This is a genomic window from Neobacillus sp. YIM B06451 (assembly GCF_032667185.1).
Classification (GTDB): domain Bacteria; phylum Bacillota; class Bacilli; order Bacillales; family Cytobacillaceae; genus Bacillus_D.
The window spans coordinates 1-57,671 of record NZ_JAVFKJ010000016.1 but is presented as its reverse complement, the minus strand read 5'-3'; the positions used below and the strand labels follow the sequence as shown (position 1 = coordinate 57,671).

The following is a 57,671-nucleotide window of genomic DNA, read 5'->3' as shown; positions in this document are numbered from 1 at the left end:
TATTACTGGCCAGTGATATTTTCCATAGATCATTTAGGATATTTACTGGAAAATTGTTCGAAAACTGAACAACGGCCGATTTTATCAGACCAAACACTATCCCAATTGCTTTATGTGTGTGAAACAATGGCCAATGCCGCCGATCGAAAACTGTCACCTTCGATTAAAAATGTCCCTGAAATAGAAGGGTTTCCAAGTATACGGAATGAGCTTATTCACTTGCAAAAATCCTTTCAAAAAGATGACAGAGTTTTTAATTAAATTTAAGGGCACTTTTCTGATAGCTAGAAAGCCGTCACCCAGATGCCCCTCATTAAGGTGCGTTACTGCGAACCGTACCATAAAGAAATGCAGTTTTTTACGGACGCAGGGACCTTAATCCATGCTGCACTGCTTTGGATTTAAATTGTGCTAAAATGAAGGGATATACTATCTAGAGGAGACATCGGAATGAGTGCGGAAAAAAACGAAAAATTTATCATACTAGCTGTGGCATTGGGTACTATACTTAACCCTTTAAATACAACGATGATTACAGTAGCTTTACCAGCAATTCAAAAGGATTTTCAACTGACTTCTACAAATATTTCATGGTTAATTGCCTCTTATTTTATAATTAGTGCAATCTTTACGCCGTTGATTGGAAAGTTAAGTGATATTTATGGGAGGAAATTGATCTTTTTATGTGGTCTGGTGGTTGTGGTGTTTTCATCTATTTTGGCACCGTTATCTCCGAATATGCCTGTGTTACTTGCGATGCGTGGAATTCAAGCAATCGGTACCTCCGCACTCTTTCCAGCCGGAGTTGGGATAATACGTAATACCATTCAGCACAATCAAAACCGTGTAATCGGGACACTAGCTGTTTTTGCAACAACGTCAGCGGCATTCGGGCCAACTATTGGTGGAATGCTCATTCAGTTCGGGGGATGGCCGGTTATTTTTTATGTGAACTTGCCGATCCTCGCAATCGGAATTGGATTAACATTGATGTTTATCCCGAAAGATAAGAAGAATACAGCAATATCCTATAAGTTGGATGGAATTGGGATAGTCCTATTTAGTTTATTTATTACTTCTTGGATGGTTTTTTTACTTGGACTCGAGCAACGTGTTCAAATCAAAACATTGATTCTTGCGGTAATCCTAACGGTTATTTTCTACCTATACGAGAAAAGAAGGGATGAACCATTTATCAATGTGAATTTCTTCCGGAGAAACTTGAATGTAGCACTTATTTTTGGCCAGTACATTTTATCAACCATCATATTTTTTGCCGTGCTGTTAAGCTTCCCAACATTTATACAAAGTGCGTTAGGTGCAAGCTCTCAAATGGCAGGAATCGTGATGCTGTCGCTTTCGATTTTCGCAATGATCATGACACCTATCGCGACTAGATGGATAGAGAGGAAAGGATTTCGCATTCCGTTATTGGCCAGTGTGTTACTAGGATTAGTAGGGGTTATCCTGCTATTCACTGTTAAGGATAATTCTCCTTTAGTATGGATTGGCATCGTGCTCGCGGTTACGGGGATTAGTAATGGGATACAGAATATAGGACTGCAAAATTTGTTGTATACCTTTATTAGTGTTTCGGAAAGTGGGATTGCATCTGGGTTGCTCATGACATCGAGATTTATAGGGAATATCCTTGCTTCGAGCATATATGGTGTGGCGTTTGCTACAGGAATGAATGAAGGAAATATGGATACAATGGCCATTGTATTAGTGGTTGTTGCTGTTGTGCTGCTTCCGGGGATGCTCTATGTTACGGGGTTTGAAAAGAAGAATAGTAAAAAGATGGTATAAAACCCCTGGTTGATGCTTCATTCTTATAAGTATAAAATTAAAAACAAAAGTGGAATAAGCACCTGTCTATTATAAGTCAGGTGCTTATTCCATTTTTTATGAAGAACGGTAGTATTCCTTTTAGTGAAGACCTAGAAAAAGAAATTTCCATCGTTTTTTTCTTTTTTTGGGGAAAAATAGGGGGAGAATTCAGCTGCATAGATGAAATTAGGGGTTGAAGGTATTGGTGTCAGTACGAAAAAGGAACTTGATATTAGCATTACTTTTTTTAGGTTGGGCTTTAGGGAATTTGGATCGGTATATTATGAACTATGCTGTTTTGGCTATAACAGAAGACTTGAATCTAAGCGCATCATCGACAGGAATCTTGCTCAGCAGCTTTTTCGCCGGGTATGCACTTATGCAGCTTCCCGGGGGATGGCTTGCGGATCGGTTTGGGGCTAGGAAAGTACTTATAGCCTCCGTTATTTTGTGGTCTATTTTTACCGGGCTAACGGGTGCTGCTTGGTCATTGGTGTCGATGGTGATTATTCGTTTCCTCTTTGGGATTGGCGAAGGTGGATTTCAGCCTTCCAGTTCAAAAATTATTTCGCAAATATTTCCCGAAGAAATGCGGGCCAGGGCTATGTCGATCATGCTATCCTCTGGGGGAATTATTGCACTTATTATCCCTGTTCTATCGGTTGGATTGCTTACAACGATTGGCTGGCGGACCACTTTCATTGCGATCGGGCTCGTCGGTATCGTTATTGCAGCATACTATTGGTATTACATAAAGCTTCCAAACGACGTAGAGAAAACAAATAAACAGAATAAGATTGTTCAAAGAGGTTCATTTAAGCAGTTGTTTAAAACACCTCTCATGTTAAATTTATTTATTGCTTATTTTTCCTTATACGCCGTGAACTGGGGCCTTGCTACATGGATTCCTACCTATCTGGTGAATGTTCGGGGATTAAACCTTGTTTCATTAGGATGGCTGCAGACCATTCCAGGGGTCGCCCAACTTTTGGGCATTTTTATTAGTGGATATTTGATTGATAAGTTATCAAAAGGAGCGGAAAAAGTAGCTGGCGCATTAGCCTGTATTTGTATCTCGATTCTTCTGTACCTTATGTTCACGGCTGCAAATGTAACGAATTTTATTGTTTTCCAAACCATCATTATGCTCATTATTTCGTTTGTCGTCATTTTATTGCCAGCAATAGTACTAAAAACGATGCCATCATCAGTAGCTGGTTCCAGTATGGGTCTGGTTAACACCGGTGGACAGCTTGCTGGGTTCCTTACGCCCCTTGCAATAGGGTTTATCGTTGATGCATTTAACGGCTCGTTCAACGCGGCATTTTGGATGCTGATTGCTTTTGCATTTATCTGTGCTGTTTCTCTTTTGACAATAAATTATCAAAAAGGCGAATTGCTTACCAATAAAATTTGATCGAAAAAAAGATGATGTAAGCCTACAATTAAAGGGCAGGAAGGGGTTTGGGTTTGGAAAAACAAACGTTTATTTCAGGCTGCATTGATAAACGAAAAGAAACATTTATTCAGCTAAGTGATAAAATTTGGGAAACGCCTGAAATCTATTTTGAAGAGCAACAGTCTGCCAACTATTTGTGCAAAGCACTGGAAGAAGAAGGGTTTCAGGTCAAAATAGATGTTGGCGGGCTTCAAACTGGTTTCATTGGGAGTTTTGGCAGCGGCAAGCCTGTGGCCGCCATTTTGGGTGAATTTGATGCTTTGCCGGGCTTAAGCCAGAAAAAGGGTCTTACAAATCATGAACCAATTATAGCTGGCGGTCCTGGACATGGATGTGGACATAACCTATTAGGAACAGGAGCTTTTGCCGCAGCTGTAGCAATAAAGGAATACATGGAAAAAACTGGCTTGAAGGGAACGGTTCGATATTATGGCTGTCCAGCCGAAGAAAATGGATCTGGTAAAGCGTATATGGCCCGTGCCGGTCTGTTTGATGATGTTGATTTTGCCCTCTCTTGGCACCCGGAAACAAAGCCGATTATTATGAACTTCAGCTCGCTTGCGAACTACGCCGTTCGGTTTATTTTTCATGGAAAGAGCGCTCATGCCGCCGCTGCCCCTCACTTAGGGCGAAGCGCTCTTGATGCGGTCGAGTTGATGAATGTTGGAGTCAACTATTTAAGAGAGCATATGATACCAGAGGCAAGAATTCATTATGCAATTACCGATACAGGCGGGAACTCGCCAAATGTTGTACAAGCTTACGCAGAAGTAGCCTATTTAATCCGCGCGCCGAAAAAAAAGCAGGTAACCGACCTATATGCCAGAGTAAATGACATTGCAAAAGGCGCGGCCTTGATGACAGGAACAAAGATGGAGGTTATCTTTGAAGGTGCTGCCTCTGACCTTATTCCAAATGATACACTGGCCAAAGTTATGTACGATAACTTAACAGCGATTGGGGTTCCTAACTATGATGAGTTCGATCAAGCGTATGCGAAAGAAATAAGAGATTCACTATCACCTGAAGAACGTGAAGCTGCTTTTATAGGATTGGATAAATCTACAGCAGAAAACCTAAAAGGGAAGCACATAGCCGAGTTCATTCCTCCACTTACCGAGAAAGCAATCATGCTGTCAGGCTCAACAGACGTTGGAGATGTAAGCTGGATCGTTCCAACCATGCAGTGCATGACAGCTTGCTGGGCGCTTGGGACTCCATTCCATACTTGGCAGGTTGTTTCGCAAGGCGCCATGCCTATTGCCCACAAAGGAATGCTGCAAGCTGGAAAAGTAATCGCATGTACTGCAATCGAGGTAATGGAAAATCCGGACATCTTACGAAAAGCAAAGGCTGAACATCAGGAGCGGCTTGGTGGGGAACCGTACGTTTCACTTATTCCCGAGCAACAAGAGCCGCCTCGAAAAAATTGATCTGGATTGAAACAACTCTGGTTGGAGTTGGGATGTCACGCATGGGAAAGTGAAGGGCACCACTTTTTTTAAACTTACTACAAAAAATTTCTTTCCGAAGCAAGACAGGTTGCCCCAGTATTTCATTTTCGTTAGTATTGGGATATCAAGCGCTGGAGAAGATGAGATGTTGACTGAGAACCCTACAGTAATTAAGCATTCTTCAAAATTTTCGAATGGTGTTATAAGGAAATGTGCCAATTTTAAAATTTGGTTAAGTAAATATTTTTTATGTGAGGGATTTTAATTGAAAAAAATGAATGTAGGTATTATAGGAATTGGAAGAATAGCTGGAAAATATTTAAATCCAGTATATAAAAATCCAAAATATAACCTTTTTGCTTTATGTGATTTAAAGGATTCTGCAGAAGAAACCTCTAGGATATATAATGCTCTCTTTTATACCAATTATAAAGAAATGTTACAGCATGAAGAGATGGATTTTGTTATTATTACGACACCTCCCAATACTCACTTTGAGATAGCGAAGAACTGTTTGCTCCGTAAAAAGAATGTTATTTTAGAAAAACCGGCAGTTCTAAATATGGAAGAATTGAATGTTCTTTTTGAATTGTCTCAGAAGAACAATGTTTCCTTTGATGTAATCTTCCATTGGATGCATGGAAATGAAGTTTTATATCTCAAGGACAAAATCGGAACCTTTGGAGATATAAAAAGGATAGAGTCTACCGTATTAGACCCTTATACGGATGAACATTTACATATTAAAGATGAGTATATTGGTTTAGAAGGCAGTTGGTTTGACAGCGGGATCAATTGCTTAAGTTTGTTATCCTGCTTTATGGATATTAGAAAACTCCATTTAGTGGAGAAAACGTATATTTATGATGAAAAAGTTCACCAAGATATCTATTCAAAGCACCAATATGTAATGGATGATATCGATATTTCTATTACGGTTGATTGGAGATATCGTGCCAATCATAAGTATACGAACATTTATTTTGCGAAAGATGTCCTATATATAGATCATTCCAGGCAAATAATCCTACTTAATAATGAGCTGCTGGTGGATTTAAATAATGGCGACCGACTGGAAAATCATTATAAAAATTACTTCGAAAGGTATACCTACAATTTAAATAATAATGATACTATTCTCACATTACATGATATATTATTAGGTGATAAGTAGGTCAGACAATAGGAGAATAGTATGGATAAAATGGTTAAGGTCTCATTGCAAATAGGGAAATTAGTAACGGTTATAATTATTGAGAAATTAACCCTGCTTCTAAAGGTGATTGGATTAAGAGCGTCATTTTACATTTTGACTATAGTAGCACTTTATTACTATTACCATCAAAAATCCCTTGATGTCTTGTTGCCCATCATAATTGGTATTTTCATCTCGGATCTAATCAAGTCGCTTTATGAGAATTTTCTAATGATAAAAGAAGACAAATTAAAGACTACTCATAGCATGAACTACTTGTTAGATATATACCAAAATAATTATAAAAAAGAATTGAACCTGAATGAATCGAGAATAGAGTTTTTATATAACGACTGCTTTGTGGATCAAAAGGATTATAAGATTATGATTAAAGATGCCCCCAGCAAAATGTTTGATCCCGATCCATTAATAAAAAGCAGCTACTCGGAAATAATGAAAGCACATAAGGGCAGTTATATTAAAAATTTTGAAACAATCAGGCTCGATGGGTATACATTGAATGAAACCACCCGTACCCTTACACTTTTGACGTCTAGAAGTAATTTTTACAATCATCTTTTAACGAATCGAGCAATAGACTATGAGTTTGAACCGGGATTATCCGTTAGAAAAATCTTTGAATATGGACCTCGCCTAAATAAGTTCGAAACGACAAAAATGTCAAACCATATTGGGATTAATGGAATTGTTCAGCTTAGTGATGGCTATACCATACTTCCTAAAAGAGGAACGAATGCTACCTATTCCAAAAATAAAATGACGGCATCGATTGCTTCACCATTAATCAGCAGCCATGATAAAAATGGGACGGTAGAACTTACGTATGAAGGGCTAATAAATGAAGTCAAAGGCTTATTAAATAGCAGATTATATATTGATACAGAAACGATTAGTGATTCTTCTGTTGAAGTTATTTTCCTCGGTTTCGGCAGAGAGATTTATGAGGGAGGAAAACCTCAGTTTTATTTTTTAGTTAAATTAAATTCGATAAGTTCCCAAGATTATTTGCAGATTTTAAAAGATAAAAAGAAAGAAATGAAAAATAATAAATTGATTGATAAGGATAGTAATTTATTTGTTTGTAATTTGTTGTCCCTAAAGCTAAAAAAGAATTATAGCGGATCGGTTGAATGTATGAACTATTATACAGATAAAATAAAATTCAAATCCGTCGAGTTTTCCTTTTTAGCAAACGTTTGGCATCTAAAAGAGGCCGGATTTCTTGAACAATTTAAGGTAGATCAAGTGGCCAAGGAAAATATCATCAATTTAGAGATGCAGAAAGAACCAGGGGAACAGTTGAAAGAATCGGTCTAACCCAAAATACTAGTCTTGCTGACTGAAAAAGTACATAAGCTAAACACTAAATATAAAAATGAAAGGCACTTATTAGAGTGCCTTTTGCTATTTTTGGGCTAAATAGTTCATTCCATGGAAAACAAATTGTGATGATCATGTTCGAAACAATTGAATTTTCCATACTAAGCTAGCTCAATCAAGTATTATAATAGTACATATAAAAGCATCTATTTTAATAGATTTGAAGGTGACGGAAGTGAAAAGAAAATTACAGGCTGTCATATTTGATATGGACGGGGTTATTGTAGATACATACGAGCTTTATTATATAGCTAATAAGAAATTAGCATCTATGCTTGAACTTCCCTTTACTAGAAAGGATAATGATAAATTCCGGGGAATTAGCAGAATGGATATTGTAGAAGCTTTGGTTAATCAATCGGGGAAAACAATCGCCACTAGTGAAAAGTTGGCTCTAGCAGAGGAAAAGAATCGCCATTATAAAGAGCTATTAAACGGACTAAATGAAGAGGCTGTTATGCCTGGGATAAAAAGATTAATAGATGAATTAAGGGAGCATAATATCAAAATTGCCATTGCATCATCAAGTACAAATAGTGAGACGGTATTAAAAAAAATAGGTCTCTTTAAAAAGTTCGACTATATCGTGGATGCGGCAAAGCTAAAGAAAGGAAAACCAGATCCGGAAATTTTTCTCAAGGCAGCTGATTATTTAAAAGTACCAGCTGAAAATTGCGCGGCAATTGAGGACGGGGCAGCCGGTGTGCAAGCGATTAAAAAAACTACGATGTTTTCGGTGGGAATAGGCCATACAGTAATTGACGAAAAGCCAGATTGGTATGTCGATAGCACATCTGAAATAACTTTTCAGGAATTAGTAAAGCGGTTCGAAGGAGAACAATATGGCGAATCGAAGTGAAATGGAAAAAGAGTTCAAATTAAAATGGTTTGACATCGTTTTAACAGAATATGATTCCCTTAGGAATGAATCGGCCAATGCATTGCAACACCAGCAGTCTATCATTAACTATGGATTAACCGCCATCGGTGTGTTAATCGCATTCGGTGCAAACCTATGGGCAAAGGATCATATCGTTGAAAGTCTATTTATTTTTTTTATTCCTTTTTTATGCAATTTAATCATCCTCATCTGGAACGGTGAGGTGCGCCGGATGTCGCGGGCGGGACAATATATAAAGCTGATTGAGGACAAAATAAACCTGCAAATTTCTAAAGAAGCTAATATTCCTGAATTGGCTTTGGAATGGGAAACGTATTTAAGGAGGCCAAAAAAAACAACAAGCATTCTCAAAAGTGAAAATTGGCTTCAAAGAATCATAAATAGTATTACTAGCTTTTTTTCTTTTTTGTTTAAAGATAACGAAGAAAGAAATAATAAAATAAAGAGCAACTATATTGCCATTATTATTATGTTTGGTGTGTTGAGTATTCTTTCAATTTTTTTAGGCTTCGGCAATAATTATTCGATATTCTTCAAAAATTCTTCATTAACAGGAGTTGAACTATTTCATTCCTGGGTGTTAGAAGAGTTTAAATTGATAACAGTCTATGTAATTTGTTTTGTTATAGATATATTTTGCTTTATTTATCACTATCGTTACTTTAATAGAGTGAAAAAATAGAGAAGTAAAAGGAGAGAATTCTTTTTGAATAAAGGAATTGTTATCGGTATTGATGGTGGAGGCACATTCACTCGGGTGGCCATTGCTGATATGAACGGGCACCTCTTGGCATTTTCAAAAAAAGCGGGATCTCATCCGGAAAAAAATCAAGACCCTGAAGGCAATGTGAAATCAGCAATGGCAGAGGCGTTACAAAAAGCAAATCGCCAAGCAGTAGACGTCCATTATATAGCATGCGGATTCGCTGGATTAGACCATCCCGATGATAAGAAATGGGCAAATAAATATACATCTCTCAGCGGTTTAAACGCGCCAAAATCTTTATTAAATGATGCTGAGATTGCCCAATATGGTGCTTTCTTAGGGGAAGAAGGCATTATTGCCATTGCAGGAACAGGCTCGATTGTCCTAGGTAAAAATGAAGAAGGGAAAGTAATTAGAAATTATGATTTTCACCATGATTCATTAGCAGGTGCAAGGTACCTGTCTTACGAGGCTATCTACGATATTATTACACAAAAAAACACACAAGAAGATCAGAAATTTATTAAGGCCGTTTTAGAGTATTGGGGGACGAAAAATCTTGACTCATTGCGGTTAATGGCTTCACAAGGCTTTCTCAGCAATCACATTGAAGCTGTTCAAAAACTTAGTAAGATGTCTTCAATTGTTGTCCATTTTGCTCAACAGGGATCTCCTGTTGCCTATAGTTCCTGTCTCAAAGTAATAAACTCTTTGGCCAGGGGAATCCATCTTGTTTCCTCTATGTTTTCTTCTCAAAAAGTGCCTTTATCTTTTTCGGGAGGAGTCATAACTTCCCCATTTATGACGAATCTGATGAAACAACACTTGGCATCATCAGGCCAAAATAAAAAGGAATTCTTGTATAAAGAACCCACATTACCACCCGTATTAGGGGCTGTATTATATGCTTATAATAAATTGGGTATATCTTTTGATGAGCCATTCGTGAAAAGAATGAAATTATCCTTTAAATGTGAGTAAAGGAAGGCATCTCAATCCTTTTAATATGATTGAGGTGCCTTTTTTGAAATTCTAATTTTTGAGTCAATTATAAATAATCAACACAAAATTTATACTCCGTTTATATTTCTCTTACAAGGGTAGGGTATAATCCAAATAAATTGATAGGAGGGATAATAAATGATAGCCAAGTTGGTTCATCACTTGTATCAATTCGAATGTAATATCTATTCAATGATTAACAATCGTTATGATCAAAAAGGTCTAAATTTATTCTTCCATCAAATTACTCATCTGGGCGGAGCGACGGCAACCATTAGTTTTACGGTCTTCTTCATTTTGTGCTTTGATTTTCCGACTAAATTATGGGGCTTGGAAAGTGCTTTATCTCTACTGACAAGTCATCTCTTTGTGTTCTCTACGAAAAAAATATATCCTCGAGCACGTCCATATCTATCTCTGCCCAATGCTCGGGTGGGAAAAAATCCACTAAAGGATCATTCCTTTCCATCGGGTCATACGACAGCTATTTTCTCGATCATTACTCCTTTTATCTTTCATTTGCCAATCCTTGGATTAATCCTTTTCCCACTTGCATGTTGCGTGGGAGTTTCACGGGTTTTCTTAGGTTTACATTATCCCTCAGATGTACTTGCTGGTGCCCTTGTAGGAATGGGTTTTGGGCTACTTGCAATTAATATTATTTAATGAAAGAGGAAACATGAGATTTATATTTTAATGGAGAGGCTCTAACATTCAACAATATACTGAATATCTAAATAAGAATCTAATTGATCATCGGCTTTTTTACCATAGAGGGACAAATTTTTCACTTTGTAACTAATGCTGCATGACCCCAATTGTGGCACTTTATCGACATAATCGGCAAGAAATGTCACCGTTCTTAGGTAAGTGCTATAATAAAATAGATTGCTCATTATTTCACAATAATTTAATGGGCATATTATCTTTAGCACATAATTAATCAATTGGAGTGATTTATATGAAGCGAAAAACAGCCGTTATTACTGGTGGAGGAAGTGGGTTTGGTAGAGAGACGGCGTTAAAACTGGCCGAAAAGGGGACAAATATTTCGATTGTAGATCTGTCCAAAGAAAAAGGGGAAGAAACGGTTAAACTTTGTAAAGAGAGTGGCAGTGACGCGGTCTTTATTCAAGCAGATGTGAGTAAAGTTGAGGATGTTAAAAATTATGTCGCACAAACGGTTGACCGCTTTGGGAAAGTCGACTTATTTTTTAACAATGCAGGCATTTCCGGTTCCGGCGTTCGCACGCTGGAATGCTCTGTGGAAGAATTCAATACGATCGTTGATGTAAATCTAAGGGGCGTCTTTTACGGGTTAAAATTTGTAGTAAATGAAATGCTAAAAACCGGTGGCGGAGTGATTGTTAATACGGCCTCATTGGGTGGTCTGGTCGGAATGCCTACTTTAGGTGCTTATTCAGCTACAAAGCATGCTGTGATTGGGCTGACCAAAACCATTGCCGGCGAGTATGGAAGAGAAAATATCAGAATCAATGCGATTGCTCCAGGTACGAATGAAACACCGATGGTAAAAGCATTTCCTGCAGAGGCGATTAAAGCAATGGCAGAAGCAGTCCCGATGGGTAGGTTAGGCCAGCCTCATGAAGTTGCTGATGTGGTCGCCTTCCTGCTGAGCGATGAGTCTTCCTATATACATGGCGCTGTTATTTCGATTGATGGCGGAGCTGCTGCTTTGTAAACCCACCCTTTCAGTGGTAGCAATTGGGTAAGTAGAGTTATTTTTGAAAAAAAGGTCCAATTCCCAAAGAGCAAATAAAGGGAATTGGACTTTTCTTAATGGCTTCACTTTTTTCTTATGCTGAAGGCAGACCATAAGAGCAAGAATGAGGACGAAATGGATGTCGGTTACTTGTTAGAATGGCTCCAATAGCATTAGGAAATAAAATGAATAACATTCATCCATCTGCATGTCCAGCATTTTTCAAAAGAACGATTATTTCTGGGAAACCCCTTGAATTTGTAATAAGCTTAAAAAGGAAAGAGTAAGACGTTTTAGCTTAGGAAATACGTTGAACTAGCACTAATTGGGGAAAGGCAGTGAAGAAACATGGCGGTAAATATNTTGTAATAAGCTTAAAAAGGAAAGAGTAAGACGTTTTAGCTTAGGAAATACGTTGAACTAGCACTAATTGGGGAAAGGCAGTGAAGAAACATGGCGGGAAAGAGCAACCTTTCATTCGAAGAGATGTGGGAGAAAATCATCGCTTGTGATCGTAAATACGATGGGCTATTTTTTACAGCGGTAAAAACAACTAAAATATATTGCCGTCCTTCCTGCAGATCAAGAAAGCCTAAAAAAATTAATGTAGAATTTTACACAGACATAAAAGAAGTTGAAAGGGCCGGTTATCGCCCTTGCAAAAGATGCCAGCCTGAAGTTGGACAGTCCCCTACTATCGAGCATGTTCGAACAGTCACTACGTTCCTAATCAATCATTACAAACAAACGTTGAAATTAAAAGATATAGCCGATCAAGTTGGATTAAGCCCCTTTTATTTGGAACGTTTATTTAAACAAGAGACCTCCGAGACTCCACGTACTTATTTAGAAAAAATACGCATCGACAAAGCCGCCCACCTTCTGAAAAACACAACTTTGACGAACCTTGAAATCTGCTATGAGGTTGGATTCCAGAGCCCCTCCAATTTTTATAAAGTGTTCCGAAGCTTAAAAAAATGTTCACCAAGTGAATATCGAAAGGAATTCGAAAATGAATTGGATTGATTATGAATCTTCAATAGAGATTTATCCTCCAAAGGAATTTAACTTCCAAGAGTGTTTGATTTTTTTAGGCAGGTCCAACCTGGAAGTGCTCCATCAAATTAAAGAAGGCTCTGTATATAAACTAATAAAAGTTGATGAAACTTTGATTTTATGCAAAATCAGCTTTCTTCATAATTGCTTAAAGGTTGAATTCCCGATGAGCCCATTATCTAAAAGCAACCGTAAAGTAGCAGCAGAGTATATTTGGGAATGGTTTGATTTGGGTCGGGATTTAGGGGAATTTTATCGAATGGCTGGCCAAGAAAAAATTTTAAGGACACTTATTCATAAATATCATGGCTTACGCATTATGTGCATACCGGATTTATTTGAGGCTTTAGTATGGGCGGTCATCGGACAGCAAATTAATTTAACATTTGCTTATACATTAAAGAAACGCTTCGTCGAACAATATGGCGAAAGTCTAACTTTCGAAGGAGAAACGTTTTGGTTATTTCCCTCATATGAAAAAATCGCATCAATAGGTGTGGATGAGTTAAGAGTTCTTCAATTTACTGAAAGAAAGGCTGAATACATCATCGCTATTGCAAATGCTATGGAAAATGGGGAATTATCTAAGGAAGTATTGCTTCAAAAAAAAGATTATCAGCAAATAAAAGAGTCGTTACTAATGATTAGAGGAGTCGGAGCATGGACGGCAGATTATGTGATGATGAAATGCCTGCACGAGCCTTCCGCTTTCCCTGTTGCGGATGTCGGCCTTCAAAATGCACTAAAGAATCTATTAGGCCTTGAGAGGAAACCAACTATAGAAGAAATAAAAGAATACGCAGTAAATTGGGATGGCTGGCAGGCATATGCCACTTTTTATCTTTGGAGGTCTTTATATGACTAAACTATATAAATTGGATTATGAATCACCGATTGGCATAGTAGAAATTAGCGGGACTCATGAAGCTATCACCTCTATTTTATTTTCTGAAGACAATAAAAAGGTGAATGGTTTACAGGATGAAACGCCACTAGTTTTAAAAGAATGTTATAACCAACTTGACGAATATTTTAAAGGCAACAGTTTTGAATTTACATTCCCTTATCAATTTGAAGGGACAGACTTCCAAAAAACTGTATGGGAAGCGTTAAAAGAAATACCCTTTGCGGAAACAGGGTCTTATAAGGATATTGCCGTTTCCATAGGAAATGCAAAAGCGATCAGGGCAGTAGGGAGTGCGAATGGCAAAAATAAGTTAAGTATTATTATTCCCTGTCACAGAGTAATCGGTTCAAATGGAACTTTAACCGGATATGCGGGGGGACTGTGGAGAAAGGAATGGCTCCTCCGACATGAGAAATCATTTCAGATTAAAAAAGCAGGGAACCCATACCATAAATAGAGGGAGTTTAATACGATTTCTTTCCAAATATATTTTTAGAAGACAAAGGTGCTATAAATAGATAGCGCCTTTTTTGGGTTCAACATAATAGGTATGACAATATATTGCTGCAGAAAAAGGGGATTTCAGGTGGAATCAATCTATTGACGGTAAGCTGCAAGACAACCAGATAAAATAAGGTGGAGGCTGATTGTTCTATCCGTAGGAAGGAGATAGTCAGCTGTCCTCTTTTTACAATCAGAAGAATTATAGATGAATTATACTGGTATAATTTCCAGAGTGTCCACAATATTGGTTCTATTTCCCGTGTTTTGTTACTGTTCTGTAATTAATCATTCATACGAACGTAATATTTTTTCATTATACTAGCATAGTGTTTCGTGGGGGGAGTGATGAAAAGCTAGTTCAAAAATAAAAGACAAATTGTTATAAGGAGAGAGAAAAAGTAGGATGTTAAAACGTATTAATTTAATTATTTTGACTGCAATTATTTTGATGTCTTCATTAGTAATTCCTGCTAATGCGGAGAACGGTGGAACGGAAGGGACAAAACCCTGGATGAACACCAAGCTCTCTGCTGAAGAACGCACCGAGCTGCTTCTCGATGCGATGACGATGGAACAGAAGATGCAACAAATCGCAATATCGCGCTTCAATGAGAATGACAAAGGTGACACGGTTGTTATCAATAGGAAAGGAAGCCACGGTTACACGAGCGGTGAATTCGCACCCCAAGGTACCCTTCCTGGGTGTGAGTTTCAAGACACTGGCCGACAAATCCGTGGGATTGAAGAACTTGGTATCCCAACGATTCGTATGACAAATGGTGGTACGGGTGTCAAAGGCGGATCATGTCATAATGACCCACTGGCGACTGGCCTTCCGTCTACTCCAGGTTTGGCTGCGACATTCGACCGAGAGCTAAACTATGAGGCAGGCCGAATCCTTGGTGAGGAGACACGAGCTTTCGCACATCACGTGTTCCTCGGACCAGGTATGAACCTCATTCGTCACCCGTACGGTGGCCGGAACTATGAGTACTTTAGTGAGGACCCTTATTTGACAGGTATCCTTGCAATCGAGCAAACAAAGGGTATCCAGGATCAGGGAGTCCAGGTACAACTCAAGCACATGGCTGGCAACGAACAGGAAACTGAGCGTTGGACGATGGGTGTCCAGGTTCCTTCAAAGGCCATGAACGAATTGTACATGTTGCCATTCGAAATGACCGTCAGAGATGCTGACCCAGCTTCCGTGATGTGTTCATTCCCGGATGTTAACGGAACTTATGCATGTGACAGTTCTGAATTACTTCAAGATGCTCTTAGAAGAAACTGGGGCTTTGACGGTTATGTTATGAGTGACCGTCGTGCGATTCACGACACAGTAGCTGCCATCAAAGCTGGCACGAATGTTGAGTTAGACTGGACACCACAATACTACACTCAAGAGAAGATTCAAGAGGCTCTTGATGCAGGCTTGGTGACTGAGGACGATATTGATAATCTACTTCGTCCGCGTTACATCAAGATGATTGAGTTCGGCCATATGGATGAGCCTTTCGATAAATTTATGCCGGAAATTGTCGATCCGCTGGCTAACGGCGCTACCGCACGAAAGATGGCCGAGGAAGGCTCCGTGCTGTTGAAGAACGACAACGACTTCTTGCCACTGGACGGCGAGCCAAAGTCAATCGCGTTGATCGGCATTGAGACGTTCGCTGGTTCGGCAAAGATGTCCCCGCGTTCTGTTCGTGACGACAATGATTATGTAGTGACTCCATATACGGTCACACCACAAGAAGGCTTAGAGAATGTTATCAAAGAGTTGGGCTACAACACTAAAGTGACGTACAACAATGGCAGTGACCCGAAAGCTGCTGCCAAGTTAGCTGCTGAGTCCGATGTCGTGCTTCTCATGGTCGGCGACAACCCACATGAGACAGTGGATCGTGATACTCTCGGATTCCCAGCCTTGAACCTTAAATCGGGCTTGGCAGAGCAGGAGCCAGTGATCGACGCTGTTATGAAGGCTAACCCGGAGAATACTGTTGTGGTACTGAAGACTTCCGGTACGTCGATTATGCCTTGGTTGGATAAAGTCCCTGCAGTTCTTCAAGCGTGGTACCCAGGTATGGAGGATGGTAATGCCGTTGCAAACATTCTCTATGGTAAGGTTAATCCTTCCGGTAAGCTTCCTATGACGTTTGGTGCCACTGAACGTGAAGCAGCTTTCGCGACTGAAGAACAATACCCTGGAACTCGCCAGGACACTGGTAAGCCAGGTGGCCCAGGCCCTTACGGTGATGGTAAGTCCGATCAGCTAATCGCACAATACACAGAAGGCCTGGAAATGGGTTACCGTTGGTACGAGGCAAACAACGTGAAGCCGGTCTTCCCATTCGGGTATGGCTTATCGTACACGACTTTCGAGTATGACGACCTTAAGGTGAAGAAGGTCCGTGGTGAAGGCAAAGGCAAAAAAGACTCGCTTTCTGGTATTGACGTGTCCTTCACCATCACGAACACTGGTGACGTTGCCGGTAAAGAAGCGGCACAAGTCTACCTAACTCTTCCGGATGAGGCAGGACAGCCTACAAAACGTCTTGTCAACTTCGAGAAGGTTGACCTTGAGCCTGGTGAGAGCGAGCGTGTGACAGTAAGAATTAATCATGCAGACTCTAACCATCCGTTCTCCTATTTCGTTCCGGAAGAACCGGACAACCTTGCGAACTGGGCTGACGGAGAATGGGCAACTGCTGATGGAAAGTACCGCGTACATGTAGGTGGTTCCTCTGCAGACACCCCGCTTGAAAAGGCCGTTCCGCTGAACTTTTAAACTTAGATAGGACGACAATAAGTGCAGGGGCACTACATTCAGTATGCCCCCTGCCCTGGGATAGCGCCGGCCACCTGTGAGTTGGCGTCAGGCATCCCGGAGCTGGTGAGCCCGCGGGTTCGGCGAATTAAGCCGAGACCGCGGGCTCATCGTTTTTCAAGCAGCTTCCACCGATTAGCCCCAAATAGGATCCAAGTTTATTTGAATGAAAAGAGAACACACTTACAGTTAAAATCCAGATGCCTACAAATCCAAAGTCAACCCAGCCCTGGGGACTTAATTCCACAAGGCCAACCCAGCCAATCACTACCGCATTGAAAACTTCACCACCGGCATGCATCGCTTCATGGCTTAATTCATGATCCAGCCCTGTCTGACGGAAATTATTAATCGCAAGCAAGGCAAACCCGATAATCGCCATCACTTTGCTGTAAGGGTACCATTCACTCAAAGCGCTCTGTTTTTCAATCGTCCTGGACATCGTTAAAACGACCATAATGCCCAATATCCCCAGGAAGCCGAGTATATAGTGGACTAGCATTAGCTTATACATGTGGGTGACATGGTCAACTACAGCATTTTTACCCGGTGGTGAAATCAATACTAAAATAACTGTGAGTAGATAGCATAATCCTGCAAGGATGGCGGAGATTCCGCCTAATGTTGTTTTTTTCATAAAAAACCTCCGTTTAGGTGTTTTTGGAAAATAGACAATTATAGAGAAAACTTCGAAAAACATGGAATTGTTTCGGCAATTGTAATTTTTCAGCTCCTAGCTGGAAGCAGTTTAAATAGATTCCGTCATAAAAAGAGACAATCGTTTTGGCTATGTCCTCGACAGGGAGCAACGGGGTGAACTCCTGTTCATCGATGCCTTTTTGCAAAACCATAGCTATGCTATTCCATGCTTGCTTGATTCGGGATTCGAGAAAGGGCAGATGTTTCTTTGACTCCCAGCCAACGGTGAAGTTATATTCATAAATGGCCGGGACCAACTGCTCAGTTTGATTCACAATGTTTTCCTGGACTGTATCCAAAATAAGAGCCAATGCATCCCAATTCGTATTTATTGAGCTGTAAATACTCTCCATATCCAGCACATCTTCTTCATCCCTTTTCTTTAAAACCGATGAATACTTCCTCCGTATTTTTGAAATAAGTGTATACACCTCCCCTGCTGACACCTGAATGGTTGATAATATCCTGTATCGTCGTCGCATTAAAGCCCTTGCTGATAAAAACCTCTTTGGCGGCCTTCAGGATTAAATTTTTTCTTTCTTCCCGATGCTGATGAGAAACAATTGGTGGCAAAATAACCTTCTCCTTTTTTAAGAGTCATTCATGACTCTTAAAATAGAAAATTTTTCCAAATATGTCAATACCCAAATCAAAAAAATTAACACTTAAAAAACTTCACCAATTTGTCCCCAAAAAGTTACATAATATTCTTTTTTTCGACATTTTCGAGAATGGTGAAAGGGCTATACTGGGTATGTAATATAGCTTGTGAATAAATACACAAAGGTAGTAAACACAACATGATAATGGAGGAATGGAAATGCGCTTGAAAGACAAGGTTGCAGTGATTACTGGAGGTACATTCGGGATTGGTGAAAGCACCGCCTTATTGTTCGCCAAAGAGGGAGCAAAAGTGGTCATTGCTGCACGAAATGCGGAAAAGGGAGCAAAAGTGGTCAACAAAATTAAAAATAATGGCGGGGAAGCTATTTTTATAAAAACAGATGTTTCCAAAGAAGAAGACATCAAGAATTTGATGAAAGAAACGGTTGATATATATGGGAAATTAGACGTCGTATTTGCCAATGCCGGAGTAGGGGATATGGGCGATCTCCAATCGGTAAGCTTGGACAGCTGGAATTATACGTTAAGTGTTGACCTGACCGGTGTATTCCTTTGCAGTAAATATGCGATTCCGGAAATGGAGAAGAATGGAGGCGGATCGATTATTAACTGTGCTTCCATCCTTGGGCATGTGGGACAGCCATCTGTTACTGCCTATGCCGCGGCTAAGGGAGGAGTTGTCAACATGACGCGCACCGCTGCTGTCACATATGCAAAAAAAGGAATCAGGTTTAATGCGGTCTGCCCGGGATATATTGAAACAAATATTTTGGACGGTCTGGGTGATGAAGTACTGGAACATTTAATATCACTGCATCCGGTTGGCCGTCTTGGCAAACCCGAAGAAGTGGCCAATGCGGTACTGTTTCTAGCAAGCGATGAATCTTCCTTTGTCACGGGGGCAAATTTGTTGGTAGACGGTGGATATACAGCGCAATAAGGACATAGTTACAGATTTTATGAACGTGATATGCCTTGCAGATTTAATGCGCGCCCTGTTTAAGAAAAACAAAGCTCCTTAAATTTGCAATTTCATGAATGAAAGACATCGATTTACGATACCCACATCGTCGTATATGCAATGAAAAAGGAGGCTGGCCAAAATCGTCATTCAACGATTTTTGGTCCAGCCTCTTCATAGTTTCATTTAAGTCCTATTACAACAGTGTAAGATTTTTTATCATCAAGTATAATTGTAAGTTGATAAGTACCACAGTTGGTGAAAAGTAAAAAAACTCCCGCTTAATTAGTACTGTGAAACTTACATAATTAGAAAGTTCTTTTAAAACTCCCTTATGAGTAAACAGCCGCTTTTAAACCAAGAATATTGTAAAAGGAAGGTGGAAGCCCTTTATGCACTTAATAAACAAAATAGGGAAAAGCTTTTGGTATATCACTCCAATATCGCTGACCGACCGGCCTATACTAGGGATGGTGGTCGGCAATAACAAAACTTTAATGATTGATGCGGGCAACTCGGAAGACCATGCCAATTATTTTTTAGATGAACTTTTAAAAAGGGAGGTTCCGAACCCTGATATTGTAGTTCTTACTCATTGGCATTGGGATCATATTTTTGGTCTTTCAGCGTTACCTAATACAGTTTCTATCGCTTCCAAAGAAACAAAAAAAGAAATGGAGAAGCTCATCCCTTTTTCTTGGTCAGACGAGGCATTGGATGCGCGGGTAAAAGAAGGAATAGAAATTGAATTTTGCGCGAATGCAATAAAAGAGGAATTCAAAAATCACCGGGATATTAAGATTGTTTTGCCGGATGTAACGTTTGACAAGCGTGTGGAAATTGACCTTGGCGGGGTAACTTGCATTGTGCAATACGTTGGAGGCGATCACGCTGCAGACTCGGCAATCGTCTATATCGTAGAAGAAAAGATTCTCTTTCTTGCTGACTGCATTTATCCGAATATGTATGCCAAAAAAGTAAACTATACAATTAAAGAAACACTGCGGCTATTAGATGAATTGGAATCTTTTGATGCAGAGACATATATACCTTCGCATCAAAAGCCGATTACAAAAGAAGAATTTAAACAAGAAGCAGCCAAGCTTAGAACGATTGCGAAATACACAGAAATTTGCGGCGGGGATAAACAGAAAATGATGGAGGAATACAAAAAATACGTAAAAAGGGAACTTACAGAAGACGAAATGGAAACAATCGCTGACTTTGTAAATGGTTATTAAAAATCCCTGAGTCGAGCGGGGCTATTGTATGTTAATAAGGTTAATTAATAATGCAAAAGGCAGTGGCCGCCCCCACTGCCTTTTTGAGATAGATATAGTCTGCCACTTTTTTCTATACTGTTAAATCATTAATCAGTTTTTTTCTATAAAGTCTAGAATATCATTGAGGGATTGGTTGAGCTTTTCTGTGGTTATTGGCTTGAATAAATCGCCTTTTTCATCAATCCTTTTCTTTATGTTTAAAATGGAAAAATCGGCAGGTTGTATGCCTTTTTCCAACTCGGACCAGGACAGCGGGGCCGCTACGGTTGCGGATTGTTTGGCTCTAGGCGTGTATACAACTGGCATCGTTCTGCCTTTCCAAAGCTGCAAATAATCAAAATAAAGCTTGTCTCCTCTTTTTGAAACGACTCTTTCCATGGTAACCTGCTTGGGCATTTTTTCCTTAAAATAAATCGCAATAAAGGAAGTGATTTTTCTTGTTTGTTCGAATGTATAAAGGGGTTCGATCGGAACAAATACTTGCAGACCTGATGAACCTGACGTTCTAGGAACGGATTGCAGGCCGAGGGATTGAAGAAGTTCCTTCAGTTTGAGCGCCACCTCTATCGCCAGGTTAAAACTTTTATCATCTGGTGGATCTAAATCAAATACCATTTCCAAAGGGAAATCGGGCTTATCATGGCGGTCAAACGGGACGTGGAATTCGATTGCTCCGTAGTTTGCCGCCCAAACGAGAGTAGCAGTGTCATTTAATAGCATCCGTTCCTTGTTTTTATAGAAAATATGGCTGACCCAATCGGGTGCAGACTGGGGAACCGACCTTTTTTCGATTTTCTTGCCAGCGATGCCATGTGGGTAGAGCCAAACCATTAATAACCTGTCCTTTGCATGTTCGACCATATAGTGGGAGACATTTAGTAAATAGTGAATATAGTCGAGCTTTGTAATCCTTTGTTCCTCCCAAATGACCTTATCCGGGTGGGTGATTTCAATTTTTTTACCCTCGACAATTATTTCCTCCACCAGAATACCTCCCAGTTTTTTGTCTATATTTTCAATCGGTTTTGTTTAAACTATGTATTATTTACTAATTGGAGTGATACATCTGGAACCGATTTTACCGATGGAGCCAGCCAGCAGTTTGACAATCCCTTCCGGGGAAGAGTGGATTGCACAAGTAAAATGGGACGGCGTCAGGGTTCTTACCTATGCAGATGAGGGAGGAGTGCGTCTTTATAATCGCAAAAAGAATGAACGTACGATGCACTATCCGGAAATCACAAACATTGGTAAATATTGCGGCAGCCGTTCCGTCATTTTGGATGGTGAAGTGATTTCTTTAGGCGAGAATGGCAAGCCTTCTTTTCAACAGGTGATGAGGCGGGATGGTTTGAGAAATATGGATCGCATAAGGGGCGCTGCCGAAACTGTGCCAATTATCTATATGATTTTCGACATTGTCTACTTAAATGGTGAGTGGATTAATGACAAGCCGTTGCATGAAAGAACCGAACTATTGTCATCTATTATCACGCCGAATCAACATATACAGCTTGTGCCGTCAGTGAGCCAGACTGAAGGCTTATTTATTGCTATTAAGGAACAAGGGATGGAAGGCATTGTACTCAAAAGGACCGATTCTCCCTATGCAATTGGGAAGAAGAGGGATGATTGGCTCAAGGTGAAAAACTTCCAGGATGTCATCGCGGTCATTGGGGGTTTTACTCTAAGGCATAACACCGTTAATTCAATTTTACTTGGGTTATATGATTCTAAAGGAAAATTGCATTATGTCGGGCACACCGGGACGGGGAAAATGACAGTTGGCGACTGGAAAGAGCTTACGAAGGAATTAAAAGAGCTCGAAACCGAGAGTCTTCCTTTCGAAAAGATTCCGCAGCGCCATGCGGACGCCATCTGGGTACGGCCGGAGAAGACGGTAAAGATTAAATTTGCCGAATGGACAGAAGGTGGGGCATTAAGGCAGCCAAGTATTGAGGGATTTATTGAATATCCGCCCGAAGAGTGTTTGCTTGAAAAAGTTTAGGAAGCCAATTACCCTGTATAAGAGCTGTGAACCCTACCGTGCAATAAGACTGCCCTTTTAAATCACTATAGCTAAACATGCTCTATCGAACACATTAATTAGTGGAATAACAACATGATCCCTGCAGCTATTAATCCCCCACTTACTCCCGAACCTGTATTGCTGCAGGTTTCACTTCTCCCCACCCTCCTCTTCCGATAGCTTTAACACTAGTTTTTTAAGCTTTTTTAAGGAACGGGTTGTGTCCCTCCTTACCACAAACTCTATGAGCCAATCCGGTGAATTCTTTACTTGATGTGTATCTAGATGAAATCTGGAAACCATGCGTGTTCCGCCTGGGATATCTTCCATGATCCAAGTTCCTCCACCTGTGGGAACCAAAGGAGGTGAGACATTCTCAATCTTGAGGATGGATTGGAAAGGAGGTTGAAATTTCAGGAACTTTGCTTTTCCTATAGGCCTTAAAAAAAGCACCCTAAAATAGATGGTTACTTCAGCCCCTGTTTCCTGTACTCCATGTACAATATACTTGGATATCCGGACATCCCATTTATGGCGTAATAACGGGTCTTGAGCGACCTTCCACACAAATTCCCTCGGCGCAGGAATATCAGTTGAAAATTCGAATTTCATGCTATCACTCCTAAGCCATATAAATTTTTTGAAAATATTGTGCCCTTAGGTAATAAGCTTCGAAGATTTTCAATAATGTCCTAACAATTAAAGATATGTTGTCCATTTTCTTTCCTGCTGATTGCCCGTCGTACGTATTATGATTTATCGACATGAATGGAGCGTGGTAGTACTATTTTCTGGCTTATATAGTTGGTTATCATGCAAGAAAAAAGGATATCTGTCCCCAGTCATGGACAAATATCCTTTTCTAATTTTAATCTGAGTAAGAAATCTCTACGATTTTATTACGATTAATGTGGTGGAATATCACCTTCAATAGCATCGCGTTCTTGTGGTGTGATGAAATAATGATGGATATCATAGTGAGGAACTTCAAATCCTTCATGGCCGTGTTCTTGAAATTCAATATTTGTATGGTCAATTCCAGGTGAAGGGAGCCCTTTCATACCATCTAAATCGACTATACTTTCCCCTTTAGTAAACACTTCCTGTGCTGGCATTTGCTCAATAAACACCAGTTTTCCTTTTTCAACCCCGTAAATAGGCCCCAATGGCATGTTTGATGGAATAGCCCAATGTTCGCCCATTTTCGGTACACTTGGAGTAAGTTTCATCACGCCCTTTGGCAAGACCAATAAATAAACAGAACCATCTTCTTTAGTTGCCATTGCTGTATAACCAGCAGCTTCGACTGAATTAGCTAAATCATCAAAAGAAGCAACGTAGCCTTCTTTGAAGTTGTTAATATTGATTGTTTGATTTTCAAATGTAACTGTTTTTTTGTTGTGATTGAGTGTATACGCCTGGTTTAATGTACTGAAAAACGCTTCAACATCTACAAAAACGTCACCTTTTTTCTGATGGTTATAAGGCGAATACACTTTCACCCCGTTGATTTCTACCTTTGGCGAAGGTGTGGAGGCACTAACGGAAAAAACAACGATCAGGGACAAAACGAGAAACATACCGGCAAACATTTTCTTCATTTTTACAATTCCCCTCCAAAATAGTATTGAGAACAGAATGGGTTCTTAATAAAGATAAAACACTTACCTTTAAGAGAACAACAAGAAGTTCTCGACACTTTATTTTTGGTGGAATCATCATATGTGTTTAATTTCCAATAAAGTAGTTTTCTTACTAAAAAGTGCCAGATCCCACCTCGTTTTGCCGATTCCTTCGACATAATTCGGGTGGTGCCTGGCACTGTTCGTATTATTTGCTAATAATTTCATAATTCTAAAAGAATAAAATGGTCAATATGTAGTTATCAAATGTATCACAAAAATTGTAAATTGACTGAACAATATAATTATTATATTATTCTACTATTGTACTTTTTCCATAATACAAACATTATTAACATCTTAGAGAAAGCGAAGTGATTTCTATGTCCCAAATGTTGGCATTCGTTATTATAGTAGGCATCCTCTTGTTAGGGGAACTAGTTGCAGTACGAACAAAAGCCTGGGTACCGTCCATGTTTGTGTGTGCGGTCCTATTCCTCGCCGGTTATTGGACGTTTTTCCCGGAAGACATCGTATCCATAGCTGGTGTACCGCCGATTGTTGCAACGCTGATGATGTATTTACTCATAACGAATATGGGTACATTGCTATCCCTGAAAGAATTAAAAAATCAGTGGAAAACCATCGTGATTGCCCTTTTTGGAATTCTTGGCATTATTGCTATTTTAATGACAATTGGAAGTCTTATTTTTGGATTTAAGACAGTCGTTGTTGCAATACCTCCATTAGTGGGTGGAGTCGTATCCGCTTTGATCATGTCCGAGGGTGCAAAGGAAGCAGGACTTGTTTCCCTTTCCGTTTTTGCTATCGTCATTTATGTTGTGCAGGGATTTGCCGGTTATCCAATCACCTCGATCGTATTGAAAAAAGAGGGGCAAAGGCTGTTAAAGTTATACCGCGGCGGTCAAATGACGGCCATTAACGAAAAGGAAACTGAACAAGCAGAAGGTGGAGCCGCTAAAGCAGCCACTCAACCAGAGCTTAAACTTTTTAAAAACTTGCCTGAGAAATACAACACGGATTTCTTTAAAATCTTTAGGCTGGCATTCGTTGGTTTTCTTGCCTATCTGGTTTCAACCGTAGCAGCACCGGTTGTTTCCATTAGCCCGTTCGTTCTTTGTTTAGTTTTTGGGGTTATTGCCTCAAGCGTAGGATTTTTGGAAAAACAAGTATTACAAAAAGCCAATGGCTTTGGACTAGCCCTAATGGTACTCATGCTGTTTATTTTTGACGGCCTTAAACAAGCGACACCAAGTATGATGCTTGAAATTCTATTTCCGCTGATCGGCACAATCATTTTGGCCGTTATCGGAATGTATATATTCTCCTTTATCGCAGGAAAAATGTTAAAAGTGAGCAAGTATATGGCGTTCGCTGTGTCATTAACCGCCTTGTATGGCTTCCCGGCTGACTACATTATTACCAACGAAGTCATAAAGTCGTTAACAGATGATGAAAAAGAAAGAGAAATGCTGACAAGCCATATGCTTCCGCCGATGCTTGTTGGTGGTTTTATAACGGTTACGATTGTATCGGTAATCCTGGCAGGCATCTTTGTTGGATTCTTGTAATAGCTAATTTCAGGGGAAAACAATGAGAGGCTTAAAGGACGTATTGATAAACAAATTGATAAACAAATTAATGCTTCAAGCCAATCCACCCGCAACCCGGGAATATCGGCGACCCGTTGGATTTTTAGCAAAAGGGTTTGCAGGCGCGTAAACAAACAGCAAAGACATTAACGGAGGCAAAATAAGAATGATCCATACAAAAATAAAAGAAGCGATTCAAGGATACAATGATGAATTAATCGAGTTGCGCAGGAAGTTCCACAGTGAACCGGAATTATCGTTTGAGGAATATAAGACAACAGCGTTTGTTTGTGGCTATCTTGAAAATTTGGGAATCTCCTACCGTAAGACGGAACCAACAGGGGTTATAGCGACCATCGAAGGCGGAAAGCCAGGAAAAACTGTTGCGTTACGAGCGGATATGGATGCCCTGACGGTTGAAGAATTAAATAAGGACCTGCCATATGCATCAAAAGAAGATGGGAAAATGCATGCATGTGGACATGATGCCCATACGGCAATGTTATTAATTGCCGCAAAAGCACTGAATGATGTAAAGGAAGAATTGCCAGGCAATGTCCGTTTGATTTTCCAGCCAGCCGAGGAAGTCGCGGCTGGAGCGAAAGTCATGGTCGAACAAGGAGCAATGGACGGAGTGGATAATGTTTTCGGCATCCATATTTGGTCACAAATGCCGACAGGAACGGTTTCCTGTACCCCAGGGCCATCCTTCGCGTCGGCAGATTTATTTACTGTAACTTTTAGAGGCAGGGGCGGCCATGGGGCAATGCCGCACGATTGTATTGATGCTGCGATTGTTGCTTCATCCTTTGTCATGAATGTTCAATCAGTGGTTTCAAGGACGGTTGACCCCCAGCAGCCAGCTGTGTTAACTGTCGGAAAAATGTCCGTCGGGACGCGGTTCAATGTCATTGCCGAAAATGCTGTTATTGAGGGAACTGTCCGCTGTTTCGACCCTGCAGTAAGGGACCATATTCAGCAGCAATTAAGTCAATATGCAGAACAAGTGGCAGCGACTTACGGGGCAACAGCGAAGGTAGAATATACCCGTGGCACCCAGGCGGTTATCAACGATGAAGAAAGTGCAGTACTCGTTCAAAAAACAGCAGTAGAAGCATTTGGCGCCGAGGTTACCTATCACGAAAAGCCAACAATGGGCGGCGAGGACTTCAGCGAATACATGATGAAAGCTCCTGGCAGCTTCGCCCTCGTAGGCAGCGGCAACCCGGATAAAGACACACAATGGGCTCACCACCATGGCAAATTCAACATCGATGAAGATGCCCTCGCAACTGGCGCAGAGCTCTACGCACAATATGCCTGGGCATACTTGAACGAATAAAGCATTGAATCGTAAAAAAAAAGAGTGTCAGTAACCGAACTTGAATATTTGTCTGAGTAGGAGGATACCCTTTTTCCTATTTTCCGGACAGCTTTTTAAATTGAGCCAGCTAGAGGAATAGCTGGCCATTTTTTTTGTTTAAAATCTCACTTCACTTTTTTAAAAGTAGCTATATGTATGACTCAATCTCTTTCTAATCAATTATTAATCTTTCTCTCAAAATATATTAGCTTTTGACAGGTACATTACAGTTAATCATAATTTCAAGGAGGAATTTACATGAAGATTGTAATAGTACCATCGGGCTTTAAGGAGTGTCTGGATGCAGAAGATGTTGCAATTGCGATGGCTCGCGGGGTAAGGCGGTTTGATGAGGAGATAGATGTTGAAGTTGTGCCGATGATTGATGGAGGGGAAGGATTTGCAAAAACAATTGTAAGCTTAAAGTCTGGCGAGTTAATACATAAAGAGGTTACAGGACCGGTTGGAGAGAAAATCACAAGTCACTTTGGAGTTTTTACTGAAAATAATAAACGGACCGCTGTAATTGAAATGGCAGCGGTAGCGGGGTTAAAGCTTGTTCCTAGAGACAAAAGAAACCCGTTGAAAACCACTACATACGGGGTGGGTGAATTGATTCTAGCAGCTCTTGACCTTGGTGTTGACTCTATTCTTATAGGCTGTGGGGATTCCGGCACATCTGATGGAGGCTCAGGGATGGCCCAGGCACTTGGCGTAAAGTTTTTTGATCAAAATCATGAGCAATTGTTTATCCAGGGTGGGGAAGATTTGTTAAAAGTCGCCCATATAGATACTGCCAATCTAGATAAACGATTAGCAGATGTTCCAGTTGATGTTGCTTGCAATTGGAAAAATGTGCTTTGCGGGGAAAAAGGGGTAGCACGAGTCTTTGGGCCGCAAAAAGGCGCAACTCCACAACAAGTAGAAAAATTATCGGCGGCATTAGAGCACTATGCCGCACTAATCTATAAAGAATGTTCACTTGATGTCAGATTTATGCCAGGAAGCGGTGCATCCGGCGGCCTCGGGGCAGGGCTGGTTGCTTTTGCAGGTGCAACTCTTCATTCAAGGTTCCGAATTATTAAAGATTATATTAATATCGAAGAAAAAATCTCAGGTGCCGATATAGTCCTCACAGCAGAAGGCAGTATTGATTTCCAAACTCCGAACGGAAAAATTCCTGCTGAAGTAGCGAGAATTGCGAAAAAGTACCACATTCCGGTTATTGCGATTACAGGGACGATTGGCAGGGGTGCGGACTTGAACTACAAGGCAGGTATCGATGCATATTTAAGTATCATTCAAAAGCCGACAACATTGGAAAAGGCAATCAGCAATGCGCCACAATGGATTGAAGATAGTATTGAAGCAGTTCTTCGCCAAGTTAGTATAGGACTTCAAATTGCTAGAAGAAAAACTGTATAGAAGAGGTGGTGGAATCGATGATTTCGAGATTGGAAAAACAGAAGCCAAAATACGGCTTTGTAGCTGCTCTAGTCGACAGATTTTCAACCGCTGCCTTGGGAATCATTAGTGCACATGTTTTCTACTTGATGATTATATCCTCAGCTTCCCAGTTGGATTACGCTGCCAAGGTTTCTCTTTTTGCTTTCTTATCTGCCATGACATTATGGATTGCGACAAAAATTTCCGCGGGATGGGTGGCGGTCTCTCTCCTTGTATTTATTGTTTTGTTTAAAGCGGGAAAGCCGGAGATCCTCTATCATTCTCTTTCAGAGGAAATTGTCTGGCTGATGGTTGGCTCTTTTATCATCGGTGAAGCGGTCAAAAAATCCGGGCTTGCAATGCGTTTTAGTGATTCCATATTAAAATACTCCAGCAGCAAGAATAGAGTACTTTTCGGTGTCACAACAGCTTTATTTACCTCCGCTTTTTTTATCCCGTCTACTTCCGGAAGGGCCGCTCTATCCATGCCTATGTTAAAACAATTAGGAACCAAATTCACTGCTAAGGAACAAAGTGTTCTCGCGATTATCGCACCTGTCGTTATTCTGATGAGTACATCCGCAACATTAATAGGGGCAGGATCCCACCTAATTGGAATCGGATTATTGGAAAAAACGGTCGGACAGTCCATTTCCTTTGTTCAATGGCTCATTTGGGGAGTACCATTTGCGCTAGTTGTTACCTTTATTTCAGTGTTTATTATAAAATTGATGTTATGGCCGAAAGAAGCATCGCAGGAATTTGAAACAAGACAGTGCAGTAACACTACCCTAGAGAAAAAGCCTTTGGAAAAAAACGAAAAAAAGACATTGGCCATCATTTTCTTTTTGATGGCCGGCTGGCTGTCTGAAAGTATACATGGTTATGATACCGCTTTTATCACAATATTTGGCTCAGTGCTTGTTATGCTGCCGAAATACGGAGTGATTTCTTGGAAACAAGGAATCAAGGCAGTATCATGGAATTTGATTCTATTTGTAGCCGCAGCAACAGCACTCGGGCAGGTTTTGGTCGAAAATGGTGTTGTCTCTTGGATTGAGAAAGGAATGTTTGGCATCCTCCACCTGTTTGGCGAAGCACCTGATTGGCTCGTTATAACGATTATTTTACTCGTAACCGTCACAAGCCATTTATATATTACTTCCCATACAACCAGGGCAATTGTCTTTATTCCGAGTTTCATATTGTTCAGCCAAAGCATCGGAATGAACGCAGTTACGGCCGTTTTTTTATGTTTAATTGGAATGAATTACTGCATAACGGTACCTGTCAGTTCGAAAGCATTGTTGCTTTTTTATGAAGAGGGAGAGATTTCCTACGATGCGAAGCAGCTAGCCAAAGTCAGCTTTGTTTTAGCGCCGATTTACATCCTTGTCATGCTGCTATTTTATTTTACTTACTGGCAGTGGACGGGAATGCATTTATAGGTGAGGTGGTATACATGTCTGAACACATATTAATTATTGAAGATGATGATAAAATCGCCCGAATTATTCAACTTGAATTGGAGTTTGAGGGCTATAAAGTCAGTATTGCCCATACAGGCCGGGAGGGTATGCGCATGGTAGAAAATAAAAATATTGATTTGGTCATTTTGGATGTTATGATTCCGGAATTAAATGGAATGGAAGTATTAAGACGTATCCGCCAGGAAAATAACAAAATTATCATCATTATGCTAACAGCACGAAGCTCAGTTTATGACAAAGTAAACGGCCTTGATTTGGGAGCTAACGATTATATGACGAAACCGTTTGAAATCGAAGAATTGCTCGCTCGAATCCGTACCAACCTTCGTTTTAAGCCAAAGGGTGAATCTTCAATAGAAAACGCCATACAAAAGATAGGCGCGATTGAAATTGATACAAATACGAGAGAAGTATCTAAATGGGGAACTTTAGTAGAATTAACGCCGAGGGAGTATGACTTGCTGCTTTATTTGGTGACGAATAAAAACCGGGCGCTGGAACGTGAACAGATTTTAGCAGAGGTTTGGGGCTATGACTATTATGGAGACACGAACATTGTAGATGTATATATCCGCTATTTAAGAAAAAAATTAACTGACTCGAAAGAAGAGTCATTTATTCAGACTGTCCGCTCAGTCGGTTATATGATTAAGGATTAACGCAATGAGCTTGCAAACAAGAATACAGTTATTTACAACCGTTGTATTAATCGTGCTGTTGCTTGCTGCCAATACAAGCATTTATTTTATTTTCAAAAATACAAGTATTTCATCAGAATTGAACCGATTATCGAATAAATCCACTCATATCCTTATGGAAATGAACGAGAAGCCGGACATTTCAATGGAAGCGATGCTGCAAGCCTATTTACTAAGTGATGGACTCATTCGAACGGTTGATAAAAATGAATCAAACCCGTCCATTCAAGTTTTTACTGACAATGCCTATCGAAAAATTCCTTCCAGCTTTCATGATAAATATTTTGAGGGAGTCCTAAAATATGGCGATTCAATATTCGCGATTGTCTCCGTTCCGGCAGTTAATGAAAATGGTGAAATTATCAGCCTGCAGTTAATAGAAAATATAGACCTGCTGTATGAAAAGATACAGGATTTAAAATGGGTGTTAGTGATCACAACCATTGTGGTGATTATTATTTTGTATGCGACAAGCGGTTTTGTAGGAAGGCTTATATTATTGCCAATACAAAGGTTAACGACTACGATGAACACCATTGAAATGAGAGGATCATTCGAAAAGATTCATGTTGAATCTAAATCAAAGGATGAAATGAATAAAATGGCTATGACGTTTAACCGGATGATGACTAAGCTGGAGGATAGCTATTTAAAGCAGGAACAATTTGTTTCTGATGCTTCCCATGAACTGAAAACGCCTTTAACGGTGATCGATAGCTACATAAAAATGTTAAAGCGATGGGGGAAAGAGAGACCGGATATGCTGGAAGAAGCTATCCATGCCATTGAATCTGAATCACGCAGGATGAAATATTTAACTGAGCAGCTTTTGCAATTGGCAAAAGTAGAAGAAGCGGTTGAATATGAAAAAGAAGTGGTCGATGTTGCTGCAATTGTTGAACGCACAATTAGGCGGCTTGAGGCGACGTTTAAACATACCATTCACTTTATCAATCACTCTGGCTACAGTTATGTAAAAGCAAACGAACAAAGCTTCGTGCAGGTACTTGTCATTTTGCTTGATAATGCCAATAAATACAGTGATGACGATATAACGGTGGAAATCACAGAAAATAACGGGCATGTGAGGATCGCAGTGAAAGACAGAGGGGTGGGAATCCCGGAAAGCGCACAAGCTTATGTGTTTGATAGAATGTTCCGGGTCGATAAAACGAGAAGCCGTGAAACGGGCGGAACAGGGCTTGGCTTATCGATTGCAAGAAAGATTGTAGAGCAGCATGATGGCCAAATTATACTTGAAAGTGTCGAAGGGGTGGGATCGAATTTTATTGTCATCCTTCCAAAGTTGGAGGTATAGGAAGATGAAAGTTAAGCTTTTTTTGATAGGGTTTATCATATTCGGGCTCTTGTTTTCATCGTTTCAACTTTTTATTAATGACCAATCAACCGAACTTTCTAAAAGGTCAGCCCAGGATATAGCAGTCAATCTCTATGGGGGAAAGGTTATTGACACCAAAGAGAATAATGGAAATTATGAAATGACACTCGAAAATAATAAGGGAATTTATTATTTAGTTGTTGATGGAAAAACCAAAAAGGTAAAAAATATTAAACTTATTGAGAAAAAAGAATCCAATTTGACCATTAAAGAAGCAAAAGTAAAAATTGAGGGCGAGATGAAAGGGAAAGTAAAGCAGATAGAAAAAGTTGTCAAGGATGGAAAGGCTATCGCGAATGCTATAGTAGAGAAAGAAAATAAAAAATACAGAGTGGAATTTGATATGTCTGGCAAAAAGGTTGTTGCTACTAGTGAAATCCCCGAAAATATTGGAGACGGCGGACAATATCAAAATGAAGAGAACTCAGAAGCGATATATGAACAGAGGGCAAAAGAAATTGCTTTACAGCAAGGTCCTGGTACCGTTACAAATATTGCAAAGGTTATGATGAAAAATGGAGAGCATTACAAAGTAACCATTGATAGCGTGAACGAAGTTGCTCATGTATATGTTCATTCAGATACAGGTAGGGTGTCCTCTGTATCATCCATTCCGAAAAAACAGACATTTGATGAGGATGATGATGAGGACGATGAAAACGATGAAAACGACGATATTGATGACGATGATTAATATACTGCCGCCAGCTTGGCAGAGTTAGCTTATTGAAAAAAGATGAAGCCAATTAGCCCTTTATTAGAGCTAATTCAGGCTTCACCTTTTTTTAAAGAATCATTCCTGCGTTGCAGCAAGTACCATTCCTACCCATTTAGACCCTCTCAGCGCGGCCCTACTCTAACCCATAGTAGCCGCACACAACATAGCCAACAGACTTTGCCGCGACGATTAGCGCGTCTTCATCAATATCAAATTTCGGATTGTGATTGAAGTAAGGCTTTTCAACCCCTTTTGGCGTAGCGCCAATGTAAAAGAAACATCCAGGGATTTTTTCCAAATAGTAGGCAAAGTCTTCGGATGGTGACATCATTGGATATTCAATAACCTCCTTAATATCCGGGTCATTCGCGGCTTCAAGGCTTGCTTTCACTACCTCCGTAATTTCTGGATCGTTATACAATGGCGGGTAATCAGATGTATAGGTTAGCTCACATTTGACACCAAACTCTGTTTCGATTCCACTTGCAATACGGTGGACTTCCTTCTCAATGATCTCCTTTGCTTCCATACTTATATAGCGAATGTCACCCTCAAGCTCAACCCGATCCTTAATGACATTAAAGGTACCTTTGCCATCAAAGGAACCTATTGTAATAACTCCCATATCAAACGGATTTAAACGGCGGCTAATAATCGTTTGTACAGCTGTGACAAAATAGGAACCGGCAACAATTGCATCGTTTGCCATGTGCGGTGAAGAACCGTGGCCGCCAACTCCTTGGATCCCCAATTTTAAATACGATCTCCCGGCCATCGAAAAGCCACTGTGATAACCAACAACACCCGATGGATTCATTGGTAGCAGGTGAATCCCGAAAATATTGTCGAGGTCGTCGAGCGCCCCTGACTCGACAATGCTTTTTGCACCGCCTGGCGGTACTTCTTCCGCGTGCTGATGAATGATTTTGATAGTCCCAGGTATTTGATCCTTCAGTTGGATCAGGCAATCAGCAAGAATCATTAAGTAAGCAGTGTGGCCATCATGGCCGCAAGCATGCATAACGCCTTCATTTTTTGATTTATATGGAAGCCCGGTTTCTTCCACAATTGGAAGCGCATCGAAATCAGCCCGAAGGCCAATCGTTTTTCCAGGCTTTCCGCCTTTAATTGTCACGATAATCCCATAACCATTTCCAACATTGGTTTGGACTTCAACATCTTTCCCTTTATAAAAATCGGCAATATATTGAGATGTTTTTTCTTCTTTAAAAGATAACTCGGGATTTTCATGCAAGTAACGGCGGATTTCAATCATTTCTTCTTTACGTGCTTCTAACATCTCCATTAATTGTTTTTTCATGATAGTATCTTCCTTTCGCTTAGTCCTTACTTAAGCCCATAATAGCTGCAAACGACTTGTCCAACCGATTTCGCTGCTACAAGAAGACAGTCTTCATCGATATCGAATTTCGGGTGATGATTAAAGTAAGCATTCTCCACTCCCTTTGGTTTACAGCCGATGAAAAAGAAGCAGCCAGGGATTTTTTCGAGATAGTAGGCAAAATCCTCGGACCCAGAGAGCATTGGATATTCGCCAACTTCCTTAATGTCCGGGTCATTCGCGCTTTCAAGAGCGGCAACGACATCGGCGGTTACTGTAGGGTCATTGTATAGTGGCGGATAATCAGCTGTATAGGAAAGATCGCATTGTACATCAAATTCCACTTCGATTCCTTTGACAATTCGGTGCACTTCTTCGGAGATTAGCTGCTGATTTTCCACCGTCATGTAACGGACATCCCCTTCAAGCTCTACACTGTCCTTAATCACGTTGAAGGTTCCTTTCCCATCGAATGATCCAATCGTAATAACTCCGTGATCAAAAGGATTCAAGCGGCGGCTAATAACGGTTTGTATGGCCGTAACAAAATGGGCGGCGGCGACAATCGCATCATTGGCCATATGTGGCGAGGAACCATGCCCGCCAACTCCTTGAATGACAAGTTTGAAAAAGGACCTTCCTGCAAGCGAATACCCGCTATGGTAACCAACAAAACCAGCAGGATGGGTCGGGAAAATATGGATGCCATAAATATTATCCACATCATCCAGCACGCCTGATTCAACAATACTTTTTGCACCGCCGGGAGGTGCCTCTTCAGCATGCTGGTGAATAATTTTAATCGTGCCGGGAAGTTTGTCTTTTAATTGAATTAAACAGTCTGCCAAAACAAGTAGGTAAGCAGTATGGGCATCATGGCCACAAGCATGCATGACGCCTTCATTTTTAGATTTAAAAGGGACATCTGTCTCTTCCACAATGGGAAGGGCGTCAAAATCGGCACGAAGAGCAATCGTTTTCCCCGGCTTCCCGCCTTTGATTGTTACGATGATTCCATAACCGTTCCCAACATTTCGCTGGATATCGACATCCTTGCCGTTGTAAAAATCGGCAATATATTGCGCTGTTTTTTCCTCTTTAAAAGACAACTCGGGGTGTTCATGCAAATAACGGCGAATTTGAACCATTTCTTCTTTTCGCGCTTGTAACATTTCCATTAATTCCTTTTGCATAGCAATCGTCTCCTTTTCCCCTTATTTCAATAGTTGCAACTCTAGGTGTGGAAGGCGGAAACAAAATAAGAAACTGTTCCTAAAACGGACTAACGATTTGCGAAAGACGCCGCTCATAGAAGTTATTCCGTAACTGGTGTTGGTTGTCCTTTCGGCTGGGGCGATTTATCCCCGCCCTGATTTTTGGGGATAAACATCATAATGGAAATTAATGAAAGAATGGCAAAAACTACGTTTGTGATAATACCCGCTGTTGCCGCAGCATCTACTGATTTTATCGCGCTATATACAGCTGTTGAAAGAGCGACTCCGAAAGACCCGCCAAGAGAACTTGCCATTTTATAAAGTCCGGAAGCTTCCCCAATTTTATTAGATGGTGCACTCGAAACAGCCGTATCTGTAGATGGAGTTGCGTACATGCCAAGCCCAATTCCGAAAACAGCAAATCCAATGAAAACGATGACCGTATAGATGAAATCTGGTAAGAATGTTAATCCCATGACCGCGACACCAATGGTTGTTAAGATTGCACCCCAAATCATCGGAGTTCTCGCACCGGTTCTTTGCAAAATTTTCTCACCCACACGAATCATCCCCAATACTGCAACTAAATAGCCAATTGACAGCATGCCTGATTGAAAGGCTGTAAACCCGCGGCCGACCTGGACATAAGTATTTGCAATCACAAGCGTACCGGCTACGGCATTTAATAAGAAGTTTGAATACGTTGCCCCGGCGTACGGTTTATTTTTAAATAGCGAGAAATCAATAAGTGGATGATCCATCTTTTTCTCCACTCTTACGAAAACAAATAAACCAATTAGAAAGACAACCACAAGACCTAATGTTAAAGGACTTGTCCAGCCAAAATCCTTACCGCGTGTAATGACAAGATTTAACGCAAGCATCGAAATGATAAAAATGGCCAACCCACTATAGTCAAACTTGAATGCTCCTGAATCTTCACCTTTACTTTCCGGCGTATCTTTAATCAGCCACATAGCAAGAAGGGCGAAAATAATGGAAAAAATGAAAATCCATTTCCAGCCCATATAGGTTGCAATCGCTCCGCCGGCAAAGGAACAAACCCCGGAACCGCCCCAGGAACCAATGGACCAATAGCTCAACGCACGCTGGCGTTCAGCCCCTTCAAAATACTCTTTCATTAACGCAATCGTTGCGGGCATGATACACGCAGCTGAAATCCCTTGAATGACCCGTCCGATAATCAGGAGCACAGCCCCGTTAGCGAGGATTAAACAGAGTGAACCAATGACGCTTAATACTAATCCCAAATTGGTAATTTTCTTCCGGCCAACCTTATCGGCAAGACCACCAGCTGCAACGATAAACATCCCCGAGAATAACGCGGTCAAACTTATGCCAACATTGATCATACCCAATGAAATGCCTAGATCCTTTTGAACCGCTGGAACGACGTTAACCATTGCTTGGGCAAACAGCCAAAATGTAATTACCCCAAACACAATTCCGGTAATCAACTTGTTGGTCCCTTTATAACCTGTTTCCATTGAAAGCCTCCTAGATGTTTAGTTGCTAAAAGTATTTTTTTGAAGAAATCCTACGGGATAGTATTTGAAATAGGCATCTTTTTCATGCAATTTTGGGTTCGCATAATCGTTAGTTTCCAACGCTCACCATTCTTCCAGGCGGCCTAAAAATAAAAAAAGAGATTGGAGGTTATCCAATCTCTGTAAACAACTTCGATATTCATTCTGCCGATTGTTGAAATGTTCATATGCCGCGCATCCCAATCATGAATGAAGACATCCTTAAAGGTAGTACTGGAAGGATTTTTGAAAGGAAGTAAATATAAAACAGTGGGGGAAGCAGGAGCAAATAGGATGCAAAAAGGCTTAAATGGTAAAAAAATGCTGCAGCCAGTTGCGCTGCAGCATGATGAATGTTAGTTATTTGAATATCGTTGAGATAACTTGTTCGTAAGACATGGAAGTGTCCACGACAAAAACTCCGGGGCGCAGCTTGTTCATTAACCCTTTCTTCTCGATATCCTTTGAGAAAGCAAAGGCATCCTTGACAATTCCTGCTTCAACGAGCATTCTTCCAACATTGATGCTGGTCATGCCATCCGTAACATTAATAATCACTTTGGTGACAGGTTTGTCAGTAGATTTGTTTTCTGGCGGTGCCGGTTGCTTTTGGGCTGCAGCCTTAGCATCCGCTACGGACTGGTCGTATTCCGCTTTCGTTTGCACGACATAGCCTTTCGTTTCAAGCTTGTTTTTTATCTCGGCCTCGGATAATTCAACTTTTACGGTTTTACTCGAAGCCTTTGGAGTGTCGGCAGTAAAGTAAACAGCTGAGCAAATCGCTGTTGTTAGGAGCATTCCGGCAGCAAAGCTGCTTAATAAGTTAATTTTCACCGGCAACTTTTCTCCCTTCGACCTTCACTTTCTGATAAGGAGCGAGCATTTTTTGAATGGTACCTGGAGCGACGTTTTTCATTTCTGCAATACTATCAATTGAATATTTTCGCTCGTATAAGTCAAGAACTTCTCGCATGAAAAGCCTTTCTTCAGAGGACAGCCGTATTCCCGCTTCCTTCATGAACACTTCCTGGTCTAGCTCAATGTTTCGAATGGATGATTGAAGAGCATTGATTTCTTCCATTAAAGAAATATGAATCTGGTCAATTTGGTTGTGTTGAGCCTTTGCTGCACGAGTTGATTTCAGAATAGAAACAATGAGTAGTATAGCCGATATGACAAATAATCCGGCAAATGTCCATTCCATCAATCATACCTCCTTCTCAGTTGTATGTAGATTCACAAGTTCTTATTATACAGGGAATTAAGGTATTTTTCATTATTAATCCCAAAAGTTAAATCGATAGGATAAAGCAGAATGAAAGCGTAGGGCCTTATATTTAAGGTATGAGTATTAACAAGATACCAATACGAATCGATGATGCAGAAGCCTCAAAATGGTAAAATGAGGAGAAACGGTTTGAACGGGAATTTTTAGAATTGAAGGGAAGTGGCATTATTGAGGTATCCAGTTATCGAAACGAGGCGCTTACATTTAAGAGAGCTGACCCTGGATGATACAGAGGCGGTATTCATCCATTTTTCAGATCCGCTTGTAGTTGAATTCATGGATATTGAGGTGTGTAGAAGCCGGGAAGAGGCTGCCGAAATTATTTTATTTCACATGCAGGATAGCGGATGCCGGTATGGAATGTTTCTTAAAGGAACAGGAGAATTAGTGGGTACATGTGGGTTTCATTGTTGGAATCGGTCCAAAGACAAATCGAAAGCCGAAATTGGTTTTGATGTAGGTTCTGCACATTGGAGAAAAGGATATATGTTGGAATCGGTTCAGCCCATTATCCAACTGGGGTTTACACAAATGGAATTGGACTATATTGAAGCAACGACTGAACTAGACAATATACCTTCACAGCAATTATTGAAAAAGCTTGGCTTTAGCCAGTCCGCAGAGCTAGTCGATCAGCTGGTGTATTTTACATTAAACAGGACAGAAAATCCCATGTAGTAAGGCCAGTTTTCATAAGATTAAAATGGAGTTGCGCGCTTGAAATAAATCTTCAAGTGCTTTTATTTATCCATTTATAGGAAACATTTATTATTTTTACTCGTATACCATACATACGAATAGGAGGGGGTCCAATGTTTACTGAAATGAATGCAAAACTGGTTGCGATAAAAGGAGAATTGCGTAAAGACCTTAAATACCGGGTACAGATGGCGGATTATGAGCAGGAACTTGCACGGATTGAGGAAAGGATTGCCCAGCTGCAAAACCAGCTTGAATCGGAGCAACTTGATGTTGTGAAGCTTGAACGTCTCAGTTTATCCAATTTGCTCGCAACACTGGCAGGCACGAAGGATACCAAACTGAAAACAGAAAGACAAGAAATGATTGCTGCACAGCTTAAGTTAGTGGAAGCCCGGGAAACAAAAGAAGCCATTGATAAAGAAATACGCTTGCTCTGTGAAAAACAGCAAAAGCTTGATTCTTCAAAACTTGAATATCAGCAACTTCTCGAGCAGAAGGAAACGATGATCAAAGAGAGCACATCGCCTTTTGCCGCCAAACTTTTTGAATTGATTGAATCGGAAGGGGAGCTTACATCAAGCCTAGCCGAATTAAAAGAGGCGATTGATGCTGGAAGAAATGTCAAAGGTGCCCTTGTTGATGCACTGGAATCACTCGATCGCGCCGGAGCATGGGGACACTTCGATTTGTTTGGCGGGGGTGCCATATCAGCAATTAAAAAACATCAGCATATCGATAATGCCCAAGAAAACCTTTTTCGGGCGCAGACAAGTTTGCGCAGATTTCAAAAGGAATTAATGGATGTAAAAGAGGAGGCATTCTTAAAGATCAACGTTTCGGGAACGTTAAAGTTCGCCGACTTTTTCTTCGATGGTCTCATTGTCGATTATTTCATTCAAAACAAAATAACTGAAATGGTCTACGAAACAAGGAATCACAAACAAAAGGTGTCTGAAGTTTTAACAAAGCTAGATAAAAAGTACATAGAAGTTCTGAAACAGCTTGAAACAGTTCAACAGGAAAAGCGGGAAATCGTGGAGAATTTATAAAAAAAGATTCTTACTCTTAATAGAATGGGTGAAACGATGAAACCAGTTTTCTACATTGTTTTATTAATCATTGCAGTCCTCATATTCTATTTCATTAAAAATACAATGAATTCAAATAGAGTAAATGAGGATGCCCAAAAAGAAAGCTCATTAAGAAAACCAGTAGACGCACGTGTTTTTGATGCCAAACCCGATATGCCAGTGGGCTTTGGCTATAAGTCGCAATGGTATGCTGTTAAAACTGAAAATACGGATGAAGTTGCTAAAGAATTGAATTTAACAAGTATCCAGGCTGCCAATTGGGCCACAGGGATGTGGGGCGCGCAAGAAGACTACTATTTTGTTACTCCACCGGTGAGGGGCTGGACTATCGTGGTTAATTCGTTCATGCCGGATATATCAGATTCCACAGACGATGGCCCATTGAAAACCATCCAATATCTAAGCAGAAAATATGGCGAGGCGTATTATTTTGGGACTCATCGGGTTGTTGACTATCATGCTTGGGCAAAAGCAATTAATGGTGAAATCGTCAGGGCATACGGTTATTTGGGCGAAAGCGGCGAGACCTTAATCAACCAGGGCAAACTCACCTCGGAGGAGCTAATACATAATTACGTGTACACTGAATTGGATCATGAGGAGCCTATTTTACCAGATGAGGAGCATGTACTAACCTTATCAAAGGAATGGGCAATTGACCCGCTTATGGAGTATGAAGGCCTGAATTCTGGAGTTGGATTGGTCGGGGAGAAAGTAAAGCCGGCAAGTTAACTTTAAAGAAGTGATAAATTTCCGATGTTCCTCGAATCCACCAAATACAAATTGAAAATAGGCAGGTGGCTGTTCATGATTGCTCAAGAGGGACATTGTATATTCATTTTGTACGTAAGCGACCAAGAGAGGGCCAAATCATTTTATGAGAGCCTGTTTGGTATAGAACCGATTTTGGATGTTCCGGGAATGACCGAATTTGTACTAACTCCTAAAGTAATCCTGGGAATTATGCCGGAAAAAGGGATTGTTAAAATCCTCGAAGGGAAAATTCCGAATCCGGAAACAGCGAGTGGTGTCCCGCGCAGTGAAATCTATTTATATGTAGATAGCCCCGATGATTATTATACTAAATTGATTCAAGCGGGAGGGCGCGGGATAAGCCGAGCTTTCGTAAGATCATGGGGAGATACTGTTTCATATGGTATGGACCTGGATGGCCATATACTGGCATTTGCAAAAAAACATGAATGACTTTGCTTGGGGGCAAACCTTACAACTTATTGCTTGATGAGATTACTTACGAGTTCAGGTAGGAATGGCATGTAAAACATACGGATTAGATAAAAACCCTGGTCCCGATTATATGATCAATCGGAGAAAGCCTGTAGGAGTGAAAAATATGGCTATATTTAATAAATTCAGGAAGAAAGATGATTATATTGAGGAAATAAAGGCTAAAGTGGGTTGCGATTGTTTGTTGATTGAAGAGAAAGATGCAAATAGTATTATGGCAAAGTACCTTGAAGCTCTTAAAGAGGGCGAAAAACAAGGGTATACGCCACTTATAATTATCCCTTCAGCGATGATGGTAGATATCTTTGAAACAGAGGGTGATAAAGGATACTCGCCGGGTAGCCGAGATTCTATTATAGAGAAAGCAAAGGATATAGATGCAAAAGATTTGTTAAAGAGGATGCTCGACGAGGTAATGCCCCTTGAAGAAGACTATGATATCACTGGCGAGTTTTCAATAGAGGACCAGATAGGCCATTTTCTTTCAATTGAAAAAGGTATAAATAAGAAAATAATTATCGCAAAAATTCCAACGTCTAAACCTTGGGAGGTAGCTGCTTGGGTTCCGATGGGGGGATTTAATGAGTGCCCTATGCCAGAGGAGCAAGTAGCAATATTCCAACACTGGTTCGAAAAATACGGAGCTATTCCTGCTTTAGTTGATGTGGATGTATGGGAATTAGTGGTCAAAAACCCTCCTAAGACACAGGAGGAATCTGTAGAACTCGCTTGGGAACAATTTGGATTTTGCAGTGATATCGTTTGGCAAGGGGTTGGAACAGTAAATGCTCTAGCAGGAACACTTATAAATTCATCAACATGGTATTTTTGGTGGGATTAACGCGAGAGATACGTTTAGGGCTATCTTATTTAAGGTGATGAGTTCATTACCGAAAGAACGAAAGAATGTAATTAATCCAAACAAATACAAAAAGTACCCTATAAGCATACTCTAAGGTCTAATGCTATAGGGTACTTTTTTAGAGAAGGTACTCTTTAAATAATTCGGCTAGCTAGTTAACGACTTTAATGTAAAAATAGATATCCTGTCCGGCTTTTTTCGGTTCAGCCATGAGCTTATAGCCGTGTTTGACAGCTTCTTCCGGAACACTTCGAAAGGATTGCGGGCAATCAGCAATGACTTGCAAGACTTCCCCAATTTTCATCGTTTTTAGCGCATCCAGCGCATAAATGACAGGGTAGGGTCAAGGCTCCCCGCGAATGTCGAGGGTATAATTGACATCAATTACTTGTGACATGGATTAAGCCTCCTTTGTAACGTGAGAAGTCCGTTTTTCTGATTGTAGATGTTTGATTCCTGATCCGTAGCGGAATCGCTTTTCCCACCAATTTGATAGTAAGAACCAGGCAGCAAGCATGGCCAACGTTCCAAACAAAGCTCCCATTGGCCCCCATTGCTCGACCAGATTCACTTTTGGCCAATTTTCGGCAAGGGCATTGTAGATACCGAGATGATCCCAGCCGTAAGCGAGCAGTGTGGCGCCAACAATATTTCCCGCACCTACTACCCAGTATAACACTTGGCCTTCCATAGCGCGGTACATCATGCCGGTCTCACAGCCACCAGCCAGAACGATGCCAAACCCGAATAGCAGTCCGCCGAGTGCTGTACTAGGGGCAGCGACTTTAATTAGGGCAGCAGAGCCACTTTGTAAATAGAAGAACGTAACGACAACGCTAATCATCATCCCAACTGCAATCGCCTTTGACATCACCGCGCGGCCGCTGATCCATAAATCACGAAATGCCGAAGTGAAACAAATTTGTCCACGTTCAATCAAAATTCCAAATAAGGCCCCGGCAATACAGGCGACTGCCAGCATGAATTTTCCCGCTGCAAAAAAGTAAATAACAAGGCCTGTATAAAGGCACGCAAAGAGTAAACCCAGGACCGGCTGGATATTCCTTTTTTGTACGTGCTCAGTGACAACTGGATTAGGCGTCCCTTTCATCAAGGTTGGTTTGCCCCGCCACCATTTCGTATTCACGACTTTCACTCCAAAAAAAGTTCCAATGGCCGTCGTAACCATAAAGATCCAGGAATGAAACGAGAACTGTGGAACACCTGTGAAAAATGCTGCTAAATTACAGCCAAGCGCTAGGCGAGCGCCAAAGCCAGCAATAATTCCCCCAGCAAAGCCTTGTGTCAGACGCCTCTTTTGTTTCGGTACACGGATTTTAAAACTGTTGCTTAATAAAATGGTAATAAGTCCGCCAACAAGCATTCCAATGACAATCCAGCCGTCTGTCCGTGTGATGGGAGTCCCCTGCATACCAACCAAATCAAAATAAGCCCAGTCCGATACATTCACTCCGAACCCCTCGAGGACGTGCCCGCCTAATCGGGTAAATTCACCAGTAACCGCCCAAACCGTACCAGTAATCCCGAAATACAAGGCGCTAACAAGGCCTGCAATCCCGATTGCCACATAGGGATTCCAATATTCTTTGAATATTTTTGAATATAGATTCATGAGATCTACCTCTTTCTTTTAAAAACCCAACGAACAAATGATAAAAGCATCCCTGTGGAATGATTTAGAATTGATCCCTACGAATCTAGTGTGTTCTAGGGATGTAAAAAATTTCATTTACTTCTTAATATAACGGTAATTTAAATTTGAATCCAATATGATTTATCGATAGGTTGGATGATTAAGCATCGAAAAGATAAATAATGGAAAGGAGGCCAGTTCAGAAGCTGTTAGGTAGAATGCAGACCATCCTAGGGAAATTACGGATGTGATAAAATGGAAGAAACATAACTAACGTTTAGGGTCTGGCATTTTATATGTATGAGCTTTTCAAAACAAAAATATAGACGTTTCGCCGTCATCTTTTTTGATTAAAAGGAGGGACACCGTCTGAAGAAATCGCTCTATTTGGTGGTAGCAGCAACCGTATTACTAATCGGAATATTAGCATGGTGGACAGCATCAATGGCTGAAGACAGAAAGGATCCACTGAACCAGGCTGATGCATTTGCTTACAGGGAAAACGGCCATCTCTTTTGGTTTGCCGTGAACAGCCGAACCGGGAAGGTGAAAGGGAAACAGCATAAAATGAGGGTCATAGAAGAAATCGGGAAGCCGCCGTTTTTGGAGGAAAAACATTATCGCCTAAAAGGAAATGAGACCGATAAAGGGTATGAATTCAAGGTAAACCACGGGGGGAATACAACTACAATTGCAGCGTGGTTTTCGGGGCCAACTCTCATGGTGGAAGAGCCTGGAGAAAAAGCCGCCAAGGAATACAAAGCTGTTGGCCAGGAGGAAATCGATAAATATATAAAAGATATTCAGCAGGAGTATGAAACTGCCGTGTACCATTCTGAGGAAAAAGAGAATAAACGATTAAGGAAATTCTTTTCTGATCTTAATCAAATTTATGGATTTCTTTATTCCGCGGAAAACGGCTCACTCCAGCTGTTTTTAAAAATCGATGAAGCCCTTCTCCAAGGAGAGCTGTCGGGCACCCTTCTTATGGTGGCTGACACGGGAAACGAGAATAACCCCTATGAAGAAACCACATATCCTTTAAACGGAATAACAGACGGGCAAGTGCTGAGGCTTTACACGGAAATTGACGGAACGCAAACAATGTTGAAGGGGAATTTTCATGGGGATGCAACTGCGTTTGACTTGTCATTTTGGTTGTCCGACAGCAATCTTCTTTTCAAGGCAGTAACAGAGGAAGAATATAAGCGAAGTTATACGGAGTTTAAAGCGAAAGCGACCGTAATGCGGAAGCAGCGATAAGTAGCTCCAGGACAAAATGTTCTGGGGTTTTTTCATATCCAAAGCCTTTTAAAAAAAGAATTTTCAATATTACCATCTTTTCAACAGTAGAAATGTTAATCTACAAATAACAGTGATATACTAATAAAGTAGTGTTTTACTATCGGAATAGATTGAATGGAGATAAGATTTTTTTGGATGGGCCTTTGCTTTCTGTACGGATCGGGTGGAGTGTTTATATTCTTCTGCAAAGCTAAAGAGATAAGGATGGGTAAAATGAGTAACAGACATACTGAAACAGATGTTATCTTAATTGGTGGCGGGATCATGAGCGCGACTCTGGGGACGCTGTTGAAAGAGTTAGTACCCGGCTGGAGTATTAAGGTGTTTGAGAAACTCGAACGTCCGGGGGAAGAAAGCTCCAATGAGTGGAATAATGCGGGAACAGGGCATTCGGCTCTATGCGAACTTAACTACACCGTTGAAAAACCAGACGGGTCTCTGGATATTGGCAAAGCGATAAAAGTAAATGAACAGTTCCAGATTTCAAGGCAATTCTGGTCTTATTTAGTAAACAGAAATATAATCCGTAATCCCCAAGACTTTATAATGTCATTGCCGCATATTAGTTTTGTGCAAGGCGAGAAAAATGTAGCTTTTTTGAAAAAAAGATTTGAAGCGCTTACAAACAACCCGCTATTTAAGGGAATGGAATTTTCCGAGAATCATAGTAAACTTGCTGAATGGATGCCCCTTGTCATGGAAGGCCGTACATATGATGAACCGATAGCTGCGACGAAAATCGACTCTGGCACAGACGTGAACTTTGGTGCATTGACGCGCATTTTGTTTGACCATTTAGCAAATCAAAACGTGGATATTAAATATAAGCATCAGGTTGATGATATTAAACGGGCAAACGACGGTTTATGGGAATTGAAGGTTTGGAATATGAATACCGGTGCCATTGAACGACATGCAGCAAAATTCGTCTTTATTGGCGGTGGGGGAGGAAGCCTTCCTTTGCTCCAAAAAACAGGGATTCCCGAAAGTAAGCATATCGGAGGATTCCCGGTAAGCGGGCTGTTCCTTGTATGCAACAATCCGGACGTAGTCGAGCAGCATCATGCAAAGGTATACGGCAAAGCTAAGGTTGGTGCCCCGCCAATGTCGGTGCCGCATCTCGATACACGTTATATCGACAACAAAAAATCCCTGCTGTTCGGGCCATTTGCCGGCTTTACGCCTAAGTTCTTAAAGACAGGATCAAATATGGATTTAATCAATTCCATTAAACCTAATAATCTCGTAACAATGTTGGCGGCTGGAGCAAAAAACATTCCGTTGACAAAGTACCTGATTGAGCAGCTCATGTTATCAAAAGAACAACGGATTGCAGAATTGCGGGAATTTATTCCGAACGCGAGGAGCGACGATTGGGACATTATCGTAGCGGGCCAACGGGTACAAGTTATTAAGGATACGGTTGCTGGCGGGAAAGGAACGCTCCTTTTTGGGACGGAAGTGGTTACTGCCGCTGATGGAAGTGTCGCTGCATTGCTTGGTGCATCCCCGGGCGCTTCCACCGCTGTACACGTCATGCTAGAGGTAATAAAGAATTGCTTCCCACAACATGTAAGCGAATGGGAACCAAAAATCATGGAAATGATTCCTTCATACGGAGTGAACCTATCCGAAAATGCTGAACTATTTAGCGAACTTCATGCCTTCACAGCCTGGGCGCTTGGCTTGGGAGGAGCTCACTCTCCGGAAAGCCATGAGGAGGAAAGAAAAGCTGTACTCCAATAAAATTTCTTTAAAAGCATCTTTTTAAAGGGTGCTTTTTCTCTTAAATACCCAACAGCGAATAAAAAAAGCCGCTATACTGCATGAATCGCAGTACAGCGGCTTTGTTTGTTGCTGATATTGCAGTTAGTTCCGAATGAGATAGTCGAATGCACCCAATGCGGCGGAAGCACCTGATCCCATCGAAATAATGATTTGCTTATACGGGCTGTTTGTACAGTCACCCGCGGCATATACGCCAGGTAAAGTTGTTGCACCGCGGCTATCGATCACGATTTCACCCATGCGGTTGCGTTCGAGTGATTCGCCCAGCCAATCGGTATTCGGCACAAGGCCGATTTGAACGAATACACCAGCGAGTTCCACATGATGTTCTTCGCCTGTTTCACGGTCAATATAAGTAATCCCGTTTACTTTGTCAGTACCGGTAATTTCTTTAGTTTGGGCGTTCTTAACGACCGTTACATTTGGAAGGCTGAATAGCTTATCTTGCAGGACTGAATCAGCTTTTAGTTCCGGCATGAACTCCAGAACGGTTACATGGTTCACAATTCCAGCAAGGTCAATGGCTGCTTCAATTCCGGAGTTGCCCCCGCCAATGACCGCAACATCTTTTCCTTCGAATAGCGGTCCATCACAGTGAGCGCAGTAGGCGACGCCCTTGCCTGTAAATTCAGTTTCACCTGGGACATTGACTTTACGCCAACGGGCCCCGGTAGAAAGGATGACGGTTTTGCTTTTTAGGACAGCGCCGTTTTCCAACTCAAGTTCAATTAAGTCTTTCTTTTCCAGGCGTTTTGCCCGCTGAAGATTCATGATATCAATCTTATACTCTTTCACATGCTCTTCGAGGGTTGCGGCCAGCTTAGGGCCTTCCGTATATTTCGTGCCAATGAAGTTTTCGATTCCGACCGTATCCATAACCTGTCCGCCAAAGCGTTCAGCTACAATGCCGGTGCGAATCCCTTTACGCGCCGCATAAATGGCCGCGCTTGCACCCGCGGGGCCGCCTCCGACAACAAGAACATCGAATGGTTCCTTATTGGAAAGTTCGGATGGATCCTGTGTGCTTCCGAGCTTTGCGAGAATTTCCTCGAGGGACATACGTCCTCCGCCAAATTCTTTTCCGTTAAGGAAAACAGTTGGCACCGCCATTACGTTTTTGCTTTCGACTTCTTCCTTGAAAGCCGCCCCATCAATCATCGTATGGGTTACCCGAGGGTTGAGGACGCTCATTACGTTCAATGCCTGAACGACGTCAGGGCAGTTATGGCAGGTTAAGGACACGTATGTTTCAAAGAGATAGTCACCTTCCAAGCTTTTCACTTGATCGATCACGCTTTGATCAACCTTTGGGGCACGTCCGCTTACCTGCAGCAGTGCCAATACAAAGGAAGTGAATTCGTGTCCAAGAGGGATACCGGCGAATGTTACGCCGGTATCCTCACCGATGCGATTGACACTAAAGCTTGGTGTTCTTTCCAAAGTGGCTGTTTCGACTTTTATTCTTGGAGACATGTCCTTTAACTCATCCACAAGAGCGAGCATGTCTTTTGATACTTCATCGGAACCCGCGCTGACTTTGATTAGAACATCGTTTTCCAACAGTTGGAGATATTGATTTAATTGCGCCTTAATATCTGCATCTAGTATCATTCATAGCACTCCTTAGATTTTTCCAACAAGATCAAGGCTAGGCTTAAGGGTTTTAGATCCTTCTTCCCATTTCGCCGGGCAAACTTCACCTGGATTGTTGCGTACATATTGTGCAGCTTTGATTTTGTTAATTAGTGTGCTCGCATCGCGGCCAATTCCTCCCGCGTTGATTTCGACCGCCTGGATGATGCCATCCGGGTCAATGATGAAAGTACCGCGGTCAGCAGCACCTTCCTCTTCAATGAACACATCAAAGTTACGAGATAGAACATGGGCAGGGTCGCCAATCATCGCATAAGTGATTTTACCAATCGTTTCGGATGAATCGTGCCATGCTTTATGTGTAAAATGAGAATCCCTTGATGCTGAGAATACTTCTACTCCAAGTTCCTGGAGAGCTGGATATTGATTTTGAAGGTCTTCCAATTCAGTCGGGCAAACGAATGTAAAATCTGCTGGATAGAAGCAAAGGACAGTCCACTGGCCTTTAAAGTCCTGCTCAGTTACTTCGATAAACTCTCCGTTTTTGTAAGCCTGTAATTTGAATGGTTGTACTTCTTTTCCGATAAGTGACATAATGCAATTCCTCCTAGTGAAATAATAATTAGTAGTTTGGTGAAAAACATAAATAACTAAACATAATTTCTTTTTATTATCATTAGTTATTTATAATAATTCTAATACACTAACTATTATTATATAACTGTCATAGTATGTCAAGGGAAAGGTTTTATTTTGCTGAATGCAATCGAAATTTAGTTTATAAAAGACATTTATAGCGGAAATGAGTGGTGGAAAGAGAGGGTTATTATTTTCAATTGGTACTTTTATTTCTCAACTAAATACTCCCATAACAAGGGATCAAGGAAGTTTTTTTACGAAAAAAAGGATTGCTTCTGAATGTCAAAGCAACCCTTTATTAAATGACAGTTTTTATTAAATAACGCCTTGGACAATCATCGCATCGGCTACTCTTAAAAATCCGGCAATATTGGCGCCTACAACCAGATTGCCCGGATGGCCATATTCATCAGCCGCCTTGACGCAGTTCCGATAGATGTTTTCCATAATCTTATGCAATTTGGCATCCACTTCATCAAACGTCCAGGATAACCTCATGCTGTTTTGCGACATTTCAAGGGCTGAAACAGCGACGCCACCCGCATTCGCGGCTTTTGCCGGGCCGAATAGAACCTTGTTTTTCAAAAACACGTCAATCGCATCCAATGTGGACGGCATATTCGCTCCTTCTCCTACCGCTATAACCCCATTGGCTACTAATATTTTTGCCGCCGCTTCATCAATCTCATTTTGTGTCGCGCATGGCAAGGCAATGTCGCAAGGGATGGACCAAATTCCGGAGCAGCCTTCGAAATAGAGAGCGCCCGGATGTTCAGCGACATACTCCTTGATTCTCTTTCGTTCAACTTCCTTCAGCCGCTTTACTGTATCAAGATTGATGCCATTCTGGTCATAGATATAACCGTTCGAATCGCTGCAAGCGACCACCTTCGCGCCGAGCTGCATCGCTTTTTCCATGGCATAAATCGACACATTGCCTGAGCCTGACACAACGACTGTACTTCCTTTAAAGCTTTGCCCTCTGTCTTTCAGCATTTCTTCTACAAAATAAACAGTGCCATAGCCAGTCGCTTCGGTCCGGGCGAGGCTTCCACCGTACCCGAGCCCTTTGCCGGTCAGGACACCGGCTTCAAAACCGCCGCGGATTCTCTTGTATTGGCCGTACATGAAGCCAATTTCCCTGGCGCCAACACCAATGTCTCCGGCAGGGACGTCAATATCCGGCCCGATATACCTGTAAAGCTCAGTCATGAAACTCTGGGTAAATCGCATGATTTCCCCGTCGGATTTCCCTTTCGGATCAAAGTCGGCGCCACCTTTGCCTCCGCCAATTGGCAAACCGGTGAGGGAATTTTTAAAAATCTGTTCAAATCCCAGGAATTTGATGATGCCGGCATTAACGGAAGGGTGGAAACGCACCCCGCCTTTGTAGGGCCCGATCGCGCTGTTGAATTGAACACGGAACCCGCGGTTTACCTGTACCTTGCCTTGGTCGTCAATCCACGGAACCCTAAAGCTGATGACTCTTTCAGGTTCAACCATACGTTCAAGGATGTTTTGATCAATATAGTGTGGATGCTTGATAAAAACAGGAATGAGTGAATCGAAAATTTCTTTAGCGGCCTGATGGAATTCACTTTCAAAAGGATTGCGAGCAATTACTGTTTCAAATACTTCATTTACATATTCCTTTGCGATTTTTGAGTTCGCATCTTTCACTTCATGTAAAGTTGTCATAATGGCTTAAGCACCCCTTTGCAAGATTTATGTATATAAATGGAAACTTTTCATTGTTTATACAACTTAATTTTTTATTTCCTTATTTTATTATTGAAAAACAATCTAAACAATATGAAAATTAGATAATAATGATGCCGATATGAGATGAATGAAAAACGGGAGGGGAAATAGTGGAGCTAAGACAGATTCAATATTTTATTGAAGTTGCCAAGCGGGAGCATGTGACAGAGGCAGCAATGGCCCTGCATGTAGCCCAGTCCGCTGTGAGCCGGCAAATCTTTAATTTGGAAGAGGAGCTGGGGGTTGATCTTTTTATACGGGAAGGAAGGAATGTAAGATTAACTCCGATTGGGAAAATTTTTTTGGAGCATATGGAAGAAGCCATGAAGGTGATCGATAATGCAAGGCAAGAGGTTCAGGAATATTTAGATCCGGAACAAGGGAAAATTCGGATTGGCTTTCCAAGTAGTTTCGCTGCTTATACACTGCCCACGATCATTTCCGCCTTCCGGGAACGCTATCCCCATGTGAAATTCGAGCTGAAACAGAGTTCCTACCGCGATTTGATTAGTGGAGTGATTAGAGGGGATATCGATATGGCGCTGCTTGGGCCGCTTCCTAAGCAGGAAAAAAAGGTAAGAGGGGATATCCTTTTTACAGAAAGGATTGTTGCCCTGTTGCCAACCCACCATCCACTTGCAAATAAACGTTCACTTAACCTGAACGAATTAAGGGATGATTCCTTTATCTTGTTTCCAAAGGGGTTTGTTTTAAGAGAGATAGTAGAAAATGCCTGTAAGCATTTTGGCTTTGAGCCCCAGGTGTCCTTTGAGGGGGAAGATATTGATGCAATTAAGGGATTGGTATCCGCGGGTTTGGGTGTGACCCTTATTCCTGAAGTTACATTGGTCGATAGCCTGCCGCGCTCAACCGTTAGGCTGCCGATCATTGAACCGGACGTTACGCGTACTGTCGGAGTCATCATTCCTGCTGAACGCAAGCTGCTTCCCGCAGAGAAGCTATTCTATGAGTTTGTTCTGGAGTTCTTTAGTTTGTTGGACAGGTTTCAAAAATAATTTTTAGGAGGCAGCGTTTTTCACAAGGAATGTAGAGGATAAATCTTTGTGCTTTTTTAAAATTACAATGTTGCCATTAAAATATGTAACCTTTGGGCGCTTCTTCCTCGAATTCAAGTGGTGCCCTTATCTCAGTAGTAAAAAGTTTCACATCCGCAAAAATTCAACTTAGGTGATTGCCTTTTCTTCAAATTAGTCATATAATTTATTTTGAATTAGAGATACTTTAAACTAAGATATAAATTTTATTATAGGAGTGCGGTACACATGTTGAATTTATACACTTCTCCAAGCTGTACTTCCTGCCGTAGAGCAAAAGCATGGTTGGAGGAGCACCACATCGATTATGTTGAGAGAAACATTACCAAGCAACCGCTGACGATTGAAGAAATAAAAGAAATCCTCCGCCTAACTTATGAAGGAACCGAAGAAATTATTTCGGTTAACTCTAAAACGTTTAGGAATCTTAACATAGATTTGGAATCCCTTAAACTTCAGGAGTTATATCAAATTATTAAGGATAACCCATCAATGTTAAGGCGACCAATTATCAAGGATGAAAAAAGATTGAATGTAGGCTTCAACGAAGAAGAAATACGTAGTTTCTTGCCTAGGAAGTTAAGGACATTCATTTTCGATGACCCTAAACAAATGGCCTGATCATGCAATTTGAAAATTGTACTAGGATAGGTGGTGAGTGCATTGGATAGACGATTTCCTAGTCAAACGTTTATTGTCTTAATGAAAACTGCAAAAGGGATTCATGAAAAAATAAGAGATGAAATGCAGAAGAATAAATTAAGTGTAACAGAATTTTCAGTGTTGGAAGTGCTTTACCAAAAGGGTACGCTAACAATCCAGCAAATCTGTCAGAATGTCTTAATTTCAAGCGGCTCGATGACATATGTGATAAATAAATTAGAAAACCGGGGTTTGTTAACAAGGAGTGGTTGCCCTAATGACCGCAGGGCGATACATGTTTCATTAACCGACGATGGGCTTAGCCTTATGGACGCAATTATGCCAAACTATCTCGAAATGGTCGATGACTTTTTGGAGTTTTGAAACATGAAGAGGAAGAGATATTATTAACACTATTAAAGAAGGTCAATAATAGGATTGATTAATAGTTGAAAGAGAGGAACCTAATTAAGAAGTTCGTTTGGTTGACTTTCATATTATTTTAGTATATCTTTAATTCGAGATATATCAAATAGAGGCATCTCAATAAACTTTAAAAAAAGGAGTTAAAAGATAAATGAACGTATTAGTAGTAAAAGCAAATAATAGACCGGCTTCCGAGGCGGTATCAAGCAAGATGTATGAGACTTTCATGGAAAACCTTGACGGAGTCAATGTAACAACTTTTGATGTTTTTGCTGAAGATATGCCGTACCTTGGCCAGGATCTTTTCAATGCATTCGGCAAACTTGCATCTGGCGAAGAACTTACAGACGTTGAAAAACGCATTTTGGCGGCGAAGCAAAAAGCAAAGGATGCTTTAACATCAGCGGATATCGTTGTTTTTGCTTTCCCATTGTGGAACCTAACAATTCCTGCGAAGCTTCAAACATTTATCGATTATGTATATGAGGCAGGATTTACGTTTAAATATGATGAAAACGGCCAGGCAGTCCAGCTTATGAAGGACAAAAAGGCAATCATCCTAAACGCGCGTGGAGGCATCTATTCCGAAGGCCCTGGGGCTGCAATGGAAATGTCCGTTAACTACATTAAGAATGTTGCTGGCGGAGTGTTCGGTATGCAAATCATTGACGAAGTAGTCATCGAAGGACATGCTGCGGCACCGGATCAAGCCGAGAAAATCATTGCTGAAGGATTGGAAAAAGTTAAAGAAGCTGCAAAGAAACTTTCGGCAGTAGCTGTTTAATAATCGATTTTTAAAATTAACCAACAAAACTAATCGGAACCTGCTTCCGGTTAGTTTTTTATTGTGAAATGAAAACCCCGGGCTAGGCCCGGGGTTCCAAAAAGCTTTCAGCGTGGTATTAAAAAAACCTCCCCATGGTGCTAAAATATTTTTTGGTTCGCCAACCGAAGAAGACCGTGAGAACCAAGCTTTTGACGTTGAAGGGTACGTGACGAAAGAGTGGTTGAAAGAGAATGCAGACATTCAGGAGGCAGACTTCTATTTCTGTGGCCCAGTTCCATTTATGAGGGCAATCTATCGTTCGCTTAAGGAATTGGGCGTTAACGATGAGAGGATTCATTTCGAATTTTCGGGCCAAAGGGCGATTTGACGGCATAAACCAACGAAAAGCCAATTTCCGCAGCTGCGGAAATTGGCTTTTTTCTTTTGAAAAAGCAGACTTGCGCTGCAGATCCAGTCTATTTCCCCTGCCTGGTATCGCCTTTCCCTGCTTCATCAGCAAGCTGCTCGAATGGCTTCACTTTTCCGTGCGGGTTTTGGGTTTCTTTCCTAGCGGCCCATTGCCTTTCTTTTTGACGTTTTGATTGGGTCATATATGAAAGCTCCTTCAGATTAAGATGGTTTTTGACAGGGAGCGAGATTGGTTAACTCCTGTTTTCATAAGCTCTTTGTTCTTTTTCCTTCTGCTTTTTTGCCCGGTTCGCATTTGCGCTTCCAAATTCCTTGCCGAATTCCGAATCGGTTTGGCTTGAATCAAAGCCTTGTTTATTCTTTTGCTGTGGGTCGTTTTTCTTTGTCCGTTTCGCCATGGTGAATCGCCTCCTTTGCTTTTTAGTATGGAAAAGGCCATTTAAAATATTCGCTTTCCCTTGCGGCCGGAGAATCCAAGGAGTTTAATGGAACTGAGACGTAAAAAACAACAACTTCGGAAAAAGGGGAATATGTCCATGCTCAAGCAAAAGAGAATACGGGATTACGGAGTCATAATCGGCCAACTGGAGCCGGGGCATTACAATGCGATTACGGATGTTGAAGGGGTGGCTGTTGGCCATGTCACCTTAAGCAACAAACAGATGCAGACTGGAGTGACAGCCATTTTGCCGCACCAGGGGAATACATTTAAAGAGAAGTTGATCGCCTCAAGCCATGTCATAAATGGATTTGGAAAAACGATGGGAACCATCCAGATGGCGGAGCTTGGCACACTGGAAACGCCGATTCTCCTTACAAATACATTGGCGATTGGAACGGCTGCTGACACGTTGATTGACTATATGCTGGAGCGGAATCCCGAAATCGGCCGGACTACGGGAACCGTCAATCCAATCGTCGGAGAATGCAATGATATGTTTTTAAATGATATACGGGGAAAGTTTGTGAAAAGGGAGCATGTTCTCCAGGCAATTGAAAATGCTTCGTCTGAATTCAAGGAAGGGACAGTTGGCGCAGGAACCGGAATGCTCTGTTACTCCCTGAAAGGGGGAATTGGGTCAGCTTCCCGCAAGTTGGATATGCAGCATGGGACGTACACAATCGGCGTTTTGGTCTTATCAAATTTCGGGATATTAAAGGATTTACGCGTGAACGGCAAGGCGGTCGGCGAGGAATTAAAGGAAGCCATAACCCAAAAGTACAAGGAAGAGGATAAAGGTTCGATCATGGTCATCGTTGCCACGGACCTGCCGGTATCAGAAAGGCAGCTGAAAAGGATTCTTAAACGGTCTGTCACGGGGCTATCCAGAACGGGTTCCATCATTACAACCGGAAGCGGGGAGGTTATTATCGGTTTTTCCACCGCCACGAAAATCCCGCATGACAAACCGCAACATCTGTTATCCGTCCCAATGATTCATGAAGAAGAGATCGACCTGGCTTTTCGAGCTGTAGGCGAAGCGACAGAAGAGGCTGTTCTGAATTCGCTTGTTACGGCCGAAGCAGTAGTGGGGCACGACGGGAATAAGAGGCCTGCGTTAAAGGATTTGATTGAAGAGTTTGGTATTTCACTGGTCTAATGGAAGTGGAAATCGAGATACGGTTTTGGCTAATCTGTTTAACGGATACAGATTAGAATAAAAAGGGAAAGCAGTAAGCCGCTTTCCCTTTTTTGCTTATTCGAATATATAGCTTAAAACATCCATTGCCTGGTCAATCGTTTCAACGGTTACATTTGCCCGGTTGGAAAGTTCTTTTAGCGGATGGATAAGCGACTCAGGCCTGACAATGATGGTTGGTTTATTCATCGCAATCGCCATGCTGGCGTCCATCGCCGTATTCCATTGCTTGTATTTTTCTCCGAAAAGGGCAATGACAATATCCGATTTTTGCATCAAAACCTGCGTCCGGAAATTGTTAATGTCCGATGCTGCGTCATCCTTATACACATTTCCGGGCTGCTTCCCCAAAATATCCTCGCCAATGTTGTCGGATCTATCATGGTTTGTCTGTGGCGCGACAAAGGTCAGTGGCAGATTTTTTTCCTTCGCTTTTTTCTCCACCTCGTCCCGCCAATTGTCATGAATCTGTCCAGCTAAATATACGGTCAGTTCCATTAGTATCCCTCCTGGAAAGCTTGTAATAACTTTATACTAGTAGACATGGCAATGATTATCAAAGGAATTACCTGCCCGAGTTTTTTGTACCTTGGTTAGCGTTTTTTTAGAGGTGAAAACATCGTAAAACGCGAAATCATTTACATTATAAAAAGTGATAATTGGCTGTAAACAGATGTTTGAAGCAGAACTCTGTTTTTGCATAGTTTGTTGTTTTTTATTGAATTTTAGACTTGGAGAGGAGCGGGAAATAATATGGGGTGGTTAGTAATTGTTCTACCGATAATTGGCGGGATCATTGGCATAACTCTCCAAAGAAAAAAAGGAAAAAATAATGCAAGGAAGGCACATCAAAAGTTTGCCTTTGAAATTTTTATGAATCACTTTCATTATGTGAGTAAAAAAAAAATTTATACCACGACGGTGATTATTCATTTGTCATAAAGGATAAAGCAATTAGATCCTACGGTACTTCCCGGGTTTTTTACTATACGCTAGTTACTGAATCTGGAGAATTTGAACACAAAGTATTTACGAATGTATATGATTACAACAACCTTAGAGAAGGGCAATTGGTAAATCGTGGCCTTATTAGACATAAGAAGAATAACTCAATTTATACTTCAAGCGAATATAAAGGAGAAAAAGCAATAAGCAGAATACAACAAAGAAGCGTAATGGTGATTTTATGCACGATTGTTGTGATGGGATTCGCTTTATCAACGTTGGTATATATGGTTATGATATTTTTAAGGGGATAAATCCCTCTTTTTGGTGGAAAAAACGCCAAGTTCTTTATGGTATAATTGGCATTTAGTAGACCTGTTACAAAAATGTCATTGGGAGGAAATGAGAAATGAGCAACTTACCGAATTGCCCAAAATGTAATTCAGAATATACATACGAGGACGGCATCCAGTTTGTTTGCCCGGAGTGCGGGCATGAATGGACAGCGGATAGCGTCGAAAATACAGAGGACGAAAAAGTCATAAAAGATGCGAACGGAAATGTCCTGAATGACGGGGACACTGTCACAGTCATCAAAGATCTTAAAGTAAAAGGCAGCTCATCTGTCCTGAAGCAGGGCACGAAAGTAAAAAATATCCGCCTTGTTGAAGGGGACCACGATATCGATTGCAAGATTGACGGTTTCGGTGCAATGAAACTGAAATCTGAATTTGTGAAAAAAATATAGGCAAAAAAGCAGGAGGCCGTCATCATGAGATGATCCCCCTATAGTAGACAGAAAAAAGAAAGCACTTTAA

58 protein-coding genes (1 of these 58 running past the window's edge) are annotated in these 57,671 nt (G+C 41.1%); 39 read left to right on the top strand and 19 right to left on the bottom strand.

What is annotated here, in order from left to right:
* The 15 genes from RB160_RS20330 to RB160_RS20260 form a co-directional block, all read left to right on the top strand.
* On the top strand, positions 1 to 261 hold the 3' end of the coding sequence (locus RB160_RS20330) for an FUSC family protein (RefSeq protein WP_316572276.1). Its footprint begins 1,686 nt before the window's first position; the window shows 261 of its 1,947 coding nt (coding positions 1,687-1,947); the start codon falls outside the window, past its left edge; it ends in the stop codon at positions 259 to 261.
* A 189-nt stretch (positions 262 to 450) separates the two neighbouring features.
* On the top strand, positions 451 to 1,809 hold the full coding sequence (locus tag RB160_RS20325) for an MFS transporter (protein WP_316572275.1): 1,359 nt from the start codon (positions 451 to 453) through the stop codon (positions 1,807 to 1,809).
* A gap of 223 nt (positions 1,810 to 2,032) precedes the next feature.
* On the top strand, positions 2,033 to 3,247 hold the full coding sequence (locus RB160_RS20320) for an MFS transporter (protein WP_316572274.1): 1,215 nt from the start codon (positions 2,033 to 2,035) through the stop codon (positions 3,245 to 3,247).
* A gap of 53 nt (positions 3,248 to 3,300) precedes the next feature.
* Positions 3,301 to 4,722 (top strand): M20 family metallopeptidase, encoded by a 1,422-nt coding sequence (locus tag RB160_RS20315; RefSeq protein WP_316572273.1) that lies wholly within the window; start codon positions 3,301 to 3,303, stop codon positions 4,720 to 4,722.
* A 295-nt stretch (positions 4,723 to 5,017) separates the two neighbouring features.
* On the top strand, positions 5,018 to 5,917 hold the full coding sequence (locus RB160_RS20310; protein WP_316572317.1) for a Gfo/Idh/MocA family protein: 900 nt from the start codon (positions 5,018 to 5,020) through the stop codon (positions 5,915 to 5,917).
* 21 nt (positions 5,918 to 5,938) lie between these two features.
* On the top strand, positions 5,939 to 7,276 hold the full coding sequence (locus tag RB160_RS20305; protein ID WP_316572272.1) for a hypothetical protein: 1,338 nt from the start codon (positions 5,939 to 5,941) through the stop codon (positions 7,274 to 7,276).
* A 238-nt stretch (positions 7,277 to 7,514) separates the two neighbouring features.
* Positions 7,515 to 8,198, top strand: coding sequence for a beta-phosphoglucomutase (pgmB, locus tag RB160_RS20300; RefSeq protein ID WP_316572271.1), 684 nt, complete (start codon positions 7,515 to 7,517; stop codon positions 8,196 to 8,198).
* Complete coding sequence (locus tag RB160_RS20295) at positions 8,182 to 8,922, top strand: hypothetical protein (protein WP_316572270.1); 741 nt, start codon at positions 8,182 to 8,184, stop codon at positions 8,920 to 8,922. Before pgmB ends, RB160_RS20295 begins: the two co-directional genes overlap by 17 nt.
* Positions 8,923 to 8,946: 24 nt before the next feature.
* A complete protein-coding gene (locus tag RB160_RS20290; RefSeq protein WP_316572269.1) occupies positions 8,947 to 9,927 on the top strand; it encodes a BadF/BadG/BcrA/BcrD ATPase family protein in 981 nt (326 codons plus the stop codon).
* Positions 9,928 to 10,086: 159 nt separating this feature from the next.
* Positions 10,087 to 10,614: a phosphatase PAP2 family protein gene (locus RB160_RS20285; protein WP_316572268.1), complete on the top strand. Its 528-nt coding sequence runs from the start codon at positions 10,087 to 10,089 to the stop codon at positions 10,612 to 10,614.
* A gap of 295 nt (positions 10,615 to 10,909) precedes the next feature.
* Positions 10,910 to 11,650 carry an SDR family NAD(P)-dependent oxidoreductase gene (locus RB160_RS20280; RefSeq protein WP_316572266.1) on the top strand — a complete coding sequence of 247 codons (741 nt, stop codon included), beginning with the start codon at positions 10,910 to 10,912 and terminating at the stop codon, positions 11,648 to 11,650.
* A 474-nt stretch (positions 11,651 to 12,124) separates the two neighbouring features.
* Positions 12,125 to 12,697 (top strand): bifunctional transcriptional activator/DNA repair enzyme AdaA, encoded by a 573-nt coding sequence (locus RB160_RS20275; protein WP_316572265.1) that lies wholly within the window; start codon positions 12,125 to 12,127, stop codon positions 12,695 to 12,697.
* Complete coding sequence (locus tag RB160_RS20270; protein WP_316572264.1) at positions 12,684 to 13,592, top strand: DNA-3-methyladenine glycosylase family protein; 909 nt, start codon at positions 12,684 to 12,686, stop codon at positions 13,590 to 13,592. The genes RB160_RS20275 and RB160_RS20270 overlap by 14 nt, the downstream gene beginning before the upstream one ends.
* On the top strand, positions 13,585 to 14,091 hold the full coding sequence (locus RB160_RS20265) for a methylated-DNA--[protein]-cysteine S-methyltransferase (protein ID WP_316572263.1): 507 nt from the start codon (positions 13,585 to 13,587) through the stop codon (positions 14,089 to 14,091). The genes RB160_RS20270 and RB160_RS20265 overlap by 8 nt, the downstream gene beginning before the upstream one ends.
* A 450-nt stretch (positions 14,092 to 14,541) precedes the next feature.
* Positions 14,542 to 16,929: a beta-glucosidase gene (locus RB160_RS20260; protein WP_316572262.1), complete on the top strand. Its 2,388-nt coding sequence runs from the start codon at positions 14,542 to 14,544 to the stop codon at positions 16,927 to 16,929.
* Positions 16,930 to 17,056: 127 nt separating this feature from the next.
* Here RB160_RS20260 and RB160_RS20255 read toward each other — a convergent pair whose 3' ends face one another.
* The 3 genes from RB160_RS20255 to RB160_RS20245 are packed head-to-tail and all read right to left on the bottom strand — an operon-like array spanning position 17,057 to position 18,240.
* Entirely contained in the window at positions 17,057 to 17,605 is a 549-nt protein-coding gene (locus RB160_RS20255; protein WP_316572261.1) for a hypothetical protein, read from the bottom strand.
* A 13-nt stretch (positions 17,606 to 17,618) separates the two neighbouring features.
* Positions 17,619 to 18,020, bottom strand: coding sequence for a hypothetical protein (locus tag RB160_RS20250; RefSeq protein ID WP_316572316.1), 402 nt, complete (start codon positions 18,018 to 18,020; stop codon positions 17,619 to 17,621).
* A gap of 16 nt (positions 18,021 to 18,036) precedes the next feature.
* Complete coding sequence (locus tag RB160_RS20245; protein WP_316572260.1) at positions 18,037 to 18,240, bottom strand: TetR/AcrR family transcriptional regulator; 204 nt, start codon at positions 18,238 to 18,240, stop codon at positions 18,037 to 18,039.
* Positions 18,241 to 18,487: 247 nt separating this feature from the next.
* On the opposite strand from RB160_RS20245, the gene RB160_RS20240 reads away from it, so the two are divergent.
* Together RB160_RS20240 and RB160_RS20235 are read left to right on the top strand one after the other, a co-directional pair.
* A complete protein-coding gene (locus RB160_RS20240; RefSeq protein WP_316572259.1) occupies positions 18,488 to 19,231 on the top strand; it encodes an SDR family NAD(P)-dependent oxidoreductase in 744 nt (247 codons plus the stop codon).
* A gap of 413 nt (positions 19,232 to 19,644) precedes the next feature.
* Positions 19,645 to 20,493, top strand: coding sequence for an MBL fold metallo-hydrolase (locus tag RB160_RS20235; RefSeq protein WP_316572258.1), 849 nt, complete (start codon positions 19,645 to 19,647; stop codon positions 20,491 to 20,493).
* A 132-nt stretch (positions 20,494 to 20,625) separates the two neighbouring features.
* Here the strand turns inward: RB160_RS20235 and ligD (RB160_RS20230) are convergent, their stop codons facing one another.
* On the bottom strand, positions 20,626 to 21,519 hold the full coding sequence (ligD, locus tag RB160_RS20230; RefSeq protein WP_316572257.1) for a non-homologous end-joining DNA ligase: 894 nt from the start codon (positions 21,517 to 21,519) through the stop codon (positions 20,626 to 20,628).
* 100 nt (positions 21,520 to 21,619) lie between these two features.
* Between ligD (RB160_RS20230) and ligD (RB160_RS20225) the strand changes: the two genes are divergently transcribed.
* Positions 21,620 to 22,543 (top strand): non-homologous end-joining DNA ligase, encoded by a 924-nt coding sequence (gene ligD, locus RB160_RS20225; RefSeq protein WP_316572256.1) that lies wholly within the window; start codon positions 21,620 to 21,622, stop codon positions 22,541 to 22,543.
* A 171-nt stretch (positions 22,544 to 22,714) separates the two neighbouring features.
* Here ligD (RB160_RS20225) and RB160_RS20220 read toward each other — a convergent pair whose 3' ends face one another.
* Positions 22,715 to 23,176, bottom strand: a complete 462-nt coding sequence (locus RB160_RS20220) for an SRPBCC family protein (RefSeq protein WP_316572255.1) — start codon at positions 23,174 to 23,176, stop codon at positions 22,715 to 22,717.
* A gap of 293 nt (positions 23,177 to 23,469) precedes the next feature.
* Positions 23,470 to 24,165, bottom strand: a complete 696-nt coding sequence (locus RB160_RS20215) for a hypothetical protein (protein WP_316572254.1) — start codon at positions 24,163 to 24,165, stop codon at positions 23,470 to 23,472.
* Positions 24,166 to 24,569: 404 nt separating this feature from the next.
* Between RB160_RS20215 and RB160_RS20210 the strand changes: the two genes are divergently transcribed.
* From RB160_RS20210 to RB160_RS20180, 7 genes are all read left to right on the top strand, one after another.
* A complete protein-coding gene (locus tag RB160_RS20210; protein ID WP_316572253.1) occupies positions 24,570 to 25,778 on the top strand; it encodes a hypothetical protein in 1,209 nt (402 codons plus the stop codon).
* Between the two features lie 187 nt (positions 25,779 to 25,965).
* Positions 25,966 to 27,141, top strand: coding sequence for a M20 family metallopeptidase (locus RB160_RS20205; protein ID WP_316572252.1), 1,176 nt, complete (start codon positions 25,966 to 25,968; stop codon positions 27,139 to 27,141).
* Between the two features lie 279 nt (positions 27,142 to 27,420).
* Positions 27,421 to 28,587, top strand: coding sequence for a glycerate kinase family protein (locus tag RB160_RS20200; protein WP_316572251.1), 1,167 nt, complete (start codon positions 27,421 to 27,423; stop codon positions 28,585 to 28,587).
* Between the two features lie 17 nt (positions 28,588 to 28,604).
* Complete coding sequence (locus tag RB160_RS20195; protein WP_316572250.1) at positions 28,605 to 30,056, top strand: SLC13 family permease; 1,452 nt, start codon at positions 28,605 to 28,607, stop codon at positions 30,054 to 30,056.
* A gap of 14 nt (positions 30,057 to 30,070) precedes the next feature.
* Complete coding sequence (locus tag RB160_RS20190) at positions 30,071 to 30,757, top strand: response regulator transcription factor (protein ID WP_316572249.1); 687 nt, start codon at positions 30,071 to 30,073, stop codon at positions 30,755 to 30,757.
* 4 nt (positions 30,758 to 30,761) lie between these two features.
* Positions 30,762 to 32,114 carry a sensor histidine kinase gene (locus tag RB160_RS20185; RefSeq protein ID WP_316572248.1) on the top strand — a complete coding sequence of 451 codons (1,353 nt, stop codon included), beginning with the start codon at positions 30,762 to 30,764 and terminating at the stop codon, positions 32,112 to 32,114.
* Between the two features lie 4 nt (positions 32,115 to 32,118).
* A complete protein-coding gene (locus RB160_RS20180; protein ID WP_316572247.1) occupies positions 32,119 to 32,889 on the top strand; it encodes a hypothetical protein in 771 nt (256 codons plus the stop codon).
* Positions 32,890 to 33,046: 157 nt separating this feature from the next.
* On the opposite strand, the gene RB160_RS20175 is transcribed toward RB160_RS20180, so the two are convergent.
* The 5 genes from RB160_RS20175 to RB160_RS20155 form a co-directional block, all read right to left on the bottom strand.
* On the bottom strand, positions 33,047 to 34,234 hold the full coding sequence (locus RB160_RS20175) for a M20 family metallopeptidase (RefSeq protein WP_316572246.1): 1,188 nt from the start codon (positions 34,232 to 34,234) through the stop codon (positions 33,047 to 33,049).
* A 26-nt stretch (positions 34,235 to 34,260) separates the two neighbouring features.
* Entirely contained in the window at positions 34,261 to 35,448 is a 1,188-nt protein-coding gene (locus RB160_RS20170) for a M20 family metallopeptidase (RefSeq protein ID WP_316572245.1), read from the bottom strand.
* A gap of 122 nt (positions 35,449 to 35,570) precedes the next feature.
* A complete protein-coding gene (locus RB160_RS20165; RefSeq protein ID WP_316572244.1) occupies positions 35,571 to 36,980 on the bottom strand; it encodes an MFS transporter in 1,410 nt (469 codons plus the stop codon).
* 399 nt (positions 36,981 to 37,379) lie between these two features.
* Entirely contained in the window at positions 37,380 to 37,853 is a 474-nt protein-coding gene (locus RB160_RS20160) for an aminodeoxychorismate lyase (protein ID WP_316572243.1), read from the bottom strand.
* A complete protein-coding gene (locus tag RB160_RS20155; RefSeq protein WP_316572242.1) occupies positions 37,843 to 38,223 on the bottom strand; it encodes a hypothetical protein in 381 nt (126 codons plus the stop codon). The genes RB160_RS20160 and RB160_RS20155 overlap by 11 nt, the downstream gene beginning before the upstream one ends.
* A gap of 243 nt (positions 38,224 to 38,466) precedes the next feature.
* Here RB160_RS20155 and RB160_RS20150 point away from each other — a divergent pair, with 243 nt between their 5' ends.
* The 5 genes from RB160_RS20150 (at position 38,467) to RB160_RS20130 (ending at position 42,189) form a co-directional block, all read left to right on the top strand.
* Entirely contained in the window at positions 38,467 to 38,985 is a 519-nt protein-coding gene (locus RB160_RS20150; RefSeq protein ID WP_316572241.1) for a GNAT family N-acetyltransferase, read from the top strand.
* 134 nt (positions 38,986 to 39,119) lie between these two features.
* Positions 39,120 to 40,058, top strand: coding sequence for a coiled-coil domain-containing protein (locus tag RB160_RS20145; protein ID WP_316572240.1), 939 nt, complete (start codon positions 39,120 to 39,122; stop codon positions 40,056 to 40,058).
* Positions 40,059 to 40,094: 36 nt separating this feature from the next.
* Positions 40,095 to 40,832, top strand: a complete 738-nt coding sequence (locus RB160_RS20140; RefSeq protein WP_316572239.1) for a hypothetical protein — start codon at positions 40,095 to 40,097, stop codon at positions 40,830 to 40,832.
* Positions 40,833 to 40,907: 75 nt separating this feature from the next.
* A complete protein-coding gene (locus RB160_RS20135) occupies positions 40,908 to 41,306 on the top strand; it encodes a VOC family protein (protein WP_316572238.1) in 399 nt (132 codons plus the stop codon).
* A gap of 148 nt (positions 41,307 to 41,454) precedes the next feature.
* A complete protein-coding gene (locus RB160_RS20130) occupies positions 41,455 to 42,189 on the top strand; it encodes a DUF4253 domain-containing protein (protein WP_316572237.1) in 735 nt (244 codons plus the stop codon).
* A gap of 172 nt (positions 42,190 to 42,361) precedes the next feature.
* Here the strand turns inward: RB160_RS20130 and RB160_RS20125 are convergent, their stop codons facing one another.
* Entirely contained in the window at positions 42,362 to 42,541 is a 180-nt protein-coding gene (locus RB160_RS20125; RefSeq protein ID WP_316572315.1) for a sulfurtransferase TusA family protein, read from the bottom strand.
* 69 nt (positions 42,542 to 42,610) lie between these two features.
* Complete coding sequence (gene yedE, locus RB160_RS20120; protein WP_316572236.1) at positions 42,611 to 43,843, bottom strand: selenium metabolism membrane protein YedE/FdhT; 1,233 nt, start codon at positions 43,841 to 43,843, stop codon at positions 42,611 to 42,613.
* A 465-nt stretch (positions 43,844 to 44,308) separates the two neighbouring features.
* Between yedE and RB160_RS20115 the strand changes: the two genes are divergently transcribed.
* Positions 44,309 to 45,127, top strand: a complete 819-nt coding sequence (locus tag RB160_RS20115; RefSeq protein ID WP_316572235.1) for a hypothetical protein — start codon at positions 44,309 to 44,311, stop codon at positions 45,125 to 45,127.
* Positions 45,128 to 45,373: 246 nt separating this feature from the next.
* Positions 45,374 to 46,915: a malate dehydrogenase (quinone) gene (gene mqo, locus RB160_RS20110; RefSeq protein WP_316572234.1), complete on the top strand. Its 1,542-nt coding sequence runs from the start codon at positions 45,374 to 45,376 to the stop codon at positions 46,913 to 46,915.
* Between the two features lie 123 nt (positions 46,916 to 47,038).
* Here mqo and ahpF read toward each other — a convergent pair whose 3' ends face one another.
* The 3 genes from ahpF to gdhA form a co-directional block, all read right to left on the bottom strand.
* Positions 47,039 to 48,568 (bottom strand): alkyl hydroperoxide reductase subunit F, encoded by a 1,530-nt coding sequence (gene ahpF / locus RB160_RS20105; protein WP_316572233.1) that lies wholly within the window; start codon positions 48,566 to 48,568, stop codon positions 47,039 to 47,041.
* A 12-nt stretch (positions 48,569 to 48,580) separates the two neighbouring features.
* Positions 48,581 to 49,144 carry an alkyl hydroperoxide reductase subunit C gene (gene ahpC / locus RB160_RS20100; protein WP_316572232.1) on the bottom strand — a complete coding sequence of 188 codons (564 nt, stop codon included), beginning with the start codon at positions 49,142 to 49,144 and terminating at the stop codon, positions 48,581 to 48,583.
* A 360-nt stretch (positions 49,145 to 49,504) separates the two neighbouring features.
* Positions 49,505 to 50,887 carry an NADP-specific glutamate dehydrogenase gene (gdhA, locus tag RB160_RS20095; RefSeq protein ID WP_316572231.1) on the bottom strand — a complete coding sequence of 461 codons (1,383 nt, stop codon included), beginning with the start codon at positions 50,885 to 50,887 and terminating at the stop codon, positions 49,505 to 49,507.
* A gap of 173 nt (positions 50,888 to 51,060) precedes the next feature.
* On the opposite strand from gdhA, the gene gltC reads away from it, so the two are divergent.
* From gltC to RB160_RS20070, 5 genes are all read left to right on the top strand, one after another.
* The gene (gene gltC / locus RB160_RS20090; protein ID WP_316572230.1) at positions 51,061 to 51,966 is read left to right on the top strand and encodes a glutamate biosynthesis transcriptional regulator GltC; all 906 of its coding nucleotides are present in this window, start codon (positions 51,061 to 51,063) and stop codon (positions 51,964 to 51,966) included.
* A gap of 267 nt (positions 51,967 to 52,233) precedes the next feature.
* Complete coding sequence (gene spxA / locus RB160_RS20085; RefSeq protein WP_316572229.1) at positions 52,234 to 52,626, top strand: transcriptional regulator SpxA; 393 nt, start codon at positions 52,234 to 52,236, stop codon at positions 52,624 to 52,626.
* A 42-nt stretch (positions 52,627 to 52,668) separates the two neighbouring features.
* Positions 52,669 to 53,031 carry a MarR family winged helix-turn-helix transcriptional regulator gene (locus RB160_RS20080; RefSeq protein ID WP_316572228.1) on the top strand — a complete coding sequence of 121 codons (363 nt, stop codon included), beginning with the start codon at positions 52,669 to 52,671 and terminating at the stop codon, positions 53,029 to 53,031.
* 193 nt (positions 53,032 to 53,224) lie between these two features.
* Entirely contained in the window at positions 53,225 to 53,857 is a 633-nt protein-coding gene (locus RB160_RS20075) for an FMN-dependent NADH-azoreductase (RefSeq protein ID WP_316572227.1), read from the top strand.
* A 112-nt stretch (positions 53,858 to 53,969) separates the two neighbouring features.
* Positions 53,970 to 54,227: a hypothetical protein gene (locus RB160_RS20070; protein WP_316572226.1), complete on the top strand. Its 258-nt coding sequence runs from the start codon at positions 53,970 to 53,972 to the stop codon at positions 54,225 to 54,227.
* 88 nt (positions 54,228 to 54,315) lie between these two features.
* Here RB160_RS20070 and RB160_RS20065 read toward each other — a convergent pair whose 3' ends face one another.
* Together RB160_RS20065 and RB160_RS20060 are read right to left on the bottom strand one after the other, a co-directional pair.
* Positions 54,316 to 54,450, bottom strand: coding sequence for a DUF6254 family protein (locus RB160_RS20065; RefSeq protein WP_316572225.1), 135 nt, complete (start codon positions 54,448 to 54,450; stop codon positions 54,316 to 54,318).
* A gap of 51 nt (positions 54,451 to 54,501) precedes the next feature.
* On the bottom strand, positions 54,502 to 54,666 hold the full coding sequence (locus tag RB160_RS20060) for a hypothetical protein (protein WP_316572224.1): 165 nt from the start codon (positions 54,664 to 54,666) through the stop codon (positions 54,502 to 54,504).
* Between the two features lie 138 nt (positions 54,667 to 54,804).
* On the opposite strand from RB160_RS20060, the gene RB160_RS20055 reads away from it, so the two are divergent.
* Positions 54,805 to 55,869, top strand: a complete 1,065-nt coding sequence (locus RB160_RS20055; protein ID WP_316572223.1) for a DmpA family aminopeptidase — start codon at positions 54,805 to 54,807, stop codon at positions 55,867 to 55,869.
* A 96-nt stretch (positions 55,870 to 55,965) separates the two neighbouring features.
* Here RB160_RS20055 and RB160_RS20050 read toward each other — a convergent pair whose 3' ends face one another.
* On the bottom strand, positions 55,966 to 56,406 hold the full coding sequence (locus tag RB160_RS20050) for a YtoQ family protein (RefSeq protein ID WP_316572222.1): 441 nt from the start codon (positions 56,404 to 56,406) through the stop codon (positions 55,966 to 55,968).
* Positions 56,407 to 57,262: 856 nt separating this feature from the next.
* On the opposite strand from RB160_RS20050, the gene RB160_RS20045 reads away from it, so the two are divergent.
* The gene (locus RB160_RS20045; RefSeq protein ID WP_316572221.1) at positions 57,263 to 57,601 is read left to right on the top strand and encodes a zinc ribbon domain-containing protein YjdM; all 339 of its coding nucleotides are present in this window, start codon (positions 57,263 to 57,265) and stop codon (positions 57,599 to 57,601) included.
* Positions 57,602 to 57,671: the final 70 nt, after the last annotated feature.

What these genes read in the sequence shown, in the direction of transcription:
- RB160_RS20285 (WP_316572268.1), top strand. Translation starts at nt 10,087, where the DNA reads ATGATAGCCAAGTTGGTTCATCACTTGTATCAATTCGAATGTAATATC.
- RB160_RS20305 (WP_316572272.1), top strand. Translation starts at nt 5,939, where the DNA reads ATGGATAAAATGGTTAAGGTCTCATTGCAAATAGGGAAATTAGTAACG.
- ahpF (WP_316572233.1), bottom strand. Translation starts at nt 48,568, where the DNA reads ATGATACTAGATGCAGATATTAAGGCGCAATTAAATCAATATCTCCAA.
- RB160_RS20195 (WP_316572250.1), top strand. Translation starts at nt 28,605, where the DNA reads ATGATTTCGAGATTGGAAAAACAGAAGCCAAAATACGGCTTTGTAGCT.
- RB160_RS20250 (WP_316572316.1), bottom strand. Translation starts at nt 18,020, where the DNA reads ATGGAGAGTATTTACAGCTCAATAAATACGAATTGGGATGCATTGGCT.
- RB160_RS20260 (WP_316572262.1), top strand. Translation starts at nt 14,542, where the DNA reads ATGTTAAAACGTATTAATTTAATTATTTTGACTGCAATTATTTTGATG.
- RB160_RS20270 (WP_316572264.1), top strand. Translation starts at nt 12,684, where the DNA reads ATGAATTGGATTGATTATGAATCTTCAATAGAGATTTATCCTCCAAAG.
- RB160_RS20190 (WP_316572249.1), top strand. Translation starts at nt 30,071, where the DNA reads ATGTCTGAACACATATTAATTATTGAAGATGATGATAAAATCGCCCGA.
- RB160_RS20310 (WP_316572317.1), top strand. Translation starts at nt 5,018, where the DNA reads ATGAATGTAGGTATTATAGGAATTGGAAGAATAGCTGGAAAATATTTA.
- RB160_RS20170 (WP_316572245.1), bottom strand. Translation starts at nt 35,448, where the DNA reads ATGCAAAAGGAATTAATGGAAATGTTACAAGCGCGAAAAGAAGAAATG.
- RB160_RS20240 (WP_316572259.1), top strand. Translation starts at nt 18,488, where the DNA reads ATGCGCTTGAAAGACAAGGTTGCAGTGATTACTGGAGGTACATTCGGG.
- RB160_RS20325 (WP_316572275.1), top strand. Translation starts at nt 451, where the DNA reads ATGAGTGCGGAAAAAAACGAAAAATTTATCATACTAGCTGTGGCATTG.
- yedE (WP_316572236.1), bottom strand. Translation starts at nt 43,843, where the DNA reads ATGAATCTATATTCAAAAATATTCAAAGAATATTGGAATCCCTATGTG.
- RB160_RS20065 (WP_316572225.1), bottom strand. Translation starts at nt 54,450, where the DNA reads ATGACCCAATCAAAACGTCAAAAAGAAAGGCAATGGGCCGCTAGGAAA.
- RB160_RS20140 (WP_316572239.1), top strand. Translation starts at nt 40,095, where the DNA reads ATGAAACCAGTTTTCTACATTGTTTTATTAATCATTGCAGTCCTCATA.
- RB160_RS20115 (WP_316572235.1), top strand. Translation starts at nt 44,309, where the DNA reads ATGGCTGAAGACAGAAAGGATCCACTGAACCAGGCTGATGCATTTGCT.
- RB160_RS20060 (WP_316572224.1), bottom strand. Translation starts at nt 54,666, where the DNA reads ATGGCGAAACGGACAAAGAAAAACGACCCACAGCAAAAGAATAAACAA.
- RB160_RS20210 (WP_316572253.1), top strand. Translation starts at nt 24,570, where the DNA reads ATGTCCCAAATGTTGGCATTCGTTATTATAGTAGGCATCCTCTTGTTA.
- mqo (WP_316572234.1), top strand. Translation starts at nt 45,374, where the DNA reads ATGGGTAAAATGAGTAACAGACATACTGAAACAGATGTTATCTTAATT.
- RB160_RS20295 (WP_316572270.1), top strand. Translation starts at nt 8,182, where the DNA reads ATGGCGAATCGAAGTGAAATGGAAAAAGAGTTCAAATTAAAATGGTTT.
- RB160_RS20175 (WP_316572246.1), bottom strand. Translation starts at nt 34,234, where the DNA reads ATGAAAAAACAATTAATGGAGATGTTAGAAGCACGTAAAGAAGAAATG.
- RB160_RS20055 (WP_316572223.1), top strand. Translation starts at nt 54,805, where the DNA reads ATGCTCAAGCAAAAGAGAATACGGGATTACGGAGTCATAATCGGCCAA.
- RB160_RS20255 (WP_316572261.1), bottom strand. Translation starts at nt 17,605, where the DNA reads ATGAAAAAAACAACATTAGGCGGAATCTCCGCCATCCTTGCAGGATTA.
- RB160_RS20265 (WP_316572263.1), top strand. Translation starts at nt 13,585, where the DNA reads ATGACTAAACTATATAAATTGGATTATGAATCACCGATTGGCATAGTA.
- RB160_RS20220 (WP_316572255.1), bottom strand. Translation starts at nt 23,176, where the DNA reads ATGAAATTCGAATTTTCAACTGATATTCCTGCGCCGAGGGAATTTGTG.
- RB160_RS20155 (WP_316572242.1), bottom strand. Translation starts at nt 38,223, where the DNA reads ATGGAATGGACATTTGCCGGATTATTTGTCATATCGGCTATACTACTC.
- ahpC (WP_316572232.1), bottom strand. Translation starts at nt 49,144, where the DNA reads ATGTCACTTATCGGAAAAGAAGTACAACCATTCAAATTACAGGCTTAC.
- spxA (WP_316572229.1), top strand. Translation starts at nt 52,234, where the DNA reads ATGTTGAATTTATACACTTCTCCAAGCTGTACTTCCTGCCGTAGAGCA.
- RB160_RS20185 (WP_316572248.1), top strand. Translation starts at nt 30,762, where the DNA reads ATGAGCTTGCAAACAAGAATACAGTTATTTACAACCGTTGTATTAATC.
- RB160_RS20130 (WP_316572237.1), top strand. Translation starts at nt 41,455, where the DNA reads ATGGCTATATTTAATAAATTCAGGAAGAAAGATGATTATATTGAGGAA.
- RB160_RS20135 (WP_316572238.1), top strand. Translation starts at nt 40,908, where the DNA reads ATGATTGCTCAAGAGGGACATTGTATATTCATTTTGTACGTAAGCGAC.
- RB160_RS20075 (WP_316572227.1), top strand. Translation starts at nt 53,225, where the DNA reads ATGAACGTATTAGTAGTAAAAGCAAATAATAGACCGGCTTCCGAGGCG.
- RB160_RS20045 (WP_316572221.1), top strand. Translation starts at nt 57,263, where the DNA reads ATGAGCAACTTACCGAATTGCCCAAAATGTAATTCAGAATATACATAC.
- RB160_RS20050 (WP_316572222.1), bottom strand. Translation starts at nt 56,406, where the DNA reads ATGGAACTGACCGTATATTTAGCTGGACAGATTCATGACAATTGGCGG.
- ligD (WP_316572256.1), top strand. Translation starts at nt 21,620, where the DNA reads ATGGAGCCAGCCAGCAGTTTGACAATCCCTTCCGGGGAAGAGTGGATT.
- RB160_RS20280 (WP_316572266.1), top strand. Translation starts at nt 10,910, where the DNA reads ATGAAGCGAAAAACAGCCGTTATTACTGGTGGAGGAAGTGGGTTTGGT.
- RB160_RS20205 (WP_316572252.1), top strand. Translation starts at nt 25,966, where the DNA reads ATGATCCATACAAAAATAAAAGAAGCGATTCAAGGATACAATGATGAA.
- RB160_RS20235 (WP_316572258.1), top strand. Translation starts at nt 19,645, where the DNA reads ATGCACTTAATAAACAAAATAGGGAAAAGCTTTTGGTATATCACTCCA.
- RB160_RS20180 (WP_316572247.1), top strand. Translation starts at nt 32,119, where the DNA reads ATGAAAGTTAAGCTTTTTTTGATAGGGTTTATCATATTCGGGCTCTTG.
- RB160_RS20200 (WP_316572251.1), top strand. Translation starts at nt 27,421, where the DNA reads ATGAAGATTGTAATAGTACCATCGGGCTTTAAGGAGTGTCTGGATGCA.
- RB160_RS20215 (WP_316572254.1), bottom strand. Translation starts at nt 24,165, where the DNA reads ATGAAGAAAATGTTTGCCGGTATGTTTCTCGTTTTGTCCCTGATCGTT.
- RB160_RS20145 (WP_316572240.1), top strand. Translation starts at nt 39,120, where the DNA reads ATGTTTACTGAAATGAATGCAAAACTGGTTGCGATAAAAGGAGAATTG.
- RB160_RS20275 (WP_316572265.1), top strand. Translation starts at nt 12,125, where the DNA reads ATGGCGGGAAAGAGCAACCTTTCATTCGAAGAGATGTGGGAGAAAATC.
- gdhA (WP_316572231.1), bottom strand. Translation starts at nt 50,887, where the DNA reads ATGACAACTTTACATGAAGTGAAAGATGCGAACTCAAAAATCGCAAAG.
- RB160_RS20165 (WP_316572244.1), bottom strand. Translation starts at nt 36,980, where the DNA reads ATGGAAACAGGTTATAAAGGGACCAACAAGTTGATTACCGGAATTGTG.